Here is a 57,671-nt window from a genome sequence, read left to right on the forward strand (position 1 = left end):
ACGGAAGCGATGAAGGACGGCTCCGATGCCGTCTCCGACTGGCCTCTGCTCAATGCATTGCTCAACACCGCGTCGGGCGCCACCTGGGTGTCGCTGCATCATGGCGGCGGCGTCGGCATGGGTTTTTCCCAGCATGCCGGCATGGTCATCGTCGCCGACGGCACGCGGGACGCCGCCAGGCGCCTGGAGCGCGTGCTGTGGAACGATCCGGCGACCGGCGTCATGCGTCATGCCGATGCCGGCTACGACATCGCCATTGAGTGCGCCAAGGAGCACCAGCTCAATTTGCCCGGCATTCTCGGCTGATAGGCTGAAATCATGTGCATTCTTCGTGCCGCCGACTACCGCGTCATGCCGTGGAAGAACGGCGGCGGCACGACGACAGAGATCGCCGTCTCGCCTGACGGCGCCGGCCTTGACGAGTTCGACTGGCGCGTGTCGATGGCCCGCGTCGAGGGCAGCGGGCCGTTCTCCAGCTTTGCCGGCATCGACCGCACGCTGTCGGTGCTGGAAGGCGAGGGCATCGTGCTCGATGTCGCCGATCAGCCAGCGGTGCGGCTGACGCCGACTTCCGCGCCGTTTTCCTTTCCAGCCGACCTGCCGACCAGCGCCTCGTTGATCGCCGGCCCGATCACCGACCTCAACGTCATGACGCGCCGCGGCCGCACGTTGCATTCGGTCGAGCGGCTCGCGATTTCGCAGCCTGTGGACATCGCGACGCGGGCCGGTTCGACCCTCATCCTTTGTCACAAGGGCGAAGCTGTTTTCCCCGAGGCTGGGTCAATTCGCCTCGGGCCGCTCGACACGTTGCTGATCGGGCCGGATGCTCCCATCATGAAGGTCGAGCCGGCGCGGGATACGACGCTGTTCGTGGTCCGGATAACCGCCGCCGCCTGAGGCTTTCGCGCCAACGGTTACCGCCTGTTTCCAAACATGATAGCAATGCCGGCGAAATATAGCGTAAGCTCCTGCCGGCATCACGAAAAAGCCCGAATCCTCTCCGCCGATCGAACCCGACGTGAGCGAGGGGCGCTCGTCTTTGAGTTTGGTCGAAAGATGACGCTCTGTCGTGGTGCGGAAACAAACTTTCGGCATAGGGGTTGATGCAACCAATTGCATTTGAACCGGTTTTAGGGCCATTGCCGTGGCGGTGACGCCGCTGAGTGCCCGCTTACGGAATTTTCAATGAATATTCAGACGAATCCTGCCCAGATCGAGAAGACAAGCGCGAGCTTTCCGGCCATTACGGAAGAGCCGATAAGGTCGACATTCCTGCCGGAGGAGCGCCTTCGGCTGCTTGGCGAAAGCCTGGCCAAAGGCGATCTCACCGATCTTTTCGGCCTGATCCCATTTGATTTCCAGGCCCGCATCCGCGACAGCGCCAAGAAGATCCTCGAAGTCTACCGTTCGACCAATGCGGCGCAGGCCAAGGGTGAGACGATCACGCCGGCCGCGCAATGGCTGCTCGACAACAATTATCTGGTCGAAGAGACCATTTTCCAGGTCAAGCGCGATCTGCCGCGCCGCTTCTATCGTCAGCTGCCGACGCTGAAACTGCCTGACGGCGGCACCGTGCCGCGTGCGCTGGCGCTGGCCTGGACCTATGTGGCGCATTCGGACAGTTCCGTCTCGGCGACCATGTTCAAGTCCATCGTCCAGGGTTTTCAGTCAGTCGAGCCGCTGAAGATCGGTGAACTCTGGGCGCTGCCGTCGCTTTTGCGGTTCGTGCTGATCGAAAATCTCCGCCGGCTGGCCGTCAGGGTCAATCGCACCCGCCAGATGCGCCAGATCGCCAACGATGTGGCGGACAAGGTGCTGGCGACCGACGAAAGTGCCGACCGCCAGGCGATCCTGGCCAATTTCAGCGCTCACGCGCAGGACACCACCTTTGCCACGCAGCTTCTCTATCGCTTGCGCGATGGTTCGCAGAATGCCGGCAAGGCCCTGGAATGGCTGGAAGGCGAGCTCGAAAAGACCGGCTCCGATGCCGAGGAGATCATCATCTCCGAGCATCACACCCTGTCCAGCGGCAATGTGACGACCGGCAACATCATCCGCGGCCTGCGCCTCATCAACGACGTCGACTGGACGGTGTGGTTCGAAGGCGTCAGCCGCATCGACACCGTGCTGCGCGAGCGCACCGATTTTGCCGCGCTCGATTTCTTCTCGCGCGACCAATACCGCACCGCGATCGAGGAACTTGCCCGCCGCTCGAACCTGTCGGAATACCGCGTCGCCGAAAAGGCGATCGAACTGGCCGGCCAGGCCGCTAGCGAACACGCCGCCGGCGAACATGTATCGGCCGGCGATGGCGACGATTCCGCGCCGGCTCCGTCCGCGCATACCGATGTCGGCTTCTTCCTCGTCGGTCCGCGCCGTCTGGAGCTGGAAAAAGCGATCGGCTATCGGCCCACCATCAGCCAGACGGTCAAGCGGACGTTCACCAAGACCGGATGGTTGGGCATTGTCCTGCCGGTCTTCGCGCTGACGGCCCTGCTTCTCGTCCTCACCGGCAATGCGTTGGCCAATCTCGGCCTGTCGGTGACCTCGATCGTCCTGATGCTGGCGCTGTTTGCCGTGCCGGCGAGCGAGGGCGCGCTGGCCTTCTTCAACACGGTGGTCTCGCTCTTCCTCAAGCCGACACGCCTGATCGGTTACGATTACAGGCACGGTGTGCCGCCCGAGGCGCGCACGCTGGTGGTTGTGCCGTCGCTGATCGGCTCGCGCGACGATGTCGAGGAAAACATCCGCAACCTCGAAGTCCATTACCTTGCCAATCTGGTGGACGAGATCCATTTCGCGCTGCTGTCGGACTGGCCCGACAGCAAGATCGAGATCGATGCGGCCGACACCGAGATCCTCGAATATGCCCGCGCCGAGATCGCCCGTCTCAACGCCCGCTATCCCTCGGAAGGCGCGCCGCGCTTCTACATCCTGCACCGTCGCCGCCTCTTCAACGCCGCTCAAGGGGCCTGGATGGGCTGGGAGCGCAAGCGCGGCAAGCTGCATGAGCTTGACCTTCTGCTGCGCGGCGACAGCGACACGACTTTCCTGCCGCTCGACGTGCCGCTGCCGGAAAAAGTCGTCCATGTTATGACGCTCGACGCCGACACGCGCACCACCCGCGACGCGGTGGCGAGCCTCGTCGGCAAGCTCTGCCACCCGCTCAACCGCCCGCATTTCGACGCCGCCAGGCGCGTCGTCACCGCCGGTTACACGATCCTGCAGCCGCGCATCACCGCTTCGCTGACATCAGGCGACGAGGCCTCGTTCTTCCAGCGTGTGTTCTCGGCCAATCGCGGCCTCGACCCCTATGTCTTCGCCGTTTCCGACCTCTACCAGGATGTCTTCAGCGACGGGTCCTTCACTGGTAAGGGCCTCTACCATGTCGATGCCTTCGAGGCCGCCCTGCAAGGCCGCATCGAGGAAAACACCGTCCTCAGCCACGATCTGCTCGAAGGCGCGCTGGCGCGCGCTGCACTGGTCACCGACGTCGAACTGGTCGAGGACTATCCGACCCGCTACTCGGTCGACGCCTCGCGTCACCATCGCTGGGCACGCGGCGACTGGCAGCTTCTGGGCTTTATCCTCGATCCGCGCTCCGGCGTTCCGGCCCTGTCGCGCTGGAAGATGGTCGACAATCTGCGCCGCTCGCTGACGCCGATCTTCTGGGTGATGGCGGCGATCGCAGGCTGGACCTTGCTGCCCTTCACGCAGGCCGCGCAATGGCAGGCCTTGCTGATCCTCAGCCTGTTCATGGCGCCGACCTTCGATGTCGTCAACGCCATCCTGCCCAAGAGCGGCGACCAGACGCCGCGCGGCCATTTCTCGGCGCTGGCGCGCGACGTCGCGTTCGGCACCGCCATGGTGGCGCTGAAGATCGTGCTGATGGCGCACAATGCCTGGATGATGGGCGACGCCATCGTGCGCACGCTCTACCGGTTGTTCGTCAGCCGCCAGAATCTTTTGGAATGGCGCACCGCTTCCCAGGCGCACAAGGCCGGCGACAACGATGTCGGCTCCTATTACGGCATGATGTACGGCGCCGTGATCATCGGTTTCGTCGGCCTCGCCATTCCGGTGCTGGCCGATTCCACTGGCGCCTTCGTCGCCTTCTTCTTCGCCCTGTTCTGGATCGGCTCGCCGGCGATTGCCAGCTGGATCAGCCGCTCGGCCGAAACCGAGGACCGGCTGCGCATATCGCAGGCCGATATCCATACGCTGCGCACTATTGCGCGGCGCACCTGGCACTATTTCGAGAGCTTCGTCACGGCGGAGCATCACAATCTGCCGCCGGACAATTTCCAGGAAAGCCCGGCACCGGTCGTGGCGCCGCGCACGTCGCCGACCAATGTCGGCGTCTATCTCCTGTCGGTGGTCTCGGCGCGCGATTTCGGCTGGATCAGCCTGTCGGATGCCATCACCCGCATCGACGCGACCATGACGACCATAGAGAGCATGCCGCGCCACCGCGGCCATCTCTTCAACTGGTACGACACTACGACGCTGAAGCCGCTGTACCCGCTCTACATTTCGGCTGTCGACAGTGGCAATCTCGCCGGCCACCTGGTGGCCGTGGCGGCGGCCTGTGCCGAATGGGCGGAAGCGCCGTCCGTTCACCTGCAGGGTGATTTCGAAGGCATTCTCGACACGGTGACCATCCTGAGCGAGAGCCTTGATGAATTGCCCGACGACCGCCGTCAGCTCAGGCCTCTGCGCCAGCGTCTCGTCGATCGCCTGGACGGCATGCGGCGCGCCGTCGAGACGATCAAGGCGCAGCCGGAAATGGCCTCGATCCGCACCATCAACCTCGCCGTGCTGGCGGGCGAGATCCGCAAGCTAGCCACCGCCATCCACACCGAGGCGGCGTCGGCCCAGAGCGACGTCATCGTCGACTGGGCGGCGAGGCTGGAAGCCACTTGCGAGGCGCATGTCCATGATGCCCATAGCGACGACAACGCCGTCGAAGCGCTGCGCGCCAAACTTCTGACCTTGCGCGAGCGCACCCGTCGTTTCGCCTTCGAGATGGAATTCGCCTTCCTGATGCGGCCGGAACGCAAGCTGCTGTCGATCGGCTACCGGGTCGAAGAACACCAGCTCGACGAAAGCTGCTACGACCTTCTCGCCTCCGAGGCGCGGCTGACCAGCCTGTTCGCCATCGCCAAGGGCGACCTGCCGACCGAGCACTGGTTCCGGCTCGGCCGTCCGATCGTCGAGATCGGCTTCCAGGGCGCGCTGATGTCCTGGTCGGGCTCGATGTTCGAGTATCTGATGCCACCGCTGGTGATGAAGGAGGCGCAGGGCTCGATCCTCAACCAGACCAGCAAGCTGATCATCAAGCGTCAGATCCAGTACGGTCGCCAGAAAAACGTGCCCTGGGGCATCTCGGAAGCGGCCTACAACGCCCGCGACCGCGAACTGACCTACCAGTACACCAATTTCGGCGTGCCCGGGCTTGGGCTGAAGCGCGGCCTTGGCCAGAACACGGTGATAGCCCCCTACGCCACCATATTGGCGGCGCAGTTCAACCCGCGCGAAGCCGTGCACAACCTGGCGCGTCTGCGCGACATCGGTGCGCTTGGCCCGCATGGCTTTTACGATGCGGTCGATTTCACGCCGCAGCGGGTGCCTGAAGGGACCAACCACGCGGTCGTGCTGAACTACTATGCGCACCATTCGGGCATGTCGATCGCGGCGGTCGCCGACGCGATCTTCGAGGGTCGCCTGCGCGACCGTTTCCACAGCGACCCGGTCATTGAATCGGCTGAACTCCTGCTGCAGGAAAGGGCCCCGCGCGACATCCCGACCGCGACCGTCAGGACCGAGGCGGACGAGCGCGCCAAGGACGAGACCGAAACCGAGAGCCCCGACACCCGCATCGTGCTCGATCCGCTGCGGTCGCTCCGCTCGACCAATGTGATGTCGAACGGCCGTTATTCGGTGATGGTGACGGCAACCGGCTCCGGCTACAGCCGCTGGGGCGATCTTTCCGTTACGCGCTGGCAACCGGACCCGGTCGAGGACCGTCTCGGTTCCTACATCTTCCTGCGTGACGTCAGCACCGGCGACTGGTGGTCGGCAACGGCGGAGCCAAAGCGCGCGGCAGAGGAGAAGGTGCAGACCCTGTTCTCCGATGACAAGGCGAGCTTCGTCAAACTGGTCGGCACATTGCGCTCCGAGGTCGAATGCATCGTCGTTTCCGAAGGCAATGGCGAAGGCCGTCGTATCACGCTCTACAATGAAAGCACGTCCGATCGTTTCATCGAGGTGACGTCCTTTGCCGAACTGGTACTGGGTTTGGAGGCCTCCGATAACGCGCATCCGGCCTTCTCCAAGATGTTCGTGGAGACTGAAATCGCCGCCAATAAAGGAGCGATCTTCGCCACGCGCCGCAAGCGCGAGACCAGCGAGCCCGATATCACGCTGGCGCATTTCGTCACCGATCCGTCCGGACCGGCGCGCGATGCCGAGGCCGAGACCGACAGGCGCGCCTTCATCGGCCGTGGCCGCTCGATCGTCGATGCCGCGGCTTTCGATCCGGGCGCCAGGCTCGGCGGCCATTCCGGCTTTACGCTCGATCCCATCGCCTCGCTGCGCCGCCAGGTGCGCGTGCCCGCCAACAAGAAGATATCGCTGACCTTCTGGACCGTGGTAGGGGCCAACCGCACCGAGCTGGAAGAAGCGATAAACCGCCTCGACCATCAGGAGAGCTTTGCCCGCCAGGCCATGCTTGCCTGGACGCGCAGCCAGGTGCAGACCCGCCATATGGGCCTCAGCCTGACCGATGCCGCCAATGTGCAGAAACTGGCGCGCTATCTGATCTACCCCGACGCGTTCCTGCGCTTGCCGGCCGAATCCCTCGCTTCGGGCCTGGGCAAACAGTCGAGCCTGTGGCCGACCAGCATTTCGGGCGATTTCCCGATCTTCCTGGTCAGGATCGGCGACGTCGCCGATCTGGAAATCGTCGCCCAGGCGCTGCGCTTCCAGGAATATATGCGCACCCGCGGCATGATGATCGACTTCGTCGTCGTCAACGAGCAGGCTTCGTCCTATGTCCAGGACCTGCAGCGCGCGGTCGAGACGCTGTGCGAAAACAGCCGTCTGCGCGGCAAGGAACTCGGTCCCCGCCAGCACATTTTCGCGGTGCGCCGCGACCTGATGGAAGAGACCACCTACAAGACGCTGCTCGCCGTCGCCCGGGTGGTGCTGCATACGCGCAACGGCACCATCTTCGATCAGATCGAACGGGCCGAGGCGGCTGCCTTGCAGGCGCGCGACGGCCTGCCGTCCACCGGATTGCCGGCTCCGCGCGAAATCCCGGCGGCGCATGCCTTTGCCTCGCAGTCCGTGGCGGATGTCAGCGCCGATGGCTCTGGCCTCAGCCAATGGAACGGCTTTGGCGGTTTCGACGGCGACGGACGGCACTATGTGGTGCGTCTGGCTGGCCGGCGCACCACGCCGCAGCCCTGGATCAATGTCGTCTCCAACGCCTCGTTCGGTTTCCATACGTCGGCCGAGGGTGCTGCATTCACCTGGAGCCGCAACAGCCGCGATTACCAGTTGACGCCGTGGTCCAACGATCCGGTCTCGAACCGGCCGGGAGAGGGCATCTATATCTACGATCAGGCCAGCGGCAGGGCGTTCTCGCCGATCGCCGCCGTGGTGCGCGATCCCTCGATGACCTACGAGGCCTGGCATGGCCAGGGCTTCTCCACCTTCCGCTCGAAGCGTGGGCCTTTGTCGATGGACCTGACCCATGTGGTCGACCCCGTCGATCCGGTGAAGATCACGCGGCTGCGCATCCAGAATTCAGGCGCGGTGCCGGCGCGGCTGCGCGTCTATGCCTACGCCGAATGGGTGCTTGGCGGGCATCGGTCGCGGACGGCCGCCACCATCGTCCCGTCCCGCGACGGGGTGACCGGCGCGTTGCTGGCGCAAAACCCCTATGGGCTCGATTTCAGCGAGCGGGTGGCTTTCCTCGCCGCCGATGCCGCTGTTCATTCGGTGACGGCGGATCGCTCCGAATTCCTCGGCCGGCACGGGTCCAGCGAGCTGCCGCACGCGGTGCTGACCGGCGCGGCCTTGTCGGGCCGTGTCGAAGCCGGGGATGACCCCTGCGCGGCGATCGCCCGCGACGTCGAGATCCCGGCCGGCGGCGACGTCACGCTGCTGTGGCTACTCGGCGATGCCGACACCCCCGCGCAGGCGAGCGCGCTGGTGCAGGCGCACCGAGGCAAGGATTTCGACCAGCGCCTGGCTGACAACGAGCGCGAGTGGCGCGGTTTCCTCGACACCATTCAGGTCGAGACGCCGGACAAGGCGCTCGATGCCATGGTCAATCACTGGCTGCCCTATCAGAGCCTGGCCTGCCGCATCCGCGCCCGCTCGGCCTTCTACCAGGCAAGCGGCGCCTTCGGCTTCCGCGACCAGCTGCAGGACACGCTGGCGCTGCTGGCGCATGATCCGACCCTGGCGCGCGACCAGATCCTCAACGCCGCGCGGCGGCAGTTCCCGGAAGGCGACGTGCAGCACTGGTGGTTGCCGCGCACCGGAGCCGGCGTGCGTACCATGATCTCCGACGATGTGGTCTGGCTGGCCCACGCCACGGCGCGCTATCTCAGTGTGACCGGCGACGCCGCCATCCTCAAGGAGCAACTGCCCTTCATCGACGGGCAGGCGCTGGGCGAGGGCGAGCACGATGCCTTCTTCACCCCTGAAATCTCGAAGAAGACGGTGTCGCTTTACGACCATTGCGCGCGTGCGCTCGACCTTGCCATCAAGCGCAGCAGTCCTGCCGGCCTGCCGCTGATCCTTGGCGGCGACTGGAACGACGGCATGAACCGTGTCGGCGAGCACGGCAAGGGCGAGAGCGTGTGGCTAGGCTGGTTCCTGCTGAAGACGCTAGGCGACTTCGCCCTCGTCGCCAAGAGCGAGGGCGACAGCAAGCGCGCGCAGGCCTGGGCGAAGCATGCCGAGGCGCTCAAGCGGGCGCTTGAGAGCACGGCATGGGACGGCGAGTGGTACCGGCGCGGCAGTTTTGACGACGGCACGCCCTTGGGGTCGCGTACCTCCGAAGAGTGCAGGATCGACTCCATCGCCCAGTCGTGGAGCGTGCTTTCGGGCGAGGGCGACCCGGCGCGGTCGACGACGGCTATGCAGCAGGCGACCAGCCTGCTCGTCGACGACAAGCTCAAGATCGTCAAACTGTTCACGCCACCCTTCTCGAAGACGCAGAAGGACCCCGGCTACATCAAGAGCTATCCGCCTGGTGTGCGCGAGAATGGCGGCCAGTACACGCATGCGGCGACGTGGTTCGTCATCGCGCTGGCCGAGATGGGGCAGACGGACGAGGCCTATCGCTGCTTCTCCATGCTGAACCCGGTCAACCACGCATCCGACGAGGCCTCGGCCGAGCAATACCGCGTCGAACCCTATGTGGTGGCGGCCGATATCTATGCCGGAGACGACAAGGGCGGGCGCGGCGGCTGGACCTGGTACACCGGCTCGGCGGGCTGGCTCTACCGGGCGGCGGTCGAAGGCATTCTCGGCATCGAACGGCGCGGCAAGCAGATCACGTTCCGGCCGAAACTGCCCAGCCATTGGGATGGCTACCAGGCTTCCCTGAAGATGCTGGGCGCCGAGATCAAGGTTCATGTCGTTCGCGACAAAAAGACCAAGACGATCTCGCTTGAAGTCGACGGCTCGAAAACAAAGTCCGCCTCCTTCGAACCCAAAGCTGGTACCAAGACTGAGGTCGTGGTAAAGATACCGGCGTAAAATCAATACCTTAAGTCAATAGGTCGCGCGTCCTTCGGGGCGCGCGACGTCGCGAATGTTTACTTGCGTGCGATCGGCGACGGCATCCGCCAGGCATTGCCTGACACTTCATGCAAGCCTGCGGTGATTAAAAATGTGGCAGCGCTCGGCCACTGCCATGATTTTGCCGCAAGGCTGGCATTTCACCTTTTATCTCAAACCGTTAGGTGATCACGTCAGATTTCGCATCGTCGTCATCTTTTGTTCGCAAAATGGGAACGGAAGCGATAGACGGGCATTGTTTTGCGACGCGTCAACCGTTACGTGTCAAGCAATGGTGCAGTGCACAATACCGCATTGAGCACAGTAGAGAATTGGCGGAGTAGCTGAAGTGTCACTTCTGCAGATCTATTGGAGAGCGCTGGGCTATCTGGCCGCCGACAAGAGGCGCGTCGCGCTGATTTGCGGCGCCAATGTCGCACTTGCCGCTATCGCCATCCTGGAGCCGATCATGTTTGGCCGGGTGATCGATGCCATCTCCGCGCATGGCTCTGTATTCTCCACGCTTGCCGTGTGGGCCGGTTTGGGCGCCTTCAACGTCATCGCTTTCGTCCTGGTGGCGCGCGGCGCCGACCGCTTTGCTCACGCCCGGCGTAGCGAAGTGCTGTGCCAGTCCTTCGAGCGCGTCATCACCATGCCGCTTGCCTGGCATCATCAGCGCGGCACGTCCAACGCCCTGCACACGCTGCTGCGTGCTGTTGAGACGCTGTTCAGCCTATGGCTCGAATTCATGCGCCAGCATCTGTCCACGGCTGTCGCGCTCGTCCTTCTCGTGCCGACGGCGCTCAGCATGGATGTCCGCATGTCGATGGTCCTGCTCGCGCTTGGCGTGCTCTATGTCGGCATCGGCCGTCTGGTGATGAAGCGCACCAAGGCGGGCCAGGCAGCCGTCGAGCGCCATTACCACAAGGTGTTCGCCCATGTGACGGACTCTGTGAGCAACGTCGCCGTTCTCCAGAGCTACAACCGCCTTGGCCATGAGGCCGAGACTCTGCGCCGCTATGTCAAGAACCTGCTCGACGCGCAGAACCCGGTGCTCGACTGGTGGGCCATCGCCAATGCGCTCAATCGTCTGTCGTCGACCATCTCGATGATGGTGGTGCTTCTGATCGGCGCTTATCTGGTGACCCATGGCCAGTTGCGCGTCGGTGATGTCATCGCCTTCACCGGCTTCGCCACGCTGCTGATCTCGCGGCTCGACCAGATGTCGGCTTTCGCCAACCAGATTTCGGAGGCTCGCGCCAAGCTCGAGGAGTTCTACAAGCTCGAGGACTCGGCCGCCGATGCCGCCGAACCGGATGGCCTGCGCGACCTTACCAATGTCACCGGCCATGTCCGCTTCGAGGATGTCAACTTCGAATTCGCCAATTCGGGGCAGGGCGTCAGCGATGTGTCCTTCGAGGTTCAGGCCGGCCAGACCGTCGCCATCGTCGGACCGACGGGTGCCGGCAAGACCACGCTGATCAATTTGCTGCAGCGCGTCTTCTCGCCGTCGAGCGGCCGCATCCTGATCGACGGCATCGACACCCGCACCGTGACCCGCAAGTCGCTGCGCCATTCGATCGCCACGGTGTTCCAGGATGCCGGACTGCTCAACCGCTCGATCGAGGACAACATCCGCGTCGGCCGTGCCGAAGCCAGCAATGACGAGATTCACGCCGCCGCCGTCGCGGCTGCCGCGCAGGACTTCATCCTGGCCAAGAGCAATGGCTACGACACGGTGGTCGGCGAACGTGGCGGCCAGCTCTCCGGCGGCGAGCGCCAGCGCATCGCCATCGCTCGCGCGGTATTGAAGGACGCCCCGATCCTGGTGCTCGACGAGGCGACCAGCGCGCTCGACGTCGAGACTGAGGACCGCGTCAAGGAAGCGATCGACGAATTGCGGCGCGACCGCACCACCTTCATCATCGCCCACCGCCTGACCACCGTTCGCGACGCCGATCTGGTCGTGTTCATGGACAAGGGCAGGGTGGTCGAAATGGGTGGCTTCGCCGAGCTCTCGCTGCGCAACGGCCGCTTCGCCAGCCTGCTGCGTGCCGGCGGCCTGCTCAACGACGAGGAAGTCCGCCGCCTCAGCCGCTCCGTGCAGGGCGAGGCCGCGTAAGCATCATCTTTTACCTCCCTCGTGGGGAGGCCGGACCGAAGATCCGGGTGGGGGCAGCGCCGCCCCCATCCCGCTGCTTCGCAGCGACCCTTCCCACAAGGGGGAGGGTAACCAAGCCTGCGACACCACCGCTCGATTGCCCCGATCGCGCTGTCGGTCTATGTAAAGCCGCATGAGCGATACGACTTCACGCCTGAGCGGCTGGATGGACCTTGCCAACCCGACGCGCTTCGTTGGGCTGGCCGACAAGGTCGTGCCATGGCTGGCGACGATCGCCGCACTCATCCTTGCGGTCGGCCTCTATATGAGCTTCGCCGCACCTGAGGATTTCCAGCAAGGCATCACCGTGCGCATCATGTACATCCATGTGCCCTTCGCCTGGCTCGCCATGATGTGTTACTCGCTGATGGCGGTCTCAGCCCTTGGCACGCTGGTCTGGCGGCATCCGCTGGCCGATGTCGCGCTGAAATCGGCGGCTCCCATCGGTGCGGTCTTCACCGCACTTGCGCTGATCACCGGTTCGATCTGGGGCAAGCCGATGTGGGGCACCTGGTGGGTCTGGGATGCCCGCCTGACTTCGGTCTTCGTGCTGTTCCTGATGTATCTCGGCATCATCGCGCTGACCCGTGCGCTCGACGATGCAAGCCGCGCCGCCTGGGCCGCCGCCATCATCACACTGGTCGGCTTCATCAACATCCCGATCATCAAATTCTCGGTCGATTGGTGGAACACGCTGCACCAGCCAGCCTCGGTGTTCCGGATGGACGGCCCGACCATCGACCCCAGCCTGCTCTGGCCGCTGCTAGTCATGGCCGTCGGTTTCACGGCGTTGTTCTTCACGCTGCACCTGATGGCGATGCGCACCGAAATCCGCCGCCGCCGGGTGATCGCCATGCGGCGGGTAGCGGCTCGGCAGGCGGAGCGGGCTTAACCTTCTCCCACAGGGGGAGAAGGGAAGGCCACTCAACCCATTTTCCCCCGCGCTGCCACCGGCAGCGTTTCGAGCACCTGCTCGCCGTCGATCAGGTTGACCTCGTTGAACAGATTGGTGACGACGCAGCAATGGTCGGGCACCACGCGCACGCGCTCGCCGATGCGCAGCTTCGCATCACCGGAAAGCGTGACAGTGCCATGTTCTTCACTGAGTCCGGTGACCCTTGCATCGGGAGCGCCGAGCAGTTCGCCAAAATCCTTTAGCCCGAGCGTGTCGCTCGACAGCGCCTTGCTGCCAGCATCGAGAATGGCGCGTGTTGCCGTTGGATGGCTGACGACGGTGGCGAGCACCGTAAGCGCGCAATCGTCGAGGGTGCCGACGCCTTTGGCGACCTGATAGCGGTCGAGATAGATGTAGGTGCCAGGGCGATATTCGGTGACGACTGATGTATCGCTGGAGCGCCACATGTCCGGGGTGCCGCCGCTGGAGATGCGTTCGCAAGCGAGGCCCGAAGCGGCCAGCGCCTGCTTGGCTTTCGCAAGCCAGGCTTCGGCCTCGGCCGCGCGGCCAGCGGCAGGATAGGTCATCAGCCCGCCAAAGGCGAGGCCACCGGCCTTGTCGATCAGCCTTGCCAGCGCAACCGCCTCATCAGCCGTTTGCACGCCGCAGCGGCCCATGCCGGTGTCGCATTCGACCAGAATCTGGAGAGGATGGCCGGTATCGGTGAAAGCCGCCGCCAGCCCCTCCAGCGTTTCCGTGCTGTCCGCTGTGACCGACAGGGTTACGCGGCCGTGCAGCGCCTTCAGCCGTTCCAGCTTGGCGCGGCCGAGAATGTTGTAGGGTAGAAAAATATCGGACAATCCGGCATCGGCCATCACCTCGGCCTCACCGATCTTCTGGCAGGTTATGCCGACGGCACCCGCCGCCACCTGCTTCTTCGCCCAATAGGGCAGCTTGTGCGTCTTGATATGCGGCCTGAGCTTCAGTCCGTTTTTGTCGGCATGGACCTGTGCGCGGGCGATGTTGGCTTCGGCGCGCGCGGCGTCGATCAGGATCGACGGCGTATCAAGGTCGTGGACGGTCGGCATCTTCTATTCCTGTGAGAATTTGCAGGGTTTATGAGCCTGAAAGTGCTTGATGTCACGCGGCCAGCGGACCGGATCGCTGGGCCATCCCTGCATGGCGAAGGGCACGGCAGGCAGTGAGATGGATCGACACCGCAGCGGCGTTCGGCTATGCGATTTGCAATGCATGTCGCCCAAAAGTGCCCAGCGGTTTTGGGATGACGACATGCAACAACCTAAAGCGTGTAGACACGAAGGGTCAGATCATGAAACGTTCCGCCATCAACGAAATCATCCGCGAAGCCGACGCTTTCATCCGCTCGTTCGGCTACATCATGCCCCCCTTCGCCTATTGGTCGCCCGAGGAGATGAAGGCGCGCCAGGTCGATTCTTCGGCCATCTACACCTCGCGTCTCGGCTGGGACATTACCGATTACGGCCAGGAAAAATTCAACGAACTCGGCCTGTTCCTGTTTACCGTGCGCAACGGCCGCTACGAGGATATGAAGAAGGGCATGGGCATGCTCTATGCCGAGAAGATCATGATCTCGCGCAAGGACCAGCTGTCGCCGATGCACCGCCACAACATCAAGGCCGAGGACATCATCAACCGTGGCGGCGGCAAGCTGGTGCTGGAACTGTTCATGCACGATCGCGACGGCGGCATCGACCCGAAGGCCGAGGTGTCGGTGCCGGTCGATGGAACCATCCATAGGCTGCCGGCGGGCGGTTTGCTGAAGCTCGACCCCGGCCAGAGCGTCACGCTCCTGCCTGGGGTCTGGCATGCCTTCTGGGCCGAGGGCAAGGACGTGCTGATCGGCGAGGTGTCTACCGTCAACGACGATCTCACCGACAATGTCTTCCGCGAGCCGATCGGCCGCTTCTCCAACATCGACGAGGATGTCGCCCCGGTGCACCTGCTGGTGGCCGACTATGAGAAGTGGCTGAGGTAGGGCAGGCCAAACTCGGCTTGGCCCCGCGCTACCGCGCGTGTTTGTCCGCCTTGCGGTTGCCGAGCAGCAGCTTGCGCTCGAGATACGCCCGCAGATCACCGTAGTAGGCGGTCAAAAAGGCCTTTGAATCGATCGGTTCGACCTTCGCGCCGATCTTGCGGCCGATGGTCTCGGCAACTGCCTTCATCGCGGAATAATCGTCGCGGCGCAGCACGTCTTCCAGCTTGTGCAATTCGGCGATGCCATAGGCGTCGAGCTGCGCCGGGCTGAAATGGAAGCGCTTGTCGACCGGGTCCTTTCGCTGTGAAAGGTCCTCGACCAGCTTGAATTTCGGCGTCTCCACCACCCAGGTTCCGGCAAGCAGGTCGCCAATGCGCAGCCGGTCGCGGTTGAACAATAGAAACAGCGAAAACAGCAACGCCCACACCAGGCCGAAAATCGTCGACAGCGTGTCGGCGACGCCGGCGCCGCCGCGCGCGGCGATGATCGACAGCGGCAGGAAAACCTCGATCTCGCGCATCAGGTTGCGTGCGATGACCTGATCGATGGTGAGACCCGCGCCGCTGCGCGAGGCGACCCGCACGCCGACGATCCGCTTGCCGGGCGTCGCGGCCCGCCGCCCCGCCTCGAAGGCGATGAAATAGACGTTGCGCAGCAGGAAGATGAAGATGATCCAGACGATGAAGAGCGGCTCTGCCTCCTTCACACCAAGGCCGCCGAGGCCGAAGATGACGACGAGGGTGACCGCAATGGCGGCAGCGACGATGATCACCACATCGAGCAGGAAGGCTGAAGCCCGCGTACCGGCGTCCGCCAGCTTGACCCTGAGGTCGACACCTTCCGGCGTGATCAGCGGCCTTATCAGCTCGGCAGGGTTCCTAGCCGTTGCCATGCCGCACCATCCGGAACAGGTAGAAATAGGCGATCCACAAGGCCAGCATGCCGCCGCCAATGGCGTAGCGCGCCGCATCGCTGGTGATCGTCTGCCGGCCGATGCCCTCTAGCAGGCCGGCAAACAGAAGCATCATCATCGCGCCGACCATCACGGTCGCCGCCACCCGCCCGGCCTGGGCGGCGGCGGCCATCCGGGTCAGTTCGCCGGGAAAGGCGATGCGCGTGCCGATGCGCATGCCGGCCGCGCCCGCCAGCGCAATGGCGAACAGTTCCGTCGTGCCATGGATCGACAGCCAGCCGCCGAGCTCCAAGCCCAGCCCCTTGGCCGCATAGACCTGGAACAGCGCGCCCAGCATGCATCCGTTCATCAGGATGATCAGCACGCTCGGCACCGCGAAGACGAAGCCGAGAGCAAAGGCCAGGATCGCCACCTGCGTGTTGTGGGTGAACAGATAGGCGGCAAATCCGGACAGGAAGTGGCTGCTGCCGCCATCGTAGAGCACGCTGCGCAGCACTTCGGCAGACGAATCCGGGTTGCGCCCGCCGGCAAGGCTGGGCGCGATGATGGCGTCGTACCAACGCTTGTCGGAGGCGACCAGCCAGTAGCCGGCAATGGCGCCGACGACAGTCAGTGCGACCGACACCCAGGTCTCGCGCCACAGATCGCGGATTGCCGCCGGCCAGTCACGCAGGAAGAAATCGCCGACGCGCTGCCTCAAGCCGCGTCGCGCGCCATAGAGATAGAAGTACCCGCGTAGGCTGAGCGCCTCCAGATAGGCGATCAGCGCGCTGTCGAGCGACGTTGCACGGGCCACCGAGAGCGACGACAGCGCCGAACGATAGAGCAGGGGCAGCGACAGCAACTCGTCTTCCGAAAGCGTGCGCGGCGCGCGTTTTTCGACGCGGGCCAGCAGCGCCTCGAACGCCTTCCAGTCGGCCTCGCGCTCGTGGCGGAAGCTTGCCAGCGACTGGCGTACGGCATCGGTGCCTGCGGGCAGCGTCATAGGAGGTTTTCCTCCTTGAGCTGGATATAACGCTCGACCAGGGCCGGACCGAGCCGCTGATGGTCGGCCTCGATCACATGCGCGCCAAGCAGCCGCAGTCGCCCGATCACCACTTGCCGCTCCCGAAGCAGGCCGCCCGCGGTGACCGCGCGGGCCACATCCTCGGGTTTCGCAGGCTGCATGTCGGCCAGCGTCTCCAGTTCGACATCCTTCATCAGCATGAACAGCACCAGATGCCGCTCGGTCAGCCTGCCGACGGTGCGTAGCATCAATTCGGCGCTGATCGGGTCGACGAAATCGGTGAAGACGATGACCAGCGAGCGACGGTCGAGCTTGGCCGCCAATGTCGTCAGCGCCAGCGTGAAATTGGTCTCCGCGCTGGAATAGTCGATCTCGGCCGCACGCTTCTGGATCATCGTGAAACTCGGCGAGCCGCGCACCGCGCCGCTCGAGACGCGGGGCGTGGCATCAAAGGAGAACAGGCTGACGAGGTCGCCGCCCTTGAGCGCAATGAAGGCCGACAGAAGTGCTGCCGTTACCGCCCGGTCGACTTTCGGCACGCCGTCGACCGGCTCGCACATCAGCCGGCCGCTGTCGATCGCCAGCACGATGTTGTTGTTCTCCTCGACCCTGAACTCACGCGCTAGAAGCTTGCCGTGGCGTGCGCTGCGCTTCCAGTCGATCATCCGCCGGCCCATACCTGGCTGATAGTCCTTCAGCGCCTCGAACTCGCGACCCTGGCCGGCTCGCCTCTGCGCGTGGCCGTCGGCCAGCGCGGAGCGCTGCAGCAAGGTGATGGCCTCATCGCGCGCGCTGCTGACGTCGGGCAGCACCGCCACCTTGCGGTCCATCGGCAGCACGACCTGGTTCCAGGTCAGTCCGAACGGGCCTTTCCAGCGCAGCCAGACTCGGTCGAAACTGGCAATGCCGCGCCGGCGCGCCGTGAATTCGAGATCGAGCGTGCCGCCATTCGCGGGCAACGCACCGCCTGTGCGGCTGACCGGCTCCACACGCTGATCGTGGCCGACACGCGCTTGCAGCATGCGCGCCCGCTGGCCGAGGCTGGCCGCGACGTGCACGGTAAAGCGTCCGCCGACGCCGACCTGCGGCGGCGCCGAGAGACTGGCGCTGAGCGAGGCACGCCCACGCCCGGCCGCCGCGTCGACAGCGAGAAATGCCAGCAGCGCGCAGATCCACAGCAGGCCCAGATACCAGACATGCGGCAGCGCAAGCGCGATCAGGAAGGCAGGGATCGCCCCGGCCGCCGCAGCCCACACCGCTCTGCCGGTCGGGTAGATCAACGCGGCGCCTCCGTCTGGTCGACGAGATCGGACACGATCTGCTCGACAAGCCGCCCATCGATCTGCGCCGCCGGCGACAGGATGACGCGGTGGCGCAGCGCCGGTATGGCGAGCGCCTTGACGTCGTCGGGGATGACATAGGCGCGGCCGTCGAGAGCCGCCCTGGCGCGTGCCGCGCGCGCCAGCATGGCGCCCGCCCGTGGGCTGGCGCCAACCTCGAGGTCCGGGCTTTCGCGCGTGCGGCGCACAAGGGCAGCGATATAGCCGACGACATCGTCAACCAGCGTCACCTCACCAACCGTGGCAAGTGCCGCCTCCATCGTCTTGCGGTCCGTCTGCGCCTTGATGCCGTATTGCGCGATATCATGCGAGGCGGTGCCGCCGCCGTGATGCACGATGATAGCCTGTTCCTCCTTGAGATCGGGATAGCTCACCCGGTGCTTGAACAGGAAGCGGTCGAGTTGCGCCTCGGGCAGGGGGTAGACACCCTGATGCTCGATCGGGTTCTGCGTCGCCACCACCATGAAGTTCTGGCTGAGCGCATGCGTGGCGCCGTCGAAGGTGACGGCGTGTTCCTGCATGGCCTCCAGAAGGGCGGCCTGCGTCTTCGGCGGCGTGCGGTTGATCTCGTCGGCGAGCAAAAGGTCGCAGAAGATCGGCCCGCGCGTCAGCGTGAACTGCCCGCTCTGGAAATTGTAGATGTTGGAGCCGACGATATCGCCAGGCATCAGGTCGGGCGTGAACTGGATGCGGCCATAGGCGACGCCAAGTGCTTGCGCGAAGCATCGCGCGGTCATGGTCTTGGCGGTTCCCGGCGGGCCTTCCAGCAATATGTGGCCGCCGGCAAACAATGCCGTCAGCATCAGATCGACCGTGTCGCGCTGCCCGGTGATCGCTTTCGCCACTTCTTCCCTGATCGCGGTCGCCAGGGCCTTCACATCATCGACGTTCACCGAGCCTCCTTGTCGTCCATTCATGCAGCGCTTCCGCTGCCTCATGCATTTGCGCCAGGGTCCTGGCTTCGCTCGCGGCCTTGAAGCGGCGGCTGAAGCCCTGCGTTTCGCTTCGGTCGCGGGAATCGAGCCAGCGGTCGAGCGCTTCGCCCGGCAAGCCTTGCGGCGCGCTGAGCAATGCGCCGGCACGCGCACGCATCAGCGTCGCATACCGATCGCCGAGCTGCCCGAGCCGCCCGGCGCGCTTCAGGAGCATCGCGGTGGTGTCGACCAGCGCCCGCTTGCCGAAGGCAATCGCCCGGGCCTCGGAGCGCGGCGGTCCGAACCTGCCGAGCCCATGCAGGAAGGCAAGGGCGGCCGCCGCCAGCACCGACAGCGTCAGCGCCAGGAAGGGTGGCTCGACCAAAAGCTTGGCGAGATCGTATTTCTGCCCGACGCCATGCAGCGTCAGGTCGAACATCACGGCGCCCTTTCCGGGCTCCAGCATGGCGATCATGTCCAGTGCCGCCGCCGCCTTTTGCGGATCCTTCAGCGCCGCGTTGTTGATCAGATCGGGGTCGGTCAGGATGTAGAACGGCTCGTCGTCGAGCTCGGTGAGAATGGCCTTGCCGTTGCCCGCCGCGATCAAGGGGTGGTCATCCGCCACCCATTGCAGGTCTTCCGGCGCGGTGACCATGCGGCCTGCGACGTCGATCTGCCCGACCGAACTCTTGCCTTCGCCGAGCTTGGCCTTGGCGATGCGGCCGAGCCAGTCGTTGACGGCCGTGTCGGGCAGCCGTTCGAGCTTCATCTCCCAGCCTTCATGGTCTTGCAGCGGCAAGGTGATCCATTTGGGCAACACGAACAGCGTGGCCTTGCGCGAGCGAAGCTTGATGATCCTTGCCAGCGCGGCCGGGTCGCTGTTTGGCGCGATGGTGACGATCAGCAGGAATTCGGACGCCAGGCCGGAGCCGAGCGCTTCCTCGCTGCGCGCCATGGGTGGCTCCTGTCCATTGGCGAGTTTCAGCCATTCGACGAGCCCGCCATAGCCGGAGCCGCCCTTGGAGAGCGGCGTGCCGCCGCCTTCCGGCTGGCGAAAGTCCGGCGCGTAGGTCGACAGCAGGAAAAACCCCGCTGCGGCCAGCAAGCTGGCAAAGATGCCCCAGAACAGGGTTTTGCGGCTGAACGGTTCCTGCGCGGCGTCGACCGCTGGCGCGCTCATGTCCAGGCATCCCTGAAGACGAAGCGTTCATAGGCGCCACGCGCCTGCTGCCAGCCTTCCGCTCCGACCGGCCGGCGGGCAAACAGCGCTGCCTCGACAATGCGCGCGATCTCACTGAAGGCGCTGCGTGCCCGCGCCGGCAACGATGTGGCGCTGGCGATGTCGCGTGAAGTGAGCGACGGGCGCAGAAAGTCGGGCAGCCGCCCGGCAATGTCGGCGACGCTGCGGCGAAGCAGAAGATGCACCGCCTCGTCATACTCGCCGTGCGCAGCGAGTGCGTCGGCCTCGGACAGCAGGATCTGCGCGGCACTCGCATTCGGGCGCCATGCCTCCTCCGCCTCTGCCTCCTTACGGGCGCGCCGCCACGGCAGGCGCCATGCCACGCCCTTGGCTTCGAGGGCAACGAGAAGCGCGATGACCGCGACGCCGACGATCACCGCGCCCCAGAACAGGTAGATCATGTAAGGGCCGATCTTCGCCAATGCCTCCAGAAAAGGCCGCAGCCATTCCGGCGGCTCGGGCTGCACCAGTGTCGGCAAGTCAAACTGGATGGAATCGTCCGCAAGCAACTGCTTGTGTATCTTTGCCAGCCATTCGGCGTTCTGCGGCTGTGCGACTGTCACCCGCTCGCCCCTCTGCACCTGCGGTTCGGTGTCGACACTGGCAATACGCCTGGACAATTGCAAGTCCACTGGACGAAGCCTTTTAATCTTGGCAGATTTACTTTCGAGGTTGGTTGTTTGGATGTTGCGGCGGCTCGGGGGAATATCATGACCACTGCGACATTGGGACAACCCGGCCGGTTCGAGATCGGCAGGGTGTTCAACAACACCTTTGCCGTCTTAGGCCGCAACATCGGGCTTTGCCTTGGCCTTGCCGCGCTGTTCGCCGGCGTGCCGTCGCTGCTTGTCCGGTTGTGGAGCCAGCCGCAGGTCGACGCGATGTTGCGTGGTGATCCGGGTGCGATGGTGGATCCCCATGCGATGTTCCGCAATTCCTATCTCAGGCTCGTCGCCGGGCTGGTTTCCTTCGTTTTCACCATGCTGCTTCAGTCGTCACTGGTCCGGGCGACGATCGAGGACCTGAACGGCAGGCGGCCCTCCTTCGGCGACTGTATTCAGATTGCGATCCGCTTCCTGCTGCCGACGCTGGCGATTGGCTTCCTCGTCGCCTTTGGCTCGGTCCTTGCCATGCTGGCCCTGATCGTGCCCGGCATCATCTTGTGGCTCGGATGGTCGATGTCGGTGCCGGTCCTGATCCAGGAGCGGCGTGGCGTTTTCGGCTCGATGTCACGCAGCCGTGCCCTGACCAAGGGAAACAGCTGGTCGCTGTTTGGCCTGTTTCTCATATTGATGATCATCGCGATGGTCATCCAGTGGGGGATATTGCTGGTTTTCTTCCTGTTTGGCGGGATTCTGGCGCAGCTGGGCGCCGCGCTGGTGCAGACCGTGATCTCCATGGTGCTGTCGATCGCCGCCGCGGTCAGTTATGTCGAACTGCGCCAGGTCAAGGAAGGCGCAAGCATCGACGAACTGGCGCAGATATTCTCGTAGCGGACGGCGCCATTCACATGAGGGCGACAGCCCACTTCAACGACGGAATGGTTTGCGCGCTCGTCCGACACATGCCTGACGAACTGGGTCGGGGGTGATCACGCTTGAGGATGGCTCTGCCGAGCCCGGCCAATTGCGGCAGCTTCATCAAAATGGATGGCGACTTTCATCCGCGCTTGTGGTGGCATCCAGCCCAATTGGAGAGCGGACCGCCGGAGCAACAGGTCCATATTCCGGTGAGTGGGCCAACTCCCTCATTGAGCGGCCTCTTCATAGGCTCCGACCGAGGATAGTCGATATGTATGATCCTGCCGAGAGGAACAAGAGGCCGGCTCGCACCCAACCAGCCGAAGATGAGCGGCTGGCGCGGCTCGAGAAAACGGCCAGGCTCAAGCGGCTTCGGTCCTACGCTTCCTGGCTTGCACCTGATGCATACGCCCAATTTCATGATGAGATCGACTGCTCTGCGCTAATCGAGGAAAGCCGTTCATTCAGCCTGGCCTGATCGGCTGATGCCGCCGCGCCGCGGCCATAAGATCCTGATCCAAGGCTCGGTCTGTGCGGTGGCGGCTCGGGCTTCCATCTCCTGAAGGTCGGCTTCGAATAGGAACATCGTCAGATCGGAATCTCAGTGACCGCAGCCGCGCTGCACGCTCGTTCGGCACAGGCATGACGAGCTGATCGCCACATCCGCCTTGACCAGCGCCGTGGCGAGTCTTGCCTGCAGGGCCAGCAACTCCTCGCTCTCGCCACGCCGCCGCAAACATTCCACCAGCCCGTGCAGCGCCCAGACATTGTCCGGGTGCTGGGCGCAGCGCTGCACCTTGCCGGTGAGGCCGAGATCGTCGCGATAGACCTGCTCGGCCTCTTGCATGTGGCCCTGGTCGAGAAGCAGTGCCGCCAGCGCATGGCGGGGCGGGTGCATCCACGCCCATGGCTCGGTGTAGGAGAGGTTGTCATCCAGCTCGACTGCCTGGCGCAAATGGCCATAGGCCTCCTCGTGCCGGCCCTGATGGTAGGCAAGCTCGCCGTCGAGCAAGGCGGCACCGACAGCGAGCGAGGCGCGGGTCGGGTTGCTGAGGAAACGCCGTTCGGGCGGAATGGTCTCCATATGCCGGTGGAACCGGTCGCGCTCGCGCTCGGCTTCCGTGAATTGCCTCAGCGTCGCATGCGCGACACCCTTGGCATAGTGCTGCATGGCCGCCGTCAGCACATACAGGCCGGGCTCTTCGACCGCCGGTTCGGCGATGATCTCCTGCCAGCGGCCGAAGCGCACCTGCACATGCGATTTCATCGCATGATAGCCTTCCACGGTCTGGGCGAGTTTTGGGCGGTCTTGGATGCCGACCACGTCTCGCGTCACTAGGCTGCGCACCTTGTCGGCGGCCCACAGCGCTGGCCGATACTGGGCAAGGAACATGCATGTGAACATCATCAGATGCAGATCGTGACAGCAGCCGAGCAGATAATAGGTCGGCTCATCGGCATAGGCGAGATAGAGGTCGTTGGCGCGGACCGCCTTTTCGCTGGCGATCCTCGCCTTCTCATAGTCGCCGCACAGCACGTAGATATGCCCAGGCATATGGTTCATGTGCCCGGCATCCGGGCAAATTTCGCCGAGCCGGTCGGCCGAGCGCAAGCCGCGTTCCGGCATGGTCGACATTTCCAGGAGATGGATGTGCAGGTGCAGGATCGCCGGGTGTTGTGAGGCACCTGCCTCGTCGGCAAGCCGGATCGACCGCTCGCAAACCTCCAGGGCTTCCAGCACGTCGGAATTCGGTGCCGGTTCCCCCGTCTTGAGGTTCCACAGCCGCCGCACCGTGCGCATCATCAGCGCCTCGACCAGCAGCGCCATCACATCATGATCGTCAGGAAAATCGTGGTAAACCCGCCGCATCGTGGCGGCATAGGCATCATCCCATCGTTCGAAATCCTGTGGTCTCACCTTGTGCGGCTTCTGAAAGCGAGAGGCCAGCGCCTCGATCAATCGCCGTTCGATCTCGCTGGCGCCAGCCGCATGGGCGCGCGCCAGCTGGACATGCTGGAAGCAGCGCCTGGTCGCGCTGTTGGCCTCGGCCTCGCCATGTTCCTTCCAGGTCAGATTGTAGAAGGGCCCGGCGGCATAGGCGATGCCCCAATGCACCATCGCGCAGCCGGGATCGGTCTGCAACGCCTTCTCAAAACACTTGATGCCTTCCTCGTGGTTGAAGCCGTAACACCAGTTGAGCCCGATATCGAACCAGCGCTGGGTCTCAGTGGAGCGGGTGGAGATCGGGCGGCGATAGGTGCCGAGGTTGAAGTGGTCCATTTCCCGGCTCGTCTGACTCATTGTCTTTGTCAGACAAGCGCAGTCGGTGTGCCCAAAGCTTTCTGACCTTCGGCACGATCTGGACTAGCTTGCGGTTTGGCTATTTTCCCCCGCATATCCGCATCACACGCACCGATATTTGGAACTGCTGTGCGGGTGACCTGAGACAGGATCTGCAAATCAGAATTTATAGGCGATCCCGATTCGGACCTCGTTGGTCTTGAGGTGTTCGTGCTCTTCCCAACCCGAGTCAGTGTTATCGGTTGCAGTCGTGACCTTGCCGAAATCTGTATAGCGATATTCGGCCTGGCCGACCCAGTTTTTATTGAAAGCGTAAGCGAGGCCCGCGCCGACCGTCCAGCCGGCCTTGATTGTCGACTTGGAATCCGTTGCCGGCCCGTCTTCGAATTTCGTGTGAATGTCTCCCAGCGCCAAACCGCCGGTGACATAGGGCATCCAGTTGTCAAAGGCATAACCCAGGCGTCCGCGCAATGAGCCCTGAGCGTCGATATGGGTATTGTCGTCAGTTCCGAACGGCCAGTCCGGGTTGTGGCCGACAATTCCGGAGGCCTCGATATCGCCTTCGACGCCGCCGACGATATTGCCCCATTGCATGTTATAGCCGGCAAAAATACCGCCGGTGACCCCACGGAGCCTGAAGCTATCCGAATAATCTGAATCGCCGCTGGCGATGTTCTCGTCCTGGATATGGTCCTTGCCCCAAGCGTAACCGATCTGGCCGCCGATATAGGCGCCTGTCCAATCATACGTGGATGCGACCGGAAGTTCATTCACAACATCGGCCGCCATGGCCGAGGAAAGGGTGGCGCCAAAAAATGCTGCTGCCAAAATGTATTTCATAGTCTGTCCCCGCCTGAAGCTATGCCTGACCCGAGCTCTATGTATCAGTATCACAGGAATTGCCTTACGGAACGCAATTGCATGGTTGAAGCGCACGCTTTCCCCAAAGCATGTTGCTACGGCGCAACAAAAAGGCGTTTTGGAGGGCCATTTGGCCTGTTTCCAAACGATTGTCGCCCCGATCTTCGAGTTCGCGGAGGAGCCGCGTTTCCACGGCGAGCCGGCCGCGGCTGGATTCCCTCGCCATCAATGTGTGCCTCCAAGCAAGCGCCATGGTGGCACCGCCGCTGTTTAAGAGGGTAGGCTGGCGTCTCTGACAAGAAAGCCACCCTGCTTGTGCGTGGCGTGGGCGGCTTTGAAAATCGAGGTCTGAATGGGAATGGAACCCATTACGTCGGTTTTGCAGACCGATGCGTCACCGTACCGCCATCAGACCGTGCTGGTGTTATGGTCATACCACCAACGCGCGTCAACCTTGCTGCAGGCGCTCCCCCCTGCGCGGTTTGGGTGAAGGGATTGTCGGTGGCGCGCCGCCCTTAGTTGGTCTCTTCGCGCGGCGCCTCGCTTTGCCAGCCGGCCAGCTCCGGTAGGTCGTCGAGCCAGCTTTTCTCGCTCATTAAAGCATCGCTGGCCTGCGGTGCGGCCTCCGTGGCGTTTTGAATCAGCCAGTCCACCCACTTCCGATAGGCGACCGGATCCAGTTGCGGCGGCAGCACCTTGGCCTTGGCCAGCATGCGTTTGCGGAAACTGGTTTGCCTGCGCAGTTTGGTCGTCGTGAACTTGATGACCTTGCCTTGATAGTCGACCGTCCAGCGGTCGCCTCCAAGACTGACAAGGCTGTCGATGGAGAAACCGGCTTCGACCGGTCGATCCCGCCAAGGAAGCTCGATGGCATTCTTTCTCAGATCGAGTGCCCATCGCCTATAATCGAAACCCGCGCGCTGCGGCGGCAGCACACCGGCCTGTTCGAGCATCTTCCTGCGGAAGGTCGGCTGCTTCTTGAGCTGGCCGGTCGTGAACTCGACGCGATGCCCACGAAACTCGACATGCCAACGGATCCTTCCGTTGCCGACATACTTCACCAGCCTGTCGATGAGGAATTCACCATCGGCAAGCGTCACGCAGCCTTGGCGGATGCTTTCGTGAATGAACTCGGTGTCAGTGACCATTATCCGGCCTCGTGCTGGAAACTTCTACGCAACTTAGCCATTGGAACGCACCTGCCACCATCAATCTTTTTCACTCCGGAAATCTCACCTGCCTCAAGCCGCCCAAAGTGACGCGCCGTGCGTGTTCTCGGACGGGAAGCTTGTTTCAGGTGCGGCGCATCAGCCAGCCCGCGCTTGCTGTCGGCTGCCTTGAGGCCTTCCATCCTGACAAGAATGTGCAAGCCGTCGTGTTACGGTCTGTCATGTCATCGATCTGATAGCCATCGAAGCAATGGGAGAGTTCGCCACGTCCAGGATCAACCGCCGCGCCTTGCTTTTCCACTCCGGCAGCGCAGCCGTCGCCTCGACGGTTGCGGCAACCGCACGCGCCACAGGGTCGCCGGGCCGAGACCAGGAACCGTCAGATAGATTGCGAGAGCTGATTGAGGCGCACAGGATTGCATATGCGGCGTTCGGCAAGGCGCTGCACGATTTAGGCGGCGACTCCGGCGGAGCCAGCCGGGAGGAGGAGAGGGCGCTGCTCGCCATCTGCGGCCATGCCGCGGTCGAGGAAGGCGATCGCCTGGCCAAGGCCCGATATCTTCTGGAGATAGAGGCGCGCGGCGAACTCGACCTCCCGGAGCATATGCAGGCTGTTCTTCGATCGACAATGTGGAAGGGATGAGGCGACCGGCGCGCAACCACGACAATGTCACCGCGCTGATGGGCGCGGCGGTTGTTCGCTACATATTCATGCCGCGCCAACAGTCTCGCGGCCCGACGCGAGCCTTTTAGCCAGCAGGTTTGCAGCCTGCCCTACGCCGGCTTGGCGTATTGCTCGGCGCTCATGACTTCGATGCAGACGAAGCGTTCGTTGCCTTCCACCCAGGCGTCGTGGCCGGGCGGGATGGTATAGGACGTACCCTTCGTGAACGTCTTCTGGGTCCCGTCATTCATCTTGATGGTGATGGTTCCGGACACGACGTAGCCGACATGCGATACCTGACAGCTATCCGTCTTGACGACCGGCTTCACGCATTCGGACCATTTCCATCCCGGCTCCATATTGAGCCGCCCGAGCGTAAAGCCTGGAAGCCGCACCACCTCGACGCGTGTCTTGGCGGGCGAGCGAACCTCATCCGGGTTGTCGTGAGATTTGGATTCAAACTTGGTGACATTCATTCCACCATCGGCCATGGCATCCTCCCATACGCGACGCGGAGTCCAATGCTGGCACCTTTCCATTATATTAGCAATTGCTTTTATATCTGCGAAGGTCGACCACAGCCGCGCTCACCACCTGAACGGGTGACCTGGAATGGCCTGCATCAGGACATAAAGTTCTGTGTAAGCTGCTGATTCAAATTATGAATAAAGAGTGGCTGGGGAACCTGGATTCGAACCAGGACTAACGGAGTCAGAGTCCGTGGGTCTACCGTTAACCTATTCCCCAGCAAGCGCGGTCATGGACCGCGCGGGCCGAACGGCTGAGCCGCTTGAGCGCTGCCTTGTAGCCGCCAGCGGAAAATAGTCAAGCCTGCTGTGTGGTTCAATCGCTCCGTTTTGACAGCTGGTTTCAGACGCCGGGGTTCAGGTGCGCGGGCGGGCACAAAATCCCATCCGCGCCTCAGCTCTCTGTCCGGCTGAACTGCGAACGCTCGAAGAACAGCACCACGCCCAGGCCCAGAATCAGCGGGATGATCAGGTAAAACAGCCGGAACACCAGCAGTGCCGCCAGCACGCCGACCGGCTCCATGTCGGAAAGGCCGGTGAGGAAGACCACCTCGAACACGCCCAACCCGCCCGGCGCGTGCGAGATCTGGGCGATCGAGAAGGAGACGAGGAAGACTCCAAGCACGACGAAATAGCCGGGATTGTGCGCCTCGGGCAGGGCGAAGAAGATGATCGCCGCGGCGGCAATCAGTTCGATCGGGCCGATCAGCAATTGCCTGGCGACGATCGGCAATGCCGGATAGTGCAGTTGGAAGCTGGCGATCTTCAGCGGGCGCAGATGCAGCCAGCTGCCGAAGATGTAGGCGGCGACGAGGAGCAGCATCGCGATGCCCGCCGCTTCCGACAGGCCATGATGGGCGACGCCCGAGAACCGATCGATGATCTGAGGCTCGAACACCAGCACGAGGCCGGAGGCGAGAATCGTCGACAGCACGAAGGTGATCCAGCAGATCGCCACCAGCACGCCGACATCCTGGCCGGTCAGGCCCCTTGTGCCATAGGCACGGTAGCGGATGACGGCGCCGGAAAAGACCGATCCGCCGATATTGTGCGACAGCGCATAGGTGGTGAAGGAACACAGCGTCACGAACAGCCACGACACACGCTTGCCGATATGCAGCAGCGCGATGTGGTCGTAGCCGGCGAGCGCGGCATAGGCGATGACGGAACTCAGCGCTGCCAACAGCCAGCCGCGGGTTGGGATGGCGGCGAGCCCATCCCAGACATCGTCGAGCGAAATGCCGCGCAGTTCATGCCAGAGCAGCAGCAGCGAGAAGATCACCGCGGCGATGCCGACGATCGGCCAGAAATAGCGTTTCCAGTTCATTGCCTGACTGCCATGCGCTGCGTGCCCGCTTCCTTTTCGCTTGATGGTGGGAGCCCGGCCGCCCGGTGACTTCCATTCATTTCAGAAATGCCTCATTGAAGCCGGCTATTCAACCGCGAACACATGTCGCGCCGGCCGCCGGCAAGATCTGCCCGCAGCGAAAGCAGCGCAAACGGCAGGCGACAAGGCATCGGCTGCGGCCAGCGTTGCCTTCGCCGGCATCCGCGCTACCAATCCAGCCTTGCGGGTCCATTACGCGGTGGCGCAAAAGGGCCGTCTCGCCCAGCCGGCAAAATTCGGCATGCGGCTCTTGGTGATCGGCCACGGCACTGTTAGTCTGGCGGCAACTTGAAACATGCCAAAGCGCCTGCTGCGTCCTTCACCGGTTCGCGCGGCGCCGGAAGGAACGACAGTGGAAGACCGCGACACCGGCGCAGGCGCGTCGGAGGTGGGCGCGTCCAGCGCTTCCCCAGGGCCATCGGGCTCGGGGACTGCCGGCTGGCAGCAACGCCGCCCGACGGAGCCGCGCTCCGCCGCTGGGCAGGCGGGCGACGCGCCCCATCACCAGAAGGGCAAGCCCAAGAAGCGGCGCAAGCGAAGGCGCGGCCGCAAGGTTTTTGCGCGCGACGAAACGCAGGGCAATCGATCGCCGGTGCCAGGCCAGGCCGCCCCGGCTTTGGAAGCGAAGCAGCCGACGGCGCCGGCAATCTCCCCCGTCGCTCAAGCGCCGCGCCCCGAACAGGGCACGCGCCGGCCGCCGGTGCATGAGCTGCCGGTCTTTGCGGCCCTCGACCTCGGCACCAACAATTGCCGGCTGCTGGTCGCCGTTCCCACACGGCATGGCCAGTTCCGCGTCATCGACGCCTTCTCGCGCATCGTCAGGCTGGGCGAGGGGCTCACCGCCAATGGCCGGCTCGGCCAGCCGGCGATGGATCGCGCCGTCGAGGCGTTGAAGATCTGCGGTGATAAATTGCGCAGCCGCAAGATCAGGAAGGCCAGGCTGATCGCCACGGAAGCCTGCCGCTCCGCGGAGAACGGCGTCGAATTCCTCGAACGCGTCGAGCGCGAGGCCGGCCTGAAGCTCGAGATCATCGACCGCCAGACCGAGGCGCGGCTGGCGGTGTCCGGCTGCGGCTCGCTGGTCGAGCGCGACACGCAGGGCGTCGTCTTGTTCGACATCGGCGGCGGCTCTTCGGAGATCGCGCTGATCGATCTCACCGGCCGCCGCTCGCCGCGGCTCGCCAACCATATCGTCTCGTGGACGTCGCTGCCGGTCGGCGTCGTCTCTCTGGCCGAGCGCTTTGGTGGCCGTACCGTCACGCGCGAGATCTTCAACGCCATGGTCGACGATGTCGCCGGCCGGTTGGCGAGCTTCGACGGTCGCGACCGGCTGAGCCACCTCAAGGCCAGCCCGAATTTCCATCTGCTCGGCACGTCCGGCACGGTGACGACGCTGGCCGGCGTCCACCTAGATCTCGAGCGTTACGACCGTCGTCGGGTCGACGGGCTGTGGATGGACCGCGACAGCGTCGACCGCATGGTGGAACGACTGGTCGGCTGGGATTTCCAGCAGCGCTGCGCCAACCCTTGCATCGGCGCCGACCGCGCCGATCTGGTGCTGGCCGGCTGCGCTATCCTCGAAGCGATCCGCGCCGTCTGGCCCTCGGAGCGGCTGCGCGTCGCCGACCGTGGCCTGCGCGAAGGCATATTGAGCGAGCTGATGGCCGATGACGGCGTCTGGCGCAACGATGGGCGTGGCCGACAATGACCAAGAAACCGGAAAATCCAGGATCAGCCAGCATTCGCGTGCTGAAGACGCGGATCAAGAAGAAGAGCGGCCTGAAGGAATCGTCGCGACGTTGGCTGCAGCGCCACATCAACGATCCCTATGTCCAGCGCTCGAAGGCCGACGGCTATCGCTCGCGCGCGGCCTACAAGCTGATCGAGATCGACGACAAGCACCATCTGCTGAAGCCCGGCATGAAGGTGATCGACCTCGGTGCCGCCCCCGGCGGCTGGTGCCAGGTCGCGGCCGCACGCACGAAATCGACGGCGGAAAATCCGCATGTCGTCGGCATCGACTATCTGGAGATGGACGCCGTGCCCGGCGCGCCGGTGCTGTTGATGGATTTCCTGGATCCGGATGCGCCGCGCAAGCTCGCCGAAGCGCTGGGTGGGGACCCGGATGTCGTGCTGTCCGACATGGCGGCGCCAACCACCGGCCATAAGCGCACCGACCACATCCGCACCATGCATCTGTGCGAGGTGGCGGCCGATTTCGCGCTGTCCGTCCTGAAACCGGGCGGCCATTTCCTCGCCAAGACTTTTCAGGGCGGCGCCGAGAACGAACTGCTCTCCATGCTCAAGAAGAATTTCCGCTCCGTCCACCACGTCAAGCCGCCGGCCTCGCGCGATGAATCGGTCGAGCTTTATCTGTTGGCCAAAGATTTTAAGGGGCGAGAGTCCGGTCCGCCGTCAGGCGGATCGGAACGTCCAGTGGACGTTCCGAAGGACTCGAGCGCCCGGAGCCATAGCGAAGGGCCGGGGGACGCTGACCGCTGAGCCGGCCTTCACTCCCCCGGCGATCTCACGGGTTCCAGCGGCTTGGGCGTCGTCAGGCGGCCATGGCCGGAGACGGCATTGCCGGCGTCGGGCGCCAGCCGCATGAAGGACAGCGACGCCGCCGCCGATACCGCCGCCACGATGAAGAAGGCGATGTGGAAATCGCCCAGCGTCAGCGGTCCGCCATGGATCGAGGTCGAGACTTCCAGAATGCCGCCGGCCAGCGCCACGCCGAGCGCGATCGACAATTGCTGGAACACCGCCGTGATCGGTGTTGCCTTGCTGGTGTCTTCGGCCGACACTTCGGCATAGGAGAGCGCGTTGACGCCGGTGAAGAACATCGAGCGGATGAAGCCGCCGACCAGCAATATGGCCAGCATCAGCACGTAAGGCGTTTCGGGGGTGAAGAGGCCGTAGATGGCGATCGATGCGGCGGCGACCAGCGAGCCGACGATCAGCACGCGGCGGAAGCCGGCAACGCGAAAAATCAGCGCGGTGACGAATTTCATGCCGATGGCGCCGATCGCCGAGACGAAGGTGATCATGCCAGACTGGAACGGCGTCAGCCCGAAGCCGATCTGGAACATCAGCGGCAGCAGGAACGGCACTGCTCCGATGCCGATGCGAAACAGCGAGCCGCCAAGCACCGATGAGCGGAACACCTGGTTGCGGAACAGTTCGAGCGCCAGCAGCGGATTTTTGGCGCGCCGCGCATGCATGAGGTAGAGCGCGCCCGACAGCAGCCCGACCCCCACGGTGATGAAGCCGGTGGCCGGCGGCAGATAGGGCAGGCTGACCACGGACAGGCCGAAGACCACGCCGGATGCCGCAAGCCCGCTCAGCACGAAGCCGATGAAATCGAGCGGCGGCGTCTCCATCGATTCGGTTTCCGGCAGGAAGCGCGTCGCCAGCCAGATGCCGACCAGGCCGATCGGCACATTGATCAGGAAGATCCAGTGCCAGGTGAAATAGGTGGTGATGAAGCCGCCGATCGGGGGACCGACCAGCGGTCCGACCAGTGCGGGAACGGTCAGCCACGACATGGCGGCGACCAGGTCGCTCTTGGGCGTGGCGCGCACCAGCACCAGGCGCCCGACCGGCGTCATCATGGCGCCGCCAATGCCTTGCAGGAAGCGCGACACCACGAAGGCCGGCAGCGAACCGGACAAGGCGCAGGCGACCGAGCCGACGATAAACACCGCAATCGCGGCGCGAAAAATGTTCTTGGCGCCGAAGCGGTCGGCCATCCAGCCGCTGATTGGAATGAAGATCGCCAGCGCCACAAGATAGGCCGTCAGCGCCAGCTTGAGCGCGATCGGGCTGGTATGGATATCGATGGCGATCGCCGGCAGCGATGTCGCGATGACGGTCGAATCCATGTTTTCCATGAAAAGTGCGACCGCCAGGATCAGCGGAATGGTGCGATTCACAAGCGTGACCGTTTTCAAATTTTCTATTCGGCCGGGGGCGAACCGATACAGGGGGCGGTTATCATGGCTGGACACCGATGTCGTGTTAAATTGCTGTCACTTTTGTGCGACCGCAACCACGGGTGGCGCAATCAAATGGTCGAAGACGCTGTTGTGCAATGCAACGATCGGCTTTTCATCCGCGTCGCGACGTGTTACCAGCCAGCGCCAATCCTGAAAGGGAAGATGAGAGTCGGCGCTGTCCATTCCGGTCCAGCGCTTTTTCCGCATTCTAAAGGGCTGGCCATGGCAAAAATCATCGAAACGTCCACAGGCGCACTGGCGCTGACCTTTGACGATGTGCTTTTGCAGCCCGGTCACTCCGAGGTCATGCCCGGCGAAACCGATGTCCGCACCCGCATCGCAGGCGACATCGACCTCAACGTGCCGATCCTCTCCGCCGCGATGGACACCGTCACCGAGGCGCGCCTTGCCATCGCCATGGCCCAGGCCGGCGGCATCGGCGTCATCCACCGCAATTTCTCGCCGGCCGAACAGGCCGAGCAGGTACGGCAGGTGAAGAAATTCGAATCCGGCATGGTGGTCAATCCGGTCACCATCGGTCCGGACGCCACGCTCGCCGATGCGCTGTCGCTGATGCGCACCTATTCGATCTCGGGCATTCCGGTGGTCGAGAATGGCGGCACGGGCGGCCACAAGACCGGCCGGCTGGTCGGCATCCTGACCAACCGCGACGTGCGCTTTGCCTCCGACCCGGCGCAGAAGGTCTATGAGTTGATGACCCGTGAGAACCTCATCACGGTCAAGGAAAATGTCGACCAGGACGAAGCCAAACGGCTTCTGCACCAGCACCGCATCGAAAAACTTGTCGTCGTCGACAAGCAGGGCAATTGCGTCGGCCTGATCACCGTCAAGGACATCGAGAAGTCGCAGCTCAACCCGCACGCCACCAAGGATGCGCAGGGCCGCCTGCGCGCGGCGGCCGCCACTAGTGTCGGTGACGATGGCTTTGAGCGCGCCGAGCGCCTGATCGACGCCGGCGTCGACCTTCTGGTCATCGACACCGCGCATGGCCACTCGCAGCGCGTGCTCGACGCCGTCACGCGCGCCAAGAAGCTTTCGAACTCGGTTCGCATCCTGGCCGGCAACGTCGCCACCGCCGAAGGCACGCAGGCGCTGATCGATGCTGGCGCCGACGCCGTGAAGGTCGGCATCGGCCCGGGCTCCATCTGCACCACTCGCATCGTTGCCGGTGTCGGCGTGCCGCAGCTTTCAGCCATCATGTCGGCGGTCGAGACGGCGCACAAATCGGGTGTGTCGGTGATTGCCGATGGCGGCATCAAATATTCCGGCGATCTCGCCAAGGCGCTCGCCGCCGGCGCCAGCGCCGCCATGATCGGCTCGCTGCTGGCCGGCACCGACGAAAGCCCAGGCGAGGTCTATCTGCACCAGGGCCGCTCCTTCAAAGCCTATCGCGGCATGGGCTCGGTCGGCGCCATGGCGCGCGGCTCGGCCGATCGCTACTTCCAGGCCGAGGTGCGCGATACCCTCAAACTGGTGCCGGAAGGCATTGAAGGCCAGGTTCCATACAAAGGACCTGTGTCTGGCGTGCTGCACCAGCTTGCGGGCGGCCTAAAAGCCGCTATGGGTTATGTCGGTGGCCGCGACCTTGCCGATTTCCGCGAGCGCGCCACTTTTGTGCGCATATCCAACGCCGGACTTCGTGAAAGCCACGCCCATGACGTCACGATTACCCGCGAAAGCCCGAACTATCCCGGCGGAGCCTGAACAATACGGGCTCGGGCGGAGCCTGACCGCGACGGTCCTGCGGCTGCCACGCCACGCGGCCGCACTGTGTTTCCTGTCGGCGGCGGTTTTCATCGCCATGACGGTGATGGAGTTCTTCTATTTCCGCCAGTTGAGCGGCGGCCTGCCGTCGCTCGACATGCGCTATTTCGGTTTCACACCCGACGAAGGCATGGCCTGGCTGACGGCGCTCGGCCGGCGCGGCGGCGAGATCATTCTGGTCTGGCACTATCTGACCTTCGATCTGTTGTTCCCGGCGCTGCTGTCGCTGACCTTGGTGAGCCTGGTCCTAGCCACTGGCCGGCGCCTGCAGAACTTCCGCGAGCTTCCCGGGCAGGTGCAGTCGATCTTCGCGCTGGTGCTGGTGCTGCCCTACACGCTGGCCGACTATGCCCAGAACATCGCCGTGGCGCGGCTTCTGTCCGATTTCCTGTCGGCCAATCCGGATTCGCTGTCTTTCGCTTCGGCTCTGATCGTCACCAAATTCGCGCTTCTCGCCATCCCGGTGGTCGTCATCGCCGCTTTCTGGCTGGTGGGTCAGAGACGCTAGAGCAATTCCAGGAAAAGCGCGTAGCGCTTTCCCTGGGGAATTGCGTCAAAACAAAGAGTTAGAGTGGTTTGCCGCTTCCGTGAAGACGGTGGAACACTCTAAGCATGATGCCGGACAGGGCAGGGGAATGTCATGAACCAGACCACGATCTTCTGGCCCGTTCTGGCGCATGTGGCTCTGGTCTACATCGTCTACGGCGTGTTGGGGCGCCGCAGATATGGCGCAATCAAATCAGGTGAGGCCAAGGTCGGACAGTACAAGGCCCGCTCGACCGAGCCGGCGTCCAGCGTCACCGTTGCCGCCAATCTCTGCAACCAGTTCGAACTGCCGGTGCTTTTCTATGTGCTGTGCCTTACGCTGCACGTCACCAACGGCGTCAACTATCTGACCTTGACGCTGGCGTGGATTTTCGTCCTGACGCGCTATTTTCATGCCTGGGTTCACCTGACCAGCAACAATCTGCGGCTGCGCAGCCGTTCTTTCTTCGCTGGCGCGGTGGTGCTGGCGCTGGCCTGGATCTGGTTCGCGCTGCACCTGCTCGGCCTCGTCTGAGGCAGGGTCACGCGGGGGTTGCAGCCCTCGACATCAAGCGCGACGCATAGATTTCGATCCTCCGCCGAAATCTATGCTCGACCGTCCACGCGACGAATGCTGCAATGGCGACCACGGTGCAGAACGCTATGCCGATCCGAAGATACGGGGAGCCGACCCACGGAGCCAGCCATCGTATGATCGCGACACCGACATTCTGGTGCAGAAGATACAGAGGATAGCTGATCAAGCCGATGTAACTCACGCTTCGCCAGATCTTGATATCGCGCAGCTGGACCCCGATGACCCCAACAATTGAAAGCGCGATGACCCAGGCACTGAATGCTGAACCGCCCCACAGTTTGACAACAACCATCAGGCATGCGGCTGTCACGACCATCTGCACGGTTCGGGTCGATCGCCTCGCCGCGATGCCCATCAAAAAGAAGAGGCTGTAGGGGAACAGAAAATACGGCATGGCGATGCCCTTGAAGGGAAAAATCAGAGCCTGATGGTCTCTCCACAACCCGGAAAAATATGCAATTGCGCCCAGAACGGTAAAGCTGGTGAAAAGGACGAGCACGCGATTTGGCCAGAGGTAGAAGATGAGGCCGAACACAAAGTAGAATTTTGCTTCCGCAAGCAGTGACCAGTCGGCGCCGTCGACCAGCGGCGTTGGAACAAACAGGGTTACCCAGCTTGCGTTTTTCAGGCCGTCGAGCGCTGAAACCTCTCTTCCCGGAAGACCCAGAGCCGCAACCACAATAAGCGTGGTCGCGATACAGGCGATGAGCGCGGGCTCCAGCCGCGTAAATCTCTGCAGCCAGAACACCCACACGGTCTCAGACCGCTCGGCTGTCATCGCGATGCAGTAGCCACTGATAATGAAAAAGAGAAAGACGCCAACTATCCCTTGCCATGGCAGCGTCATCTGGTGGTCGAACCCCGATGTAGTCGGCGGGAAAGCGGGACGTATAGTGGAAGATCAGCACCAGCATCACGGCGATCGCACGCAATGCGTCGATCGCCTCGTATCGCCGGTTCTCGTCCTGATCCGAACCCATCGGCCAGAAGCCTCTAGAGGTCGAACACCGCTATTTTACGCTTGTCGAACTTTATGCCGATCTCGCCGCGCACCAGCTTCAGTGCCGCTTCGCCGAAGACGGCGCGCCGCCAGCCCTGCAGCGCCGGCACGTCGGCGTCCTCGCCCTCGGCGGCGATGCGGTCGATGTCGTCGCTGGAGGCCAGCACCTTCGAGGCCACGCCCTGCTTCTCGGCGACGATCCTGAGCAGCACTTTCAACAGTTCGGCCGCGGCGCTCGAGCCTTCCGGCGGCTGGAAATTCTTCGGCAGTTTCGGCATCTGCTCCTTGGGCAAGGCCAGCGCGGTGTTGACCGCTCCAAGCAGGGCCGTCGCCGTCGAGGAGCGCTCCCAGCCCTTGGGCGTTGTGCGCAGCTTGGCGAGGGCCGCCGCGTCGCGCGGCGCCTGCTGCGCCACCTCGTAGATCGCGTCGTCCTTGAGCACGCGGCCGCGCGGCACGTCGCGCTCGCGCGCCTCGCGCTCGCGCCATGCCGCCACGGCCTGCACGATCGCAAGTTCCTGCGGCTTGCGCAGCCGCATTTTCAGCCGCTTCCAGGCGTCCTCCGGATGCGGATCGTAGGTCTCGCGCGAGGTCAGGACGTCCATCTCTTCGTTCAGCCAGTGGGCGCGGTTCTCCCGCGCCAGTTCGGCGCTCAAATGCTGATAGACCTCGATCAGATGGGTGACGTCGGCGAGCGCGTAGTCGAGCTGCTTGTCGGACAGCGGCCGGTGGCGCCAGTCGGTGAAGCGCGACGACTTGTCGAGCCGCGCGCCGGTGATGCGCTGCACGAGCTGGTCGTAGGAAACGCTGTCGCCGAAGCCGCAGACCATGGCCGCGACCTGCGTGTCGAACACCGGGTGCGGCACGAGATCGCCGAGATGGACGATGATTTCGATGTCCTGGCGCGCTGCGTGGAAGACCTTGACCACGGCCTCGTTGGCCATCAGCCGGAAGAACGGGGCGAGGTTGATGTCGGGCGACAGCGGGTCGATCAGCGCGGTGACGCCAGGCGCCGCCATCTGGATCAGGCACAGGATCGGCCAGAAGGTCGTTTCGCGGATGAACTCGGTGTCGACGGTAACGAAATCCGACTTTTCGAAAGCGGCGAGAACGGTCTCGAGTTCTTTCTGGGTGGTGATGACGTGCATCAAATCGCTTTTGGCAGGAGTAAGGTCTTCCTAGATTTCAGCCGGGAAGGCTTTCGTCAAGCTTTGGCGCAGCCATCATCGGCTTCCCGGACCATCGGAATCGCCATTGCGCTTAGCCAGCCGCGCAAAAACGGTCGACGTGCGCAGCAGCGCGATGAAGCGGCCGCGCTTGCCCACGGGCACGCCGGAGCGTGCCTGCATGCGGTAGAGGATGACGGCGATGAAGATCGCATAGACGGTGGCGCTGAACACGAACAGCGCGCTCGGCCCGAAATGCTGCATCACTGTCGAGGCGGCGAAAGGGCCGCCGATGGCGCCGAAGGAATAGAACAGCATCAGCGCCGCATTGATCAGCACGAACTCCCCCGTGTCGGCGCGGTCGTTGGAATGCGCCGCCGACAGCGAATAAAGCGGCATGGCGAAACAGCCGAAGATGAAGATGATGATGAAGTTGAGCAGCGGATTGCTGCCGGCGATGAACACCAGCGCCAGGGCTGAAAGCATCGCGCAGCAGGTCGTCAGCAACAGCACCCGGCGCCGGTCCCATCGGTCGGAGAGGTAGCCGAGCGGATACTGGATGATGGCGCCGCCGAAGATGCCGACGCTGACGAAGGTGACGACATCGGCGACCGACATGCCGATCTGCTCGGCATAGACCGGCGACAGCGTGCGAAAGGCGCTGTTGGTGACGCCGACGGCGATACAGCCGAAGCAGCCGAGTGGCGAAATGCGCCAGACGCGCGCCAGGTCGAGCTTGACCTCCTCCGGCGGCGTCGGGTTGGAACGGTCGCCGAGCGAGACCGGCACCAGCGACAGCGTGATCATGATCGACATGATGGCGAAGATGGTGAAGCCGCCGGCGCCGAAGACGGGGATCAGGAACTGGGCCGATGTCACCGAGCCGGTATCGACCATCCGGTAGATCGCCAGCACGCGGGCGCGGTCCTTGTTGGTGACGCCGGAATTCAGCCAGCTTTCGACGATGGTGAACAGCCCGGCAAAACAGAAGCCGCCGGCAAAGCGCACCGCGCACCACATCACTGGATCGAGCACCAGCACCAAAAGCAGAGTGCCGACCGAGGCAATCGCGGCCAGCGCCGAAAACGCCCTGATATGGCCGACCGCCTTCATGATGCGGGTGATGGCCAGGCAGCCGAGCAGGAAGCCGGCGAAATAAAACGTGCCCATCAGGCCGATGTCGGAAGCGGAAAACCCCTCCTGCGCGCGGCGCAGCGCAATCAGCGTGCTCTGCAACCCATTGCCGCCGAGCAGGATGCCTGCGGCGAGAAGAAGCGGGATCAGCGGGCGGATGGAGGACATGAAAAAGGCGATCACGTATCGGTGATCCCTTCTTGAACTATCCCTCCCACCAATGCCAGCGGCAATTGCCGCTTGCAGGATCAATCGCGGTTCTGCAGCGCCCCCACTATATTGCCTGGTTTGGAGCGGACGCAGGTCCGTATGGTCCAACTGCCGACCTCAGTTTCGCGACGCGATCTTACCTGGCCGGCCGTCCCGTCCGCGGCGAGGGAAACCTTCAGTCACCCCTCTGCTGCCCGCGCAAGTATCTTGTCACGCGTCGGTTCGAGCGGCTCATCCACCGAAGCGGCCGGTTTGTCGGCGGCCGGCCGCCGGCCAAGCGATCCCGCGGTCAGCAGGCTGAGGATAATGAACGGAATGCCGATACCAAAGGCCGAGCGGATGCCCCAATGGTCCGAGACGAAGCCGAGCAGCGGCGGGCCGAGCAGGAAGGCGACGAAGGAGATCTGCGACAGTGCCGCGACATTGATCGCAGCCGGTCGATCCGTCCGTTGGGCGGCAGCCGAGATCGCCAGCGGGAAGAGGGCGCTGGTACCGATCCCCAGAAGCGCAAAGCCCAGCATGGAGAAGAACGGCGCGGGCGAGAAAAAGACAACGAGCACGCCGGTCGCCATCATTGCCAGCAGCACCCCCGCCACGCCGCTTGGCGAATAGCGGTCGACGAAACTGTCGGCGAAGAAGCGCGTGGTTGCCTGGGAAAAGGCGAACAGCGCCACGGTGAAACCGGCGACGAAGGGGCCGGACTCGAACACGGTGCGCATATAGATCGCCGACCAGTCGATGCTGGCGCCTTCCATCAGCATCGCCGAGAGTGTCACCGCGACGAGAACAAGGATCGGCAGGGTCGGCCGCGCCAGCATGGGTGCCTTCTTGCCGGTGCCGACGAAGCGACTCGGCGCCGGCTGATAGCCGCCGAGGAACAGCGCCATCGAGATCGCGACGATCGGCACGATCAGCGCCAGATGCAGTTGCGGCGATATGCCGAGATGCGCAAGAGCCCCGCCGAACAGGCCGGCGCCGAAAAAGCCCATGCTCCAGAACGAATGCGCGCGGTTCATGATGCGACGCTTGACCAGGAATTCGGTCCGGTCGGCCTCGACATTGAGCATGATCTCGACGCTGCCGATCATCAGGCCGACTGGAAAGAGCATGAGGAAAAGCGCGAGCGGCCCCGGCGCATGCACCGCAACGGCATAGGCAAGCGCCAGCAGTGGTACCAGGACGAGCAGCGCGCGGCGGAAGCCGACGCGCTCGAGCAGCGGCGTCGCGAGCGTCAGTGCCGTCAAGGTGCCGATCGGCGTTCCGATCAGGCTGAGGCCGAGCGTGCCGTCCCCAATGCCCATGGCGTGCTTAATGTCGGGCAGCCGTGGAAAGATGTTGCCCATCGCGAAGGAATAGATCGCGAACCCGGCATAGACGCGGTGTTGCGGGGCAAGGTTGAGACCAAAGCTCATGGCGGCGCTTTCAAAGGAAGGGAGGCTGGCTTGTGCGACAGCCCAGTCGGCCACTCCTTGCATAAACGTGCAGAACATGCAAGAACGTGCACAGAGAAATAAGATCAGGCGAAACAGGCAATGCTGACCGATCAACGGCACCAACTTATCCGTGACCGCCTCGCGGCGGAGGGGAGTGTGCTGGCGGGCGAACTGGCGAGCCGCTTCGGGGTTTCGGAGGACACGGTGCGCCGTGACCTCAGGGAACTGGCGAAAGCCGGGCACTGTCGCCGGGTCTATGGCGGCGCGGTTGCGGCGGCGCCCTTTGCCGCGGCCCCCATCGGTCTGCGCGGGGGCCATGCGGTCGAGGAGAAGGCGCGGCTGGCGAGCACGGCCATGGCGTTGCTCTCCAGCGGACAGACCCTGTTCATCGACGGCGGCAGCACCAACACCGCCATCGCCAAGGCCATTCCCTGCGACCTCGAACTGACCATCGCCACCAATTCTCTCGGCGTTGCCTCGGCGCTGTCCGACCATCCCCTGGTCGAACTGACCGTGCTTGGCGGCAGGTTTGTCCGCGACCTCGGAACCTGCGTCGGCGCCGACACGCTGGCCGCCATTGCACAGCTTGGCGCCGACCTGTTTTTCCTTGGCTCGTGCGGCCTGGATGCCTCACGCGGTGTGACGGCATTCGATTCGGCCGAGGCCGAGGTCAAGCGGGCCATGGCCAGGAACAGCGCCGGCATCGTCATCGCCGTCACCAACGACAAGCTGGCCACCGCGGCGCCTTATCGCGTCGCCGGCGCCGAAGCGATCCGCCATCTGGTGGTCGAAAAGACCGCGCCGGCCGCGATCCTCGCCGATTTCGAACGCCAGGGCGCCGAAATCCACTTTGCTTGAAGGCGGCGAGCTACTTCCACGACGCCGCATGTGCGATGAACACTTCGATATCTTGCTTCGAGTAACCGAGAAGGGTTCCTTCAAGCCTGGCCAGATCATTCGATGTGAAGACGTCGAAGGCCTCTCCGCTGCGACACATTCTGGAGATCAACAGGCTGAGCTTGCAGCGCCATTCTTCTGTCGGCAGGCAGTAGCGGCGCTCCTCCACCAAGGTTCCAGGATCAGTGTGGGTGAACCTCAGAATACGACCTGTTGCTACAAACGGCTCAAAGTCCGCGTCGCCAATATCTTCGGCGTCCATACCCGGTTCGGCCGAGAACAAGGCCATTGGCTTGTCACCCTGAAGCATCAGTTCCATCTCGCGGCCATTGTGCGGGCCTATTCCCGGCGGGAGAGTGCGTTTTGGCACGTGGGGGTCTCCAGATCGCTTGATAAGTGCGTTGTCTCAGGAAGCACGTCTGGCGGCAATGCGTTAAGGCCGGCAAAGACTTAAACCCTGGCGGTCGAACCTGGATACGGCCCGATGTCTCCTTGCCTTGACAAATCCGGCCTCCCATGCGCTTTTCGCGCAAATTTTGGGCCGGGCTTTGATGCTTTGGCCTGCCACCCAGCACCCCGGACTTTACCAATGACAATGCACCGTTACCGCAGCCATACCTGTGCCCAGTTGAGAAAGAGCGACGTCGGCTCTTCCGTTCGCCTGTCGGGCTGGGTGCATCGCGTGCGCGACCATGGCGGCCTGCTGTTCATCGACTTGCGCGACCACTACGGCCTGACCCAGATCGTCGCCGACCCCGATTCGCCGGCCTTCAAGGTCGCAGAGACCGTGCGCGGCGAATGGGTCATCCGTGTCGACGGCGAGGTCAAGGCGCGCCTGCCGGAGACGGTCAACGCCAACCTGCCGACCGGCGAGATCGAGATTTTCGCACGCGAAATCGAGGTGCTGTCGGCTGCCAAGGAATTGCCGCTGCCGGTGTTTGGCGAGCCGGACTATCCCGAGGACATCAGGCTGAAGTACCGCTTCCTCGACCTGCGCCGCGACACGCTGCACAAGAACATCGTGGCGCGCACCAAGATCATTGCCGAGATGCGCAAACGCATGGGCGAGGTCGGTTTCACCGAATTCTCGACGCCGATCCTGACGGCTTCGTCGCCAGAAGGCGCGCGCGACTTCCTGGTGCCGTCGCGCATCCATCCCGGCACGTTCTACGCGCTGCCGCAGGCGCCGCAGCAGTACAAGCAGCTGATCATGGTGTCGGGCTTCGACCGCTATTTCCAGATCGCGCCCTGCTTCCGGGACGAGGATCCGCGCGCGGATCGTCTGCCCGGCGAGTTCTATCAGCTCGACCTCGAAATGAGCTTCGTCGAACAGGACGACGTGCTGTCGACGATGGAACCAGTGATGACCTCCGTTTTCGAGGCTTTTGCCGACCGCAAGCCCGTCACCAAGGACTGGCCGCGCATCCCCTATGATGCAGCCATGCGCAAATACGGCTCCGACAAGCCGGACCTGCGTAACCCGATCGTGATGCAGGCCGTCTCCGACCATTTCCGCGATTCCGGCTTCAAGGTCTTCGCCAACATTCTGGCCAACGACCCGAAGGCCGAAGTGTGGGCCATTCCGGCCAAGACCGGCGGAAGCCGTGCCTTCTGCGACCGCATGAACTCCTGGGCGCAAGGCGAGGGCCAGCCGGGCCTTGGCTACATTTTCTGGCGCAAGGAGGGCGACAAGCTCGAAGGCGCCGGTCCGCTCGCCAAGAACATCGGCGAAGAGCGCACAGAGGCGATCCGTCAGCAGCTCGGCCTTGCCGACGGCGATGCCGCTTTCTTTGTCGCCGGCGATCCGAAGAAATTCGTTTCTTTTGCCGGTGCCGCGCGCACCCGCGCGGGCGAGGAATTGAACCTGGTCGATCGCGACCGATTCGAACTGTGCTGGATCGTCGACTTCCCGTTCTTCGAATGGAACGAGGACGAGAAGAAGATCGATTTCGCTCACAATCCGTTCTCGATGCCGCAAGGTGGCATTGACGCCCTGAATAACCAGGAGCCGCTCAGCATCAAGGCGTTCCAGTACGACGCGGTGTGCAACGGATTCGAGATTGCCTCGGGTGGCATCCGCAACCACCTGCCGGAAACCATGGTCAAGGCTTTCGAGATGGTCGGTCTAGACCGTCAGACGGTCGAGGAGCGTTTCGGCGGCTTGTATCGTGCCTTCCAGTATGGTGCGCCGCCACATGGCGGCGCGGCATTCGGCATCGACCGCGTCGTCATGCTGCTGGTTGGCGCCAAGAACCTGCGCGAGATCACCATGTTCCCGATGAACCAGCAGGCCTACGACCTGTTGATGAACGCGCCGTCGGAAGCCAGCCCGCAGCAGCTTCGCGAGTTGGCGCTGCGTGTCGCACCGACCAAGAAGGACGCCTGATCGCCAGCTTCGGGCGAGACTTTAAAAACCAGCCAGAACCGATTCTTTCGAATCGATAATTCAAAAAAATAGCCCGGCATCGCTGCCGGGCTATTTTTGTATCCTGAGGCCGCTTAGATCAGTCCTCGTTGGCCTTGACGCTGACACCGAGCGTCTTCGGCAGGTCGAGCGGGTTGGACATGGCGCCGGCCATGATCAGCGCGAACGGCACCGATGCCGGCGGCTCGGCCGAGATTTCGAGGCTCTTCGGATCGTCGAGATATTTGCTGACCGCCGCGGTCACCTGCGCCGTCAGTTCCGGATTGTTGAGCTGCGCCATGCCGAACGGCACGATCGCCTTGGCCTGGTTGGCGACGTCCTTGGCCGACATGCCCTGCTGCTTGCCGACATATTCCAGCACCTTGCCGGTCAGCGAATCGTCGTCGAAGCGGATCGAGGCGCTGTTGAACGAAAGCTGCTGCAACAGGCCGAGCATGGCCATGCCTTGTGCCGAATTGTCGGCGCCTTGAGGCTGCGCGGCCATCTTCTTCTGCATTTCCTGCAGCGACTTTATGAAGTCGATCGTGTAGCCGCCGAGGTCGAAGGTCATGCCGAGCGTGCCGGCATTCTCGACGGAGATGTCGTATTTCGACAGTTCCATCTTGCCGTCCGAGGGCTGCCAGGTGCCGGCCATTTCGAGATTGCCCGAAATGTTCTGGTAGCCGAGCGCGTTGATGACTTCCTTGGACTTGGGATCGTCGACCAGTGTCAGGTCGGCGTTGAACTTTTCCGTGTTGGCGGTGAATTCCATCGCCTTGCCGTCAGCCGGCGGCGTGATCTCGACGGCAAGCCCGTCCATCGAGAAGGCGGTCTTGTCGGCGACCTTGACCGTCATGTTGGAGAGTTCGGCGGACTTGTACATCATCAGCGAGCCCAGCGGGCCGGTGGCGCCATCGGCCGGAACCGTCATGTCATGGATGACGAAGGGGCTGAGGTTGAGGGTTACGCCGTCCTTGGCGTGTTCGAAGGCCGAGGTAGAGACGGTACCGATATCGAAGCCGCCATTGGCCGCGGTCACGTTCTCTAGCTTGACGTCGCCGATGGTGAGGGCTTCCTTTTCCGCCGCCGGCTTGATGGCAACGCCCTGCAGCACCATGCTGGTGTTGTCGCCGGTCACGCCGGTCCAGGAGATGTCGACGCCCTGTGCCGCCAGCGCCGCCTTCAGCCGGTCGGCAACCGCGGCATCCTGGGCAAGGGCCGCATTTAGCGGCAGCGTGAGCAAGAAGGTCGAAAAAGCCAGTTTCTGGAGAGTTGAGCGTTTGATTGTCATCGCAAGGTCCCTGAGAGTGTCCTGAAATTGTTTTTCAATTCTTTGCACCATCACCATTCCGTGACGAACTGGACGGGAAAAAGGCGTATCCCGGTACCATGGTCGAAAATCACAGTGAAAGGCAAACTCGATCCCACCGTCTTGGCGCAAATCGGTGAATTTGTCATGAAGAGCCGGTTGCCCGATATCATCACGCTTGGCCATAGAGGCCTGATGTAACAGGCTGATGTTGGTCGACATCCCCAGGCGTGCGGTTTCATGTTGCAGAACGGCGGGTATGTCTGTCGGCCTCTTGCCGCGAATCACCCGCTCAGCTAGTCCCAGCCCATGGGAAAAAGGCTTTTGCCGCCTGAAAATGGCGGTGGTGATCACATTGAACCGGTCGATCTGAAGAAGGCGCTGGAAGAGCGCTATCTCGCCTATGCGCTGTCGACCATCATGCACCGGGCGCTGCCCGACGTTCGCGACGGGCTGAAGCCGGTCCACCGCCGCATCATGCACGCCATGCGGCTGCTCAGGCTCAACCCCGACCAGGGTTTTGCCAAATGCGCCCGCATCGTCGGCGAGGTGATGGGCAAGTTCCATCCTCATGGCGACCAGTCGATCTACGACGCGCTGGTGCGGTTGGCGCAGGATTTTTCCATGCGCTATCCCTTGGTCGACGGGCAGGGTAATTTCGGCAACATCGACGGCGATAACGCTGCCGCCATGCGCTACACCGAAGCGCGCATGACCGATGTGGCGACCGAATTGTTGTCCGGCATCACCGAGGATGCCGTCGACTATCGGCCGACCTACAATGAAGAAGACGAGGAGCCCGTGGTGCTCCCCGGCGCCTTCCCGAACCTGCTGGCCAACGGCTCGTCCGGCATCGCGGTCGGCATGGCGACATCGATCCCGCCGCACAACGCGGCCGAGCTTTGCAACGCCGCATTGCACCTGATCGAGCATCGCGATGCGCCGGTCTCGAAGCTGATGGATTTCGTCCAGGGTCCGGATTTCCCGACCGGCGGTATCATCGTCGACAGCCGCGCTTCCATCCTCGAAGCCTACGAGACCGGCCGCGGCGGCTTCCGTGTCCGCTCGAAATGGAGCCAGGAGGACCAGGGCAGGGGCACCTGGAGCATCGTCGTCACCGAAATCCCCTATGGGGTGCAGAAGGCGCGGTTGATCGAGAAGATCGCCGAGCTGTTGATGGCGCGCAAACTGCCGTTGCTCGAGGACATCAGGGACGAAAGTGCGGAAGACATCCGCGTCGTGCTGGTGCCCAAGAGCCGTTCCGTCGACCCGGGCATCCTGATGGAATCGCTGTTCAAGCTCACTGAGCTTGAAAGCCGTTTCCCGCTCAACATGAACGTGCTGTCGCGCGGCAAGGTGCCCAACGTCCTGTCGCTGAAGGGCGTGCTGCAGGAATGGCTCGACCATCGCCGCGACGTTCTGATCCGCCGCTCGAAACATCGCCTGGGCGAGATCGAAAGACGGCTGGAGATCCTCGCCGGCTACCTGATCGCCTATCTGAACATCGACGAGGTGATCAAGATCATCCGCGAGGAGGATGAGCCCAAGCAGGTGATGATGGCCCGCTGGTCGCTCACCGATACCCAGGCAGAAGCCATCCTCAACATGCGCCTGCGCGCCTTGCGCAAGCTGGAAGAGTTCGAGATCCGCAAGGAGTTCGACGGCCTGAGCGCGGAGAAGAAGCAGATCGAGGCGCTGCTGGCGTCCGATGCCAAGCAATGGTCGACGATCAAGTGGGAAGTCACCAACATCCGAGACAAGTTCGGCCCGGAGACCGAACTCGGCAAGCGCCGCACCCAGTTCGCCGATGCCCCCGAGCACGACCTGACCGACATCGCCCACGCCATGATCGAGCGCGAGCCGGTCACCGTGGTGGTTTCGGAAAAGGGCTGGCTGCGGGCGATGAAGGGGCATCTGGCCGACCTTTCGACGCTGACCTTCAAGGAGGGCGACAGCCTCAAGCTCGCCTTCCATGCGCAGACCACCGACAAGGTGCTGGTCTTCACGACAGGGGGCAAGTTCTACACCATCGGCGCCGACCGGCTGCCGGGCGGGCGCGGCCATGGCGAGCCGATCCGCATCATCGTCGACATGGACAACGACCAGGACATCGTCACCGCCTTCGTCCACGATCCGAAGCGCAAGCTGCTGCTGGCCTCCTATGACGCCAACGGCTTCATCGTGTCGGAGGAGGAAGTTGTCGCCAACACCCGCAAGGGCAAGCAGGTGATGAACGTCAAGGCGCCGGACGAGGCCAAGCGTTGCGTACCGGTCACCGGCGATCACCTCGCCATCGTCGGCGAGAACCGGAAAATGCTGGTGTTCGCGCTTTCGGAAATTCCCGAGATGGGCCGCGGCAAGGGCGTGCGGCTGCAGAAATACAAGGATGGCGGCCTGCTCGATCTCAAACCGTTCACCTTGGAGACGGGCCTGTCCTGGCAGGATTCGGCCGACCGCACCTTCACAAGGTCGCGCGAGGAACTCGCCGAATGGATCGGCGCCCGGGCGTCGGCCGGCCGCATGGTGCCGAAGGGTTTTCCGAGGACGGGCAAGTTCGGGTAGCTAAACGTCTCTTCCTTCCCCCTGTGTGGGGGAAGGTGGCCTCGCGAAGCGAGGTCGGATGAGGGGTGTTCAAGGGAACGCCAACGCCTCACTCCGCTGGAACCCCCTCATCCGTCTCGGCGCTATCGCGCCGATCCACCTTCTCCCGCAGGGGGAGAAGGAAGAAAGGCACCCCAATCATTTGGAGTATCGTCACGATTGCTGCACTATATCAGTGCATAACGGGGAAAGGTGTTTGGGAGAGACGGGCGTTTGAAGGAATCCAGGATCCAGAAACCGGAACGGCAGCAGCGCCTGTTCGGCCTGTCGACGCCGCTGCGGTCGGCTGTCATTCCGCCGCTGTCGGCGGCCCGCTGGCTGCTGGTGCTGATCGTCGCCGCCGGCGTCTATTTCTTCCATGGCTTCCTGTTCCCGGTGCTGGCCGCGCTCGTCATCGCCTTCGCCAGCTGGCCGCTTTATCAGCGGCTGCTGGCCGGCGTCGGTGGCAACCGCACCATCGCCGCCACTCTGGCCATCCTGTTCATCCTCGCCTTCCTGGTGATACCGATCGGGCTTGCCGGCACCTACGCCATCAACGAGGTGCGCGAGTGGGTCGGCTGGGCGATCGAGACCAATCGGCATGGTGCCGTGACGCCGCACTGGATCGCGACGATGCCTGTCATAGGCGACTGGCTGAACGAGCAATGGACCACCAATTTTGGTCATCCCGGCGGCATTGGTGAACTGATCCAGCTGATCAGCGGCGCAAACATAGGCAGCATCTATCGCGGCGCGCTCGCCGCCGGCGGCAGTGCCTTTGGGTTGCTTCTGACACTGCTGTTCATGATGATCGCCCTGTTCTTCGCCTATCGTGACGGCGAGCATTTTGCCGGTCAGGTCGATCGCCTGGGAGAACGCATCCTGCCGACGCGATGGGAGCGGATTTCGCGCGTCGTCCCGGCGACCATTTCCTCGACTGTGACCGGCATGACCGTCATCGCCATAGGCGAGGGGTTGGTGCTGGGCATCGCCTACTGGCTGGCCGGCGTGCCGTCGCCGGTGACGCTTGGCGCCCTGACCGGCGTCATGGCGCTCATCCCCGGCGGGGCGCCTTTGTCCTTCACCCTTGTCTCGATTTATCTCGCCGCCAGCGGCTCGCCCATGGCCGGTCTGGCGCTGTTCCTGTGGGGCGCGGTCGAACTGTTCATCGTCGACAAGACACTGCGCCCGAAGCTCGTCGGCGGGCCGATAAAGCTGCCCTTCCTGCCGACCTTTTTCGGTCTGATCGGCGGCGTCAAGACGATGGGGTTCCTCGGCCTGTTCATCGGCCCGGTGCTGATGGCGCTGCTGGTCGCCATCTGGCGCGAGTGGCTGCGAGAGGTGGAACTGGTCGACGAATTGACCGCCGACTCGGCGGCCGAGATCGAAGGCGGGCCGCCGCAAATCGAAATCCTGCCGGAACCCGGCGTGGCGAAGAAGGCCAGCGCCTGATCCCGAAACGCAACTTGCGCTGGGGCCATCAATTACAGGTTAGACCGGATGGTGCACCGCAAGGTCACCCCGCTGCCTACGGCCGTCATGCAGTTGCCAGAGCGAATGGGCGACCAGCGTGACGATAAGGATCGCGCCACCGATCAGACTGTTGCGGGTCGGTGTCTCGGCAAAGATCATCCACACCCAGACCGGCGCCAGCACGGTTTCGAGCAGATAGAACATCGCCACTTCCGGCCCCGAAATGTATTTCGGCCCGGCGGCGAGGCAGAAGAACGAGATCGGCATGATGACGGCGCCGTTGAAGATGATCCACCAGGGCGCGTTCACGTGAAAGCCTTCGCCTGACACCATGAGGGCGGCGAGCGCCATCGGCAGAAGCACGCCGACGAGTGAGGTGAAGCCCATGTCCTTGCCGCTGGCGCGCGAGATGGTGATGGCGACCGCGATGAAGAAGGCCGAGCCCAGCGCCATGAAATCACCGAACAGCTTGCCGGTGCCGACCGAGCCGCCGACGATGACCAGCACGCCCAGGATCATGATCAGCATCGCCGCGATGGTCACCAGCCGAGGTCTTTCCCGCAGGAATATCCAGGACAATAGCCCTGCGAATACAGTGTTGAAGGCCAGGATGAACACCAGGTCGGCGGTCGAGGTGTGATAGACGGCGGTGACGAAGCTGATCCCTGTCAGCCCATACAAGGTCGCCACGATCATGCCGGCCCAGCCGGGGATGAGCGGCGGGGCATTTCGGCTGAGTGCCCGCCAGACCGACCAGATGATCATCGCCGCGACGAATGTGGTGCTGGTGCGCAGCAGCATGATGGTCCATGCGCCGCCATCGGCGAGGCGGATCAGTGGTATGTCGACGGTCAGCGTCAGCCCGCCGATGGCGGTTATCAAGAGACCCTTCTGGTGATCGTGGTGCGGGGACATGCAGTAACTTTCGCAATGAGATGCAGGCCGAGGGCTGACCGGTGCAATGGCGCACTCTCCCCAGCCGACCGGCTGAAAGACCAGCATCCCTGCCTTGAAGTTGTTTAAGCGTGGATCGTGGAAAAACTCAGCGTGAAACCGCTTCGTTGGTGTAGCGTTCCCAGCCCTTGGGGCCGAGATGCTCCTGCGGCATGAAGCGCATCTTATAATTCATCTTGCGCGAGCCGTTGACCCAGTAGCCGAGGTAGACATGGGGCAGGCCCATCGCCCTGGCGCGGGCGATGTGATCGAGGATCATGAACGTGCCGAGCGAACGCTCCTCGAAATCGGGATTGAAGTAGGAATAGACCATCGATAGGCCGTCGGCCATTTTGTCGGTGAGCGCCACCGCGATGAGTTCACCCTGACCCTTGCCGGTGATGAAGGTGTCGGGCCCACGTCGCCGGTATTCGATCACCTTGGTGTCGACATGGGTATCCTCGACCATCATGGCATAGTCGAGCACCGTCATGTCGGACATGCCGCCGCGACGGTGGCGGGCATCGAGATAGCTGCGGAACAGCGAATATTGTTCGGTCGACGGCTCGGCATTGTGCATGGCGCCGACGAGGTCGGAATTGTGCTGCAGCACGCGCTTCATGTTGCGGCTGGCGGTGAATTCCTGGGCAAGGATGCGTACGGAAACGCAGGCGCGGCAGGTCTCGCAGGCCGGCCGGTAGGCGATGTTCTGCGAGCGCCGGAAGCCGCCTTGCGTCAAGAGGTCGTTCATCTCCGACGCCTTGTCGCCAACCAGATGCGTGAACACCTTGCGCTCGAACTGGCCGTCGAGATAGGGGCACGGCGACGGCGCTGTCAGGAAGAACTGCGGCGACTGGGTCGGATGCTGCGTCATTTAAGTCTTGGAAACACTCCTTCGAGTCGCTCTACCTTTGGCGCGGAAAGCGAAAAATTCAACAGGATTGTGAAGATGCGGGCATGCGAACGCCTTCACATTTGCGCCGACAAGGCGGAAGCGCTCCCGAAAACGCCTTCAGCGGCCGGTGCGGCTGACCACCGTGCCGAGCAAAAGGTCGTGCAGCGTGCGCTTGCGGTCGGAGAACAAGGTTACCAGCAAAACCAGCGGCGACAGGATGACGTTGCCCGCCCAGAACAGCACGGAATGGACGACCGCGGTCAGCCCGTCGATCGGCCGCCCGTCGAGACGATCGAGGCGGATACCCATCATCTTCATGCCCGTGGTCGCCTGGTCGGCGCTGCCCAGCGTGTTCCAGATGTAGAGAATGGCGACGGCCGGCACGAGGACGCCGAACAGCATCCAGCCGAGACCGAGGGTCAAAAGCCCGAGGAAAAACACCAGTATGGCAAAAGGAATGGTGAGCAGGGCGACGATGATGTAGTCGACCACGAAGGCCAGCATGCGCCGTGTGCGCACGCCTTCATAGGCCCTGACATCGTCAAGCCGGGTGTTGATGATTTCGCCGTCGAGAACGCGCGCGTTCATGTCATTTCCTCGTAACAGGGCCCGACATAGGGTGCGGGCCGCTCGTAAATGAAATGGTAAAGGCCTGTGTCGGAATCAAGGTCGGGGTTCTCGCCCGGGCGCAAGGCAAGAGCGACGCGAGACACAATCCGAATCGGTTGAATTTGCCGTGCGGATAGCATTAGCTTGCTGCGGCGCAACAAAAGCGCTCAAGGGCAGAGGGACGGGGCACTATGGACTATGACATGCTGGTCATCGGCAGCGGCCCCTCCGGCCGCCGCGCCGCGGTGCAGTCGGCCAAGCTCGGCAAATCGGTGCTGGTGGTCGACCGCGGCCGGCGTCTTGGCGGCGTCTCCGTGCACACCGGCACGATTCCCTCGAAGACGCTGCGCGAAACCGTGCTCAATCTCTCAGGCTGGCGCGAGCGCGGTTTTTATGGACGCGGCTATCGGGTCAAGCAGGACATTTCCGTCGGCGACCTCATCGAGCGCCTGCACAAGACGCTCGACCACGAGGTTGAGGTGCTACAGCACCAGTTCATGCGCAACACCGTCAAGAGCGCACGCGCCTCGGTAAAATTTCTCGGCCCCAACAAGGTCAGCCTGACATCGGACAATGGCGACTACAGCGAAGTCGGATTCGCCAATGCGCTGATCGCGGTCGGCACCAGGCCGCACCGGCCGTGCGATGTGCCTTTCGACAAGACCCGCATCTTCGACAGCGACGAGATGCTGGAACTCGACCGCCTGCCGCGCACGCTGACGGTTATCGGAGGCGGTGTCATTGGCGTCGAATACGCCACGATCTTTTCCGCGCTCGACGTGCCGGTGACGCTGGTCGAGCCGCGCAATTCCATCCTCGATTTCGTCGACCGCGAGATCGTCGACGATTTCATCCACCAGATGCGCGATCGCGGCATGACGATAAGGCTTGGCAGCGCGGTGAAGGAAATCCGCTCCAAGCCCGAGGCGGCCGAGGTGGAACTGGCCGATGGCCGCACCATCCGCTCGGAGGTCGTGCTCTACGCTGCTGGCCGCACCGGCAATGTCGGCAGCCTGGGTCTCGACGTGGTCGGCATCGAGGCCGACTCCCGGGGCCGCATCAAGGTCGATCCGCAGACCTTCCAGACCAGCGTCCCCAACATCTACGCCGCCGGCGACGTCATCGGCTTTCCGAGCCTCGCCTCGACCTCGATGGAGCAGGGCCGGGTGGCCGCCTGCCACGCTTTCGGCGTGACCCTGCCGCCGCCGCCGGAAACGTTCCCCTATGGCATCTATGCGGTGCCGGAGATCTCGACCGTCGGTCAGTCCGAGGAACAGGTGCGTGAAAGCGGGGCCGCCTATGAGGTCGGCGTCGCGCGTTTCCGCGAGACCTCGCGCGGCCACATCATGGGCGTCAACACCGGCTTCCTCAAGCTGTTGTTCTCGATCGAAACGCGCCGCCTGCTCGGCGCGCACATCGTCGGCGAGGGCGCCACCGAACTCATCCATATCGGCCAGGCCGTCATCAATCTCGGCGGCACCGTCGACTTCTTCGTCAACAACACCTTCAACTATCCGACGCTGGCGGAAGCCTACAAGATCGCCGGGCTTGATGCCTGGAACAGGATGGGGCGGTAGGCTCCGCGCTCCTGTCGATTGCCGGAGCGCAGGGGCACGGGTCGCGGCCTGTGATTGGGCCTACGCCACGGCAGCCGGCCCTACCAACCATTGCCTGACGATGGCGGCGTCCGGATCGCCGATTTCATGGCCCGAGGGGATGATCCGGGCGTCGATCTCGGCGCCGTGCCGGCTGAGCAGTGTCACCAGCGCCGGCGCGAAGGGCCCGTAGGTCTCGTCGGCGGCACCGGCGATGATCAGCGACCGTATGCCGGCGAGATCGGCCGCCGGCACGTGGTCGAGCACCGGCATAGGCCTCAGCAGTACAGCCCTGCGGACGATGCCCGGATGAAGCAGCATCAGGCTGGAAACCAGATTGGCGCCGTTCGAATAGCCGAGAAAAGTTGCGTGGTCGAGATTAAGCCCATGGCGCTTGGCGGCCTGGTTTGTGAATGCCGCGAAAGCCGCCGTTTCGGCAAGGATGCTCTTCTGTTCGAAGCGCGTCGGGTCTATCCGCTCGAACCAGCGGAAACCGTCTTCCTGGGGGATGCGGCCTCGCGCCGCGACCAGCGTGGCGGTGGGCGCGATTCGTCTTGCCAGCGGCACCAAAGTGGTCTCGTCGACACCCGACCCATGCAGCAGGAACAGGCACTGACGGCTGTCTCTGCCAGCGCCCAGGAGGCGGTAGGCAAAGGCCATATCCGTGACCAGGGGGGCGTTTTCGATGCCGTCGCCGATCATCCCTCATCCTCTTGATTATATGAGGTTCCGCTCAATTTGCCGGCTTCAAAACGCAATATTTTCATGCTCCGCGAAAGTTGATTGAACCGGGCGCATTCCGGCCCGTTTATGCGCCGATATACTCCGCGTGGGAGGAATCGAAGCGGTGCGCCGGGGGTCGCATTGCTGGACATGAACAACCAGCTTTGAGGCCTTTTGTCGATGACTACCCCTGTTTTGTCGGATCGCAATTTGCGTATCCCTGAACGCGATACGCGTATCTCGGATCGCGATACGCGTATCGATGTGCTGCGCGCGCTGGCCCTGATCATCATTTTCATCGACCATGTGCCCGGCACGGCTTTCGAAACCCTGACCTACAAGAATTTCGGTTTCTCGGACGCGGCGGAGGCTTTCGTGCTGATTTCCGGCATCTCGGTCGCGCTTGCCTACGGCACGAAGTTCCGGCCGGGTGACCGGCTTCTGGCCACGTTGAAGATGTGGCGGCGCGCAGGCGTGCTCTACGTCGCCCACATCGTAACAACGATGGTGGTGATCGGTTTGTTCTGCGCCGTGGCGGTGTTCACCAGGCGCCCGGAGCTGCTGAAGCTGATCAATATCGAACCATTGATGAAAAACACGCCGGAAGTGCTGGTCGGCATCGTCACGCTCGGCCATCAGCTTGGCTACAACAACATCCTGCCGGTCTATGCCGCGCTGCTTTTGATGGCTCCGGCCTTCGTCCTGCTCATCAGCTACCGGCCTGCCGCGGCACTTGCCGCGTCCGGTGCGCTGTGGCTGATTGCCGGCATCTGGCAGATCGCTCCGCCCAACTATCCCGAACCCGGCTTCTGGTTCCTGAACCCGCTGTCCTGGCAGTTCCTGTTCAATATCGGCCTTGCCGCCATGCTGCATGTCAGGCGCGGCGGCGTCATTCCGGTCAACCGCTGGCTGGTCGGCGCGGCCGCGGCCTATGTGGCGACGGCGCTGGTCTGGGTGCACAGCCCACTTTGGGGGCAGATAACGTGGTTCAAGCTTCCCGTGGTGATCGGTGGCTTCGACAAGACCTTCCTGTCGCTGCCGCGGCTGTTGCATATACTGGCGGTCAGCTACCTCATCGTCGCCTTGCCGGCACTGTCGAACCTGTTCCGCACCAGCCACGACCATCCACTGGCGATACTGGGAAAACGCTCGCTGCCGGTCTTCATCGCCGGCACGGTGATCGCCATGGTCGCGCAGGTGATGAAACTGATCAATCCGGGCGGGCTTGCCTATGACACCCTGCTGCTTTCGGCCGGCATCGCCATGCAGTTCGCGCTCGCCTTCTATCTCGAATGGCTGTCGACCATCGGCGGCTCGGGCAAGGTCCGCACGTCGCAAAAAGATGTCACGCCGGTGCGTGCGTCTTTCGGCATCTCGGCGGTGGCGAGGGCCAATCGTTGAGTGGCGGGTGGTTCAGCCGCGTGGAGGAGCCGACGAGGCCCTCACGATCAGCTCGACCGGCAGTTGCCTGCGATTTGTCGTGCCGTCGTTTTCCAGGATCGCCTTGACGGCGAGACCGCCGATTTCGGCAATCGGTTGGGCGACGGTGGTCAATGGCGGCTCGGACACCGCAGCTTCCGGAACGCCATCGAACCCGACGATCGAAACATCGTCGGGGACCTTCAGTTTGCGCGCGCTCAGCCATTCGAGCGCCACCAAAGCCATCCTGTCCGACATTGCCAGGATCGCCGTGGGCGGTTCGGCGACGCCGAAGATCGCCTCGAGTGCCGCGATCGTGCTGGTCGCATCGTTGGCGGTCTCGTAGACGGGCACTTTGGATGTGTCGACGCCAACCCGCGACAGCTCCTGGAAATAGCCGGTGAGCCGGTCTCGCGTCCCCGCATAAACCGCGGTCTGCACCTGCTCGGGGGAAACAGGGCCTGTCCTGCCGTCGACAAACTGTAGCGCCAGCACGGCAAAGCGGCGGTGCCCGAGGCCGGTGAGATGGCGCGCCGCCATGGCCGCGCCGGCGACATTGTCGATGCCGATTGTCGCGACCGACCCATCCTCGGAAGCGAGGTCGAGCGCCACGAAAGGCAATTTGCGCTCGCGTGCCAACTGCACCAGGCGTGAACCGCCTTCGATACAAAAGACGATGAAGCCGTCGACTAGGGCGCTCTGGATGTTCCAGGCAAGCTGCTCGTTGTTGGCGGCCGAGACCAGCGAGATGCCGGCGCCTGTCGCGTCGCAAGCCTGCGAGATGCCCGCCATCATGACGCGTGCGAAGGGATCGTCGAAGAAGTAGGAGAGGGGTTCGGCCGTGGCGACGCCAATGGCGTTGACCTTGCCCGCGCGCAACAGGCGGCCCTTGGGGTCCGGTCCGCCATAGCCCATCGCCTCGGCCGCCGCCTTGACCCGTTCGCGGACTTCCTCGCGCACGATCTCGGGGCGGCTGAAGACATTGGATGCGGTGCCGTGCGAAACACCGGCGGCCTTGGCGATGTCGGCCAGCCGGACGGGTCTTCGATTGCCTACGGTGAGTGACGCCATTGTGCGTGCCTCCTGACATGCATTTAGCACGTTCCCGATCTGCATCTAGCACTTTCGTTGGATCGATTCAAATTTTGCTTGACCGAAGATGCATGAAGACCTATGTTTGAATCGATCCAAGTCGCAGATTTTGCTGCTGAATGTCAAGGGGAGGTGCGCCATGCATCCCGTCAATTATCTGTTCGAGGACATCTATCGCAACCACTGGAGCATCGGGCCGGGCGCCAACGGCTCCAGGCTCCGGGGCAGGGCCGGACCATGGATTCGCGACCTTCGCTTCCTTGTAGAGCGCAGGCGAAAATGATCGGCGTTTTTTTGCTCACCGATTGGATCGATTCAATTCCGTGGAGAAAGACCATGCACCCCATCAAACATCTGTTCGAGGACATCTATCGCAACTACTGGGGCATCACGCCGGCCGCGGAGCGGCCGAAGATGCGGCGTCTGACGAAGCCGGCCGCGCGCAATCGCGATCTTTGGCTTCGTACCGAACGTCTCAGGGATTGATGCCTGCGTAGTTGGCCTAGGAACGCGGGCGTACGAGGGCGGAAATCGCTATCCCCAGCCAGCCGGCGATGAGCAGTGTGCCTCCGATCGGCGCCGACATCGGAAACAGTCTCGATCCGAGGAAATCGCGGGCGAGGAGATCGCCCGCGAAAAGCAGGAGCCCGACAAGCAGGACGAGGCTCGCGATGCGCAGGCAGCGATTCGCGCCCATGAGGCCGACGGCGACGAAGACCGGCGCGTGCATCAAGAGGAACGACGCGGCCGTGCCGGTGAAGGCGCCGCCGCGGTGCGCGGCCGCCGCCGACAGCGCCACGCCCGCCGCGCCGACGAGACCGCCGGCAAGCACAAGGAGACGGCTGGCGGTTGGTTCGGCGGAATTCATGTTGGCCAGCTCCCTCTAACGCTCTCAGGACTCACTTGCTTCCAGCGCCATACGCCGTGTGCGCCGCGACTGGACAATCCAGTTGTAGACGGCGCCGCCGGCCATCAGCGCCGATGTCCCGAGGAACACCGCCCGCATGCCGAAATGACCGCCGACGAAGCCGCCGGTCAATGGTCCCGCAACCTGCCCGACATACTGCGCCGAGATCGCCAGGCCAAGCACATTGCCGCCGACGCCGTCTGGGATGTTGTGTCGGATGACGCTGGTGATGCAAGGCAGCAAGCCGCCGAGCGCCAGACCCATCAGGAAGCGCAACC

Annotated in this window: 48 protein-coding genes and 2 tRNA genes (2 of these 50 cut by a window edge); 20 read left to right on the top strand and 30 right to left on the bottom strand. The window is 63.3% G+C overall.

Features of this window, described 5'->3' with window-relative positions; all coding sequences use genetic code 11:
• The 5 genes from hutU to AB4Z43_RS13785 all read left to right on the top strand — a co-directional run.
• Nucleotides 1-306 carry the 3' end of a urocanate hydratase gene (gene hutU, locus AB4Z43_RS13765; protein ID WP_441938218.1) on the top strand. 1,365 nt of this gene lie to the left of the window's left edge, so the window shows 306 of its 1,671 coding nt (coding positions 1,366-1,671); its start codon lies off the left edge, out of view; it ends in the stop codon at nt 304-306.
• A gap of 12 nt (nt 307-318) precedes the next feature.
• Nucleotides 319-897 carry a HutD/Ves family protein gene (locus AB4Z43_RS13770; protein WP_202360217.1) on the top strand — a complete coding sequence of 193 codons (579 nt, stop codon included), beginning with the start codon at nt 319-321 and terminating at the stop codon, nt 895-897.
• A 288-nt stretch (nt 898-1,185) separates the two neighbouring features.
• Complete coding sequence (locus AB4Z43_RS13775; RefSeq protein WP_441937915.1) at nt 1,186-9,777, top strand: GH36-type glycosyl hydrolase domain-containing protein; 8,592 nt, start codon at nt 1,186-1,188, stop codon at nt 9,775-9,777.
• 370 nt (nt 9,778-10,147) lie between these two features.
• A complete protein-coding gene (locus AB4Z43_RS13780; RefSeq protein ID WP_019857540.1) occupies nt 10,148-11,920 on the top strand; it encodes a glucan ABC transporter ATP-binding protein/ permease in 1,773 nt (590 codons plus the stop codon).
• A 172-nt stretch (nt 11,921-12,092) separates the two neighbouring features.
• The gene (locus tag AB4Z43_RS13785; protein ID WP_019857541.1) at nt 12,093-12,851 is read left to right on the top strand and encodes a heme ABC transporter permease; all 759 of its coding nucleotides are present in this window, start codon (nt 12,093-12,095) and stop codon (nt 12,849-12,851) included.
• Nucleotides 12,852-12,883: 32 nt separating this feature from the next.
• On the opposite strand, the gene AB4Z43_RS13790 is transcribed toward AB4Z43_RS13785, so the two are convergent.
• Nucleotides 12,884-13,942 carry a D-TA family PLP-dependent enzyme gene (locus AB4Z43_RS13790; RefSeq protein WP_441937918.1) on the bottom strand — a complete coding sequence of 353 codons (1,059 nt, stop codon included), beginning with the start codon at nt 13,940-13,942 and terminating at the stop codon, nt 12,884-12,886.
• Nucleotides 13,943-14,184: 242 nt separating this feature from the next.
• Between AB4Z43_RS13790 and AB4Z43_RS13795 the strand changes: the two genes are divergently transcribed.
• Complete coding sequence (locus AB4Z43_RS13795) at nt 14,185-14,871, top strand: D-lyxose/D-mannose family sugar isomerase (RefSeq protein ID WP_027046725.1); 687 nt, start codon at nt 14,185-14,187, stop codon at nt 14,869-14,871.
• Nucleotides 14,872-14,899: 28 nt separating this feature from the next.
• Here AB4Z43_RS13795 and AB4Z43_RS13800 read toward each other — a convergent pair whose 3' ends face one another.
• Genes AB4Z43_RS13800 through AB4Z43_RS13825 form a run of 6 tightly spaced genes read right to left on the bottom strand, consistent with a single transcriptional unit; the run spans nt 14,900 to nt 20,904 of the window.
• Complete coding sequence (locus AB4Z43_RS13800; RefSeq protein ID WP_441937920.1) at nt 14,900-15,763, bottom strand: RDD family protein; 864 nt, start codon at nt 15,761-15,763, stop codon at nt 14,900-14,902.
• Nucleotides 15,750-16,769, bottom strand: coding sequence for a stage II sporulation protein M (locus tag AB4Z43_RS13805; RefSeq protein ID WP_441937922.1), 1,020 nt, complete (start codon nt 16,767-16,769; stop codon nt 15,750-15,752). Before AB4Z43_RS13805 ends, AB4Z43_RS13800 begins: the two co-directional genes overlap by 14 nt.
• Nucleotides 16,766-18,070, bottom strand: coding sequence for a DUF58 domain-containing protein (locus tag AB4Z43_RS13810; protein ID WP_019857545.1), 1,305 nt, complete (start codon nt 18,068-18,070; stop codon nt 16,766-16,768). The genes AB4Z43_RS13805 and AB4Z43_RS13810 overlap by 4 nt, the downstream gene beginning before the upstream one ends.
• Entirely contained in the window at nt 18,067-19,023 is a 957-nt protein-coding gene (locus tag AB4Z43_RS13815; protein WP_019857546.1) for an AAA family ATPase, read from the bottom strand. The genes AB4Z43_RS13810 and AB4Z43_RS13815 overlap by 4 nt, the downstream gene beginning before the upstream one ends.
• Nucleotides 19,010-20,224 (bottom strand): DUF4350 domain-containing protein, encoded by a 1,215-nt coding sequence (locus tag AB4Z43_RS13820; protein ID WP_441937925.1) that lies wholly within the window; start codon nt 20,222-20,224, stop codon nt 19,010-19,012. Before AB4Z43_RS13820 ends, AB4Z43_RS13815 begins: the two co-directional genes overlap by 14 nt.
• The gene (locus AB4Z43_RS13825) at nt 20,221-20,904 is read right to left on the bottom strand and encodes a DUF4129 domain-containing protein (protein ID WP_441937927.1); all 684 of its coding nucleotides are present in this window, start codon (nt 20,902-20,904) and stop codon (nt 20,221-20,223) included. The genes AB4Z43_RS13820 and AB4Z43_RS13825 overlap by 4 nt, the downstream gene beginning before the upstream one ends.
• A gap of 90 nt (nt 20,905-20,994) precedes the next feature.
• Between AB4Z43_RS13825 and AB4Z43_RS13830 the strand changes: the two genes are divergently transcribed.
• On the top strand, nt 20,995-21,777 hold the full coding sequence (locus tag AB4Z43_RS13830; RefSeq protein WP_441937929.1) for a hypothetical protein: 783 nt from the start codon (nt 20,995-20,997) through the stop codon (nt 21,775-21,777).
• Between the two features lie 628 nt (nt 21,778-22,405).
• Here the strand turns inward: AB4Z43_RS13830 and AB4Z43_RS13835 are convergent.
• From AB4Z43_RS13835 to AB4Z43_RS13850, 4 genes are all read right to left on the bottom strand, one after another.
• On the bottom strand, nt 22,406-24,085 hold the full coding sequence (locus tag AB4Z43_RS13835; protein ID WP_441937931.1) for a hypothetical protein: 1,680 nt from the start codon (nt 24,083-24,085) through the stop codon (nt 22,406-22,408).
• Nucleotides 24,086-24,265: 180 nt separating this feature from the next.
• Entirely contained in the window at nt 24,266-24,946 is a 681-nt protein-coding gene (locus tag AB4Z43_RS13840) for an outer membrane protein (RefSeq protein ID WP_019857552.1), read from the bottom strand.
• Nucleotides 24,947-25,311: 365 nt separating this feature from the next.
• Nucleotides 25,312-25,382: transfer RNA gene (locus tag AB4Z43_RS13845), tRNA-Cys, on the bottom strand.
• Nucleotides 25,383-25,482: 100 nt separating this feature from the next.
• Entirely contained in the window at nt 25,483-26,115 is a 633-nt protein-coding gene (locus AB4Z43_RS13850; protein WP_019857553.1) for a hypothetical protein, read from the bottom strand.
• A 409-nt stretch (nt 26,116-26,524) separates the two neighbouring features.
• On the opposite strand from AB4Z43_RS13850, the gene AB4Z43_RS13855 reads away from it, so the two are divergent.
• Nucleotides 26,525-26,779, top strand: coding sequence for a hypothetical protein (locus AB4Z43_RS13855; RefSeq protein WP_223217745.1), 255 nt, complete (start codon nt 26,525-26,527; stop codon nt 26,777-26,779).
• Between the two features lie 131 nt (nt 26,780-26,910).
• On the opposite strand, the gene AB4Z43_RS13860 is transcribed toward AB4Z43_RS13855, so the two are convergent.
• The 3 genes from AB4Z43_RS13860 to AB4Z43_RS13870 form a co-directional block, all read right to left on the bottom strand.
• On the bottom strand, nt 26,911-27,291 hold the full coding sequence (locus AB4Z43_RS13860) for a cupin domain-containing protein (protein WP_019857555.1): 381 nt from the start codon (nt 27,289-27,291) through the stop codon (nt 26,911-26,913).
• 182 nt (nt 27,292-27,473) lie between these two features.
• A tRNA-Gln gene (locus AB4Z43_RS13865) sits at nt 27,474-27,547 on the bottom strand.
• A 174-nt stretch (nt 27,548-27,721) separates the two neighbouring features.
• Complete coding sequence (locus AB4Z43_RS13870) at nt 27,722-28,654, bottom strand: lysylphosphatidylglycerol synthase domain-containing protein (RefSeq protein WP_202379271.1); 933 nt, start codon at nt 28,652-28,654, stop codon at nt 27,722-27,724.
• Between the two features lie 412 nt (nt 28,655-29,066).
• Here AB4Z43_RS13870 and AB4Z43_RS13875 point away from each other — a divergent pair, with 412 nt between their 5' ends.
• On the top strand, nt 29,067-30,422 hold the full coding sequence (locus AB4Z43_RS13875; RefSeq protein WP_019857568.1) for a Ppx/GppA phosphatase family protein: 1,356 nt from the start codon (nt 29,067-29,069) through the stop codon (nt 30,420-30,422).
• Nucleotides 30,419-31,216, top strand: a complete 798-nt coding sequence (locus AB4Z43_RS13880) for an RlmE family RNA methyltransferase (protein WP_019857569.1) — start codon at nt 30,419-30,421, stop codon at nt 31,214-31,216. The genes AB4Z43_RS13875 and AB4Z43_RS13880 overlap by 4 nt, the downstream gene beginning before the upstream one ends.
• Before the next feature lie 8 nt (nt 31,217-31,224).
• Here the strand turns inward: AB4Z43_RS13880 and AB4Z43_RS13885 are convergent, their stop codons facing one another.
• Together AB4Z43_RS13885 and AB4Z43_RS13890 are read right to left on the bottom strand one after the other, a co-directional pair.
• On the bottom strand, nt 31,225-32,646 hold the full coding sequence (locus AB4Z43_RS13885) for an MFS transporter (RefSeq protein ID WP_441938221.1): 1,422 nt from the start codon (nt 32,644-32,646) through the stop codon (nt 31,225-31,227).
• Between the two features lie 96 nt (nt 32,647-32,742).
• Nucleotides 32,743-32,892 carry a hypothetical protein gene (locus tag AB4Z43_RS13890; protein WP_155772703.1) on the bottom strand — a complete coding sequence of 50 codons (150 nt, stop codon included), beginning with the start codon at nt 32,890-32,892 and terminating at the stop codon, nt 32,743-32,745.
• Nucleotides 32,893-32,931: 39 nt separating this feature from the next.
• Here AB4Z43_RS13890 and guaB point away from each other — a divergent pair, with 39 nt between their 5' ends.
• From guaB to AB4Z43_RS13905, 3 genes are all read left to right on the top strand, one after another.
• Nucleotides 32,932-34,434 carry an IMP dehydrogenase gene (gene guaB, locus AB4Z43_RS13895; RefSeq protein ID WP_010915551.1) on the top strand — a complete coding sequence of 501 codons (1,503 nt, stop codon included), beginning with the start codon at nt 32,932-32,934 and terminating at the stop codon, nt 34,432-34,434.
• Entirely contained in the window at nt 34,385-35,002 is a 618-nt protein-coding gene (locus tag AB4Z43_RS13900) for a hypothetical protein (protein WP_080643722.1), read from the top strand. The genes guaB and AB4Z43_RS13900 overlap by 50 nt, the downstream gene beginning before the upstream one ends.
• A gap of 132 nt (nt 35,003-35,134) precedes the next feature.
• Nucleotides 35,135-35,554, top strand: coding sequence for an MAPEG family protein (locus tag AB4Z43_RS13905; protein ID WP_019857573.1), 420 nt, complete (start codon nt 35,135-35,137; stop codon nt 35,552-35,554).
• A 7-nt stretch (nt 35,555-35,561) separates the two neighbouring features.
• Here the strand turns inward: AB4Z43_RS13905 and AB4Z43_RS13910 are convergent, their stop codons facing one another.
• The 5 genes from AB4Z43_RS13910 to AB4Z43_RS13930 all read right to left on the bottom strand — a co-directional run bounded on the left by AB4Z43_RS13910 (nt 35,562) and on the right by AB4Z43_RS13930 (nt 40,536).
• Nucleotides 35,562-36,464: an acyltransferase family protein gene (locus AB4Z43_RS13910; protein ID WP_441937936.1), complete on the bottom strand. Its 903-nt coding sequence runs from the start codon at nt 36,462-36,464 to the stop codon at nt 35,562-35,564.
• Nucleotides 36,376-36,597, bottom strand: coding sequence for a hypothetical protein (locus tag AB4Z43_RS13915; protein WP_441938236.1), 222 nt, complete (start codon nt 36,595-36,597; stop codon nt 36,376-36,378). The genes AB4Z43_RS13910 and AB4Z43_RS13915 overlap by 89 nt, the downstream gene beginning before the upstream one ends.
• Before the next feature lie 13 nt (nt 36,598-36,610).
• The gene (rnd, locus tag AB4Z43_RS13920; protein WP_010915555.1) at nt 36,611-37,762 is read right to left on the bottom strand and encodes a ribonuclease D; all 1,152 of its coding nucleotides are present in this window, start codon (nt 37,760-37,762) and stop codon (nt 36,611-36,613) included.
• 75 nt (nt 37,763-37,837) lie between these two features.
• Entirely contained in the window at nt 37,838-39,082 is a 1,245-nt protein-coding gene (locus AB4Z43_RS13925) for an MFS transporter (protein WP_441938223.1), read from the bottom strand.
• Nucleotides 39,083-39,303: 221 nt separating this feature from the next.
• A complete protein-coding gene (locus tag AB4Z43_RS13930; RefSeq protein WP_441937939.1) occupies nt 39,304-40,536 on the bottom strand; it encodes an MFS transporter in 1,233 nt (410 codons plus the stop codon).
• 120 nt (nt 40,537-40,656) lie between these two features.
• Here AB4Z43_RS13930 and AB4Z43_RS13935 point away from each other — a divergent pair, with 120 nt between their 5' ends.
• Entirely contained in the window at nt 40,657-41,415 is a 759-nt protein-coding gene (locus AB4Z43_RS13935; protein ID WP_064984746.1) for a DeoR/GlpR family DNA-binding transcription regulator, read from the top strand.
• A 10-nt stretch (nt 41,416-41,425) separates the two neighbouring features.
• On the opposite strand, the gene AB4Z43_RS13940 is transcribed toward AB4Z43_RS13935, so the two are convergent.
• Nucleotides 41,426-41,824: a hemin receptor gene (locus AB4Z43_RS13940; RefSeq protein WP_441937941.1), complete on the bottom strand. Its 399-nt coding sequence runs from the start codon at nt 41,822-41,824 to the stop codon at nt 41,426-41,428.
• Nucleotides 41,825-42,049: 225 nt separating this feature from the next.
• Between AB4Z43_RS13940 and aspS the strand changes: the two genes are divergently transcribed.
• The gene (gene aspS, locus AB4Z43_RS13945) at nt 42,050-43,840 is read left to right on the top strand and encodes an aspartate--tRNA ligase (RefSeq protein ID WP_027046729.1); all 1,791 of its coding nucleotides are present in this window, start codon (nt 42,050-42,052) and stop codon (nt 43,838-43,840) included.
• 118 nt (nt 43,841-43,958) lie between these two features.
• On the opposite strand, the gene AB4Z43_RS13950 is transcribed toward aspS, so the two are convergent.
• Complete coding sequence (locus AB4Z43_RS13950) at nt 43,959-45,149, bottom strand: hypothetical protein (protein WP_027046730.1); 1,191 nt, start codon at nt 45,147-45,149, stop codon at nt 43,959-43,961.
• A gap of 327 nt (nt 45,150-45,476) precedes the next feature.
• Between AB4Z43_RS13950 and parC the strand changes: the two genes are divergently transcribed.
• Complete coding sequence (gene parC, locus AB4Z43_RS13955; RefSeq protein WP_038646224.1) at nt 45,477-47,729, top strand: DNA topoisomerase IV subunit A; 2,253 nt, start codon at nt 45,477-45,479, stop codon at nt 47,727-47,729.
• Between the two features lie 252 nt (nt 47,730-47,981).
• The gene (locus AB4Z43_RS13960; RefSeq protein WP_441937944.1) at nt 47,982-49,199 is read left to right on the top strand and encodes an AI-2E family transporter; all 1,218 of its coding nucleotides are present in this window, start codon (nt 47,982-47,984) and stop codon (nt 49,197-49,199) included.
• Nucleotides 49,200-49,238: 39 nt separating this feature from the next.
• On the opposite strand, the gene AB4Z43_RS13965 is transcribed toward AB4Z43_RS13960, so the two are convergent.
• From AB4Z43_RS13965 to AB4Z43_RS13975, 3 genes are all read right to left on the bottom strand, one after another.
• Complete coding sequence (locus AB4Z43_RS13965) at nt 49,239-50,135, bottom strand: DMT family transporter (RefSeq protein WP_441937946.1); 897 nt, start codon at nt 50,133-50,135, stop codon at nt 49,239-49,241.
• A 127-nt stretch (nt 50,136-50,262) separates the two neighbouring features.
• Complete coding sequence (locus tag AB4Z43_RS13970) at nt 50,263-51,027, bottom strand: arginyltransferase (protein WP_019857587.1); 765 nt, start codon at nt 51,025-51,027, stop codon at nt 50,263-50,265.
• Nucleotides 51,028-51,165: 138 nt separating this feature from the next.
• A complete protein-coding gene (locus AB4Z43_RS13975) occupies nt 51,166-51,636 on the bottom strand; it encodes an RDD family protein (RefSeq protein WP_019857588.1) in 471 nt (156 codons plus the stop codon).
• 212 nt (nt 51,637-51,848) lie between these two features.
• On the opposite strand from AB4Z43_RS13975, the gene sthA reads away from it, so the two are divergent.
• Nucleotides 51,849-53,234 (top strand): Si-specific NAD(P)(+) transhydrogenase, encoded by a 1,386-nt coding sequence (gene sthA, locus AB4Z43_RS13980; RefSeq protein WP_441937948.1) that lies wholly within the window; start codon nt 51,849-51,851, stop codon nt 53,232-53,234.
• 60 nt (nt 53,235-53,294) lie between these two features.
• Here sthA and AB4Z43_RS13985 read toward each other — a convergent pair whose 3' ends face one another.
• Nucleotides 53,295-53,954 carry an alpha/beta hydrolase gene (locus AB4Z43_RS13985; protein ID WP_441937950.1) on the bottom strand — a complete coding sequence of 220 codons (660 nt, stop codon included), beginning with the start codon at nt 53,952-53,954 and terminating at the stop codon, nt 53,295-53,297.
• Nucleotides 53,955-54,155: 201 nt separating this feature from the next.
• On the opposite strand from AB4Z43_RS13985, the gene AB4Z43_RS13990 reads away from it, so the two are divergent.
• The gene (locus AB4Z43_RS13990) at nt 54,156-55,376 is read left to right on the top strand and encodes an OpgC family protein (protein WP_027046732.1); all 1,221 of its coding nucleotides are present in this window, start codon (nt 54,156-54,158) and stop codon (nt 55,374-55,376) included.
• Nucleotides 55,377-55,388: 12 nt separating this feature from the next.
• On the opposite strand, the gene AB4Z43_RS13995 is transcribed toward AB4Z43_RS13990, so the two are convergent.
• Entirely contained in the window at nt 55,389-56,465 is a 1,077-nt protein-coding gene (locus AB4Z43_RS13995; protein WP_441937953.1) for a LacI family DNA-binding transcriptional regulator, read from the bottom strand.
• 357 nt (nt 56,466-56,822) lie between these two features.
• Here AB4Z43_RS13995 and AB4Z43_RS14000 point away from each other — a divergent pair, with 357 nt between their 5' ends.
• Complete coding sequence (locus tag AB4Z43_RS14000) at nt 56,823-56,972, top strand: hypothetical protein (RefSeq protein WP_019857594.1); 150 nt, start codon at nt 56,823-56,825, stop codon at nt 56,970-56,972.
• Between the two features lie 16 nt (nt 56,973-56,988).
• On the opposite strand, the gene AB4Z43_RS14005 is transcribed toward AB4Z43_RS14000, so the two are convergent.
• Together AB4Z43_RS14005 and AB4Z43_RS14010 are read right to left on the bottom strand one after the other, a co-directional pair.
• Nucleotides 56,989-57,354 carry a DUF423 domain-containing protein gene (locus AB4Z43_RS14005; RefSeq protein ID WP_240565095.1) on the bottom strand — a complete coding sequence of 122 codons (366 nt, stop codon included), beginning with the start codon at nt 57,352-57,354 and terminating at the stop codon, nt 56,989-56,991.
• A 24-nt stretch (nt 57,355-57,378) separates the two neighbouring features.
• On the bottom strand, nt 57,379-57,671 hold the end of the coding sequence (locus tag AB4Z43_RS14010; protein ID WP_441937955.1) for a multidrug efflux MFS transporter. The gene runs 961 nt beyond the window's last position; the window shows 293 of its 1,254 coding nt (coding positions 962-1,254); the start codon falls outside the window, past its right edge; its stop codon occupies nt 57,379-57,381.

The sequence above is a fragment of the Mesorhizobium sp. 2RAF45 genome, assembly GCF_052115225.1.
GTDB classification, from domain to species: Bacteria; Pseudomonadota; Alphaproteobacteria; order Rhizobiales; family Rhizobiaceae; genus Mesorhizobium; species Mesorhizobium jarvisii.

Bases quoted from the DNA above. Each gene is read 5' to 3' on its own strand.
- AB4Z43_RS13840 (WP_019857552.1), bottom strand. From the start codon at position 24,946: ATGAAATACATTTTGGCAGCAGCATTTTTTGGCGCCACCCTTTCCTCG.
- rnd (WP_010915555.1), bottom strand. From the start codon at position 37,762: ATGCACGTCATCACCACCCAGAAAGAACTCGAGACCGTTCTCGCCGCT.
- sthA (WP_441937948.1), top strand. From the start codon at position 51,849: ATGGACTATGACATGCTGGTCATCGGCAGCGGCCCCTCCGGCCGCCGC.
- AB4Z43_RS13805 (WP_441937922.1), bottom strand. From the start codon at position 16,769: ATGACGCTGCCCGCAGGCACCGATGCCGTACGCCAGTCGCTGGCAAGC.
- AB4Z43_RS13785 (WP_019857541.1), top strand. From the start codon at position 12,093: ATGAGCGATACGACTTCACGCCTGAGCGGCTGGATGGACCTTGCCAAC.
- AB4Z43_RS13985 (WP_441937950.1), bottom strand. From the start codon at position 53,954: ATGATCGGCGACGGCATCGAAAACGCCCCCCTGGTCACGGATATGGCC.
- AB4Z43_RS13830 (WP_441937929.1), top strand. From the start codon at position 20,995: ATGACCACTGCGACATTGGGACAACCCGGCCGGTTCGAGATCGGCAGG.
- AB4Z43_RS13935 (WP_064984746.1), top strand. From the start codon at position 40,657: ATGCTGACCGATCAACGGCACCAACTTATCCGTGACCGCCTCGCGGCG.
- AB4Z43_RS13930 (WP_441937939.1), bottom strand. From the start codon at position 40,536: ATGAGCTTTGGTCTCAACCTTGCCCCGCAACACCGCGTCTATGCCGGG.
- AB4Z43_RS13905 (WP_019857573.1), top strand. From the start codon at position 35,135: ATGAACCAGACCACGATCTTCTGGCCCGTTCTGGCGCATGTGGCTCTG.
- parC (WP_038646224.1), top strand. From the start codon at position 45,477: ATGGGAAAAAGGCTTTTGCCGCCTGAAAATGGCGGTGGTGATCACATT.
- guaB (WP_010915551.1), top strand. From the start codon at position 32,932: ATGGCAAAAATCATCGAAACGTCCACAGGCGCACTGGCGCTGACCTTT.
- AB4Z43_RS13835 (WP_441937931.1), bottom strand. From the start codon at position 24,085: ATGGACCACTTCAACCTCGGCACCTATCGCCGCCCGATCTCCACCCGC.
- AB4Z43_RS13990 (WP_027046732.1), top strand. From the start codon at position 54,156: ATGACTACCCCTGTTTTGTCGGATCGCAATTTGCGTATCCCTGAACGC.
- AB4Z43_RS13910 (WP_441937936.1), bottom strand. From the start codon at position 36,464: ATGACGCTGCCATGGCAAGGGATAGTTGGCGTCTTTCTCTTTTTCATT.
- AB4Z43_RS13880 (WP_019857569.1), top strand. From the start codon at position 30,419: ATGACCAAGAAACCGGAAAATCCAGGATCAGCCAGCATTCGCGTGCTG.
- AB4Z43_RS13870 (WP_202379271.1), bottom strand. From the start codon at position 28,654: ATGAACTGGAAACGCTATTTCTGGCCGATCGTCGGCATCGCCGCGGTG.
- aspS (WP_027046729.1), top strand. From the start codon at position 42,050: ATGCACCGTTACCGCAGCCATACCTGTGCCCAGTTGAGAAAGAGCGAC.
- AB4Z43_RS14005 (WP_240565095.1), bottom strand. From the start codon at position 57,354: ATGAATTCCGCCGAACCAACCGCCAGCCGTCTCCTTGTGCTTGCCGGC.
- AB4Z43_RS13890 (WP_155772703.1), bottom strand. From the start codon at position 32,892: ATGGACAGCGCCGACTCTCATCTTCCCTTTCAGGATTGGCGCTGGCTG.
- AB4Z43_RS13915 (WP_441938236.1), bottom strand. From the start codon at position 36,597: ATGGGTTCGGATCAGGACGAGAACCGGCGATACGAGGCGATCGACGCA.
- AB4Z43_RS13970 (WP_019857587.1), bottom strand. From the start codon at position 51,027: ATGACGCAGCATCCGACCCAGTCGCCGCAGTTCTTCCTGACAGCGCCG.
- AB4Z43_RS13850 (WP_019857553.1), bottom strand. From the start codon at position 26,115: ATGGTCACTGACACCGAGTTCATTCACGAAAGCATCCGCCAAGGCTGC.
- AB4Z43_RS13950 (WP_027046730.1), bottom strand. From the start codon at position 45,149: ATGACAATCAAACGCTCAACTCTCCAGAAACTGGCTTTTTCGACCTTC.
- AB4Z43_RS13770 (WP_202360217.1), top strand. From the start codon at position 319: ATGTGCATTCTTCGTGCCGCCGACTACCGCGTCATGCCGTGGAAGAAC.
- AB4Z43_RS13790 (WP_441937918.1), bottom strand. From the start codon at position 13,942: ATGCCGACCGTCCACGACCTTGATACGCCGTCGATCCTGATCGACGCC.
- AB4Z43_RS14000 (WP_019857594.1), top strand. From the start codon at position 56,823: ATGCACCCCATCAAACATCTGTTCGAGGACATCTATCGCAACTACTGG.
- AB4Z43_RS13965 (WP_441937946.1), bottom strand. From the start codon at position 50,135: ATGTCCCCGCACCACGATCACCAGAAGGGTCTCTTGATAACCGCCATC.
- AB4Z43_RS13795 (WP_027046725.1), top strand. From the start codon at position 14,185: ATGAAACGTTCCGCCATCAACGAAATCATCCGCGAAGCCGACGCTTTC.
- AB4Z43_RS13775 (WP_441937915.1), top strand. From the start codon at position 1,186: ATGAATATTCAGACGAATCCTGCCCAGATCGAGAAGACAAGCGCGAGC.
- AB4Z43_RS13820 (WP_441937925.1), bottom strand. From the start codon at position 20,224: ATGAGCGCGCCAGCGGTCGACGCCGCGCAGGAACCGTTCAGCCGCAAA.
- AB4Z43_RS13800 (WP_441937920.1), bottom strand. From the start codon at position 15,763: ATGGCAACGGCTAGGAACCCTGCCGAGCTGATAAGGCCGCTGATCACG.
- AB4Z43_RS13860 (WP_019857555.1), bottom strand. From the start codon at position 27,291: ATGGCCGATGGTGGAATGAATGTCACCAAGTTTGAATCCAAATCTCAC.
- AB4Z43_RS13900 (WP_080643722.1), top strand. From the start codon at position 34,385: ATGACGTCACGATTACCCGCGAAAGCCCGAACTATCCCGGCGGAGCCT.
- AB4Z43_RS13925 (WP_441938223.1), bottom strand. From the start codon at position 39,082: ATGTCCTCCATCCGCCCGCTGATCCCGCTTCTTCTCGCCGCAGGCATC.
- AB4Z43_RS13975 (WP_019857588.1), bottom strand. From the start codon at position 51,636: ATGAACGCGCGCGTTCTCGACGGCGAAATCATCAACACCCGGCTTGAC.
- AB4Z43_RS13995 (WP_441937953.1), bottom strand. From the start codon at position 56,465: ATGGCGTCACTCACCGTAGGCAATCGAAGACCCGTCCGGCTGGCCGAC.